This is a genomic window from Polaribacter sp., assembly GCF_049276715.1.
GTDB lineage: Bacteria > Bacteroidota > Bacteroidia > Flavobacteriales > Flavobacteriaceae > Polaribacter.
Map to the genome: position 1 here is coordinate 1 of NZ_JBASWY010000023.1, position 57,671 is coordinate 57,671.

Below are 57,671 nucleotides of genomic sequence, written 5' to 3' on the forward strand. Positions count from 1 at the left end.
TTAATGATCTGCATTTCTTTCTAAATACTTAATAATTTTTCCTGCAATGTCTTTGCCTGTAGCACTTTCTATGCCTTCTAAACCAGGAGAAGAATTTACTTCTAAAATTAACGGACCTCTTGCAGATTGCAACATGTCTACCCCAGCAATGCCTAATCCCATGGCTTTGGCTGCTTTTAATGCGGCATTTTCTTCTTCGTCTGTAAGTTCTACAATAGTTGCAGAACCTCCTCTGTGTAAATTAGATCTAAATTCTCCTTCTTTCCCTTGTCTTTTCATAGCACCCACAACAACTCCATCTACAATAAAAGCACGAAGGTCTGCACCTTTGGCTTCTTTTATAAATTCTTGCACAATAACACGAGCTTGCAAGCCATTAAATGCCTCTAAAATAGATTCAGCAGAATTTTTATTGTCTGCCAAAACTACGCCAAGACCTTGGGTGCCCTCTAAAAGTTTAATTACCAATGGCGCACCACCCACGTGACTGATTACAGTTTCTACATTTTTAGAGTAATTGCTAAAAACGGTTTTAGGAAGTCCTAAACCTGCTCTCGATAAAATTTGTAGACTTCTTAATTTGTCTCTCGATCTTACCAAGGCTTGCGATTCTGTAGTGGTAAAAATTTTCATCATTTCAAACTGACGCACTACAGCAGTGCCATAAAAGGTAACAGAAGCTCCAATTCGTGGTATTACACCATCTATATCTTTTAATTCTTCCCCTTTATAAATTACACTAGGTTTCTTTTTTTCGATCACCAAATCGCATTTGGTATGGTCGATCACCACCATTTCATGCCCTTTTTTTTTGCCTGCCTCTACTAATCGTTGTGTGGAATACAGATTTGGGTTTGCTGATAAAATTGCGAATTTCATTTATTAATTTAATTTTAATTTATTGCTAAGTTTTTAAAAAAGCTTGTTCGATACTAAAGCATTACCATACAAACCATTTGCTTTTGTCTTCTAAAGACTGTTTGTGTATTTATTTCTGTATAAAAGTGTTACAAATTAGTAACAACATCATTATTATATTTTAAAATTGAACCTGTTTTTGGATACTCTTTATTTCCAATTGGCTTATTCTATAGGCATTTAGCTTATAAAAAATCACTGCAACAAAAAAAAGTTCGAAATACATTTTATAATTTGGCAATAGTAGGTATAATAGTTTATAAAATACAACTATTTTTTTATTCAATGTATTTTTAATTATTTTAGGTCATCATTTTAGAAAATTACACTTCTTTCCTTAAAACTTCTAAAGGCGGACTTTGTAAAACGGATTTTAAATTGCTCAAGCCAATGAGAACTACCAAAAGGGTAATTGCTGGTAGAAAAACCAAAAACGGAATGGCTGAAGGAATAAAAGGTTCTTGAAACAACAAAGTGGCTAATAATTGTGCGCCTACTAAAGATAATAAGATGCCTGCTAAACTACCTAACAAACCTAAATATACATATTCCAAAGCCGTAATTTGCAGAATCTGTTTGCTTTTTGCCCCCAAAGTTCTTAACAACACACTTTCTTTAATGCGCTGGTATTTGCTATTTCTTACAGAACCAATCAACACAATAAAACCTGTAAGAATGCTAAAAAAGGCCATAAAATTAATAATCCAAGAGACTTTGTCTAAAATATCTTCTACAATGGTAAATACTTGGCGTAAATCTAAAATAGTAACATTTGGGAAGTTTTTTACCAAGTCTCTTTGCAAATCTGCAGAGCTTTCTTCATTGGGTGCAAATGTGGTAATTACATTAAATTGAGGCGCATTTTCTAAAACCCCTGCTGGAAATAGAATTAAAAAATTGACTTGCATGCTACTCCAATCTACTTTTCTGATGCTTCCAACACTTGTTTCCATGGCAACACCTTGAATGTTAAATACTACCTTGTCTCCTATTTTTAAATTGGCATCTCTGGCAATACTTTCTGAAATGGAAATAGGCACTGGTCTTATGCCTGCTTCAACTTTTCCAATCCACTCCCCTTCTAACAATTCTTCGGTTTCAGATAATTCACTTCTATAAGTTACTCGAAACTCACGATTCAACATCCATTTGCGCATTTTAATCGTGGTATCATTTCGAATTTCGTTCACCGTTTTTCCATGAATTTTCTCCATGCGCATGGTAATAATGGGGATGTTGTCTATCACTTCTAAACCTTTGCTTTTAAAATTTTCTACCAGTGCTTTTTCTTGGGTACTTTGCACATCCATTAAAATGATATTGGCATCTATCTTTTTATTTTCTATGGATGTTTTTGAGAGTAAAATATCTTTGGTAAAATACAGAGTACTAATTAAAAAAGTACCCAAACCAATAGCCAACACCAACACCATAGTTTGATTGTTTGGGCGAAATAAATTAGATAAACTTTGTCTGCTTGTAAAGCCCCAAGAAGTTGGAAAAAACTTTTTAATTAGTTTAATAAATAAACTTGCAACACCTGCCATAATTGCAAACGTGATGAAAATTCCGATGGTAAAAACGATGCCATTTGTAGCACTTTTTAAAATCCAAAAAGAGAATAAAAAGATAAACAATACAATTGTAATGCCTACCCATATTCTCGCTTTTCGCGGTTTTTGCAAGTTTTCTTCTTGTCCTCTTAATACTTCTAATGGTGATACATACCAAGTGCCTAACAAAGGCAATAATGCAAACAACACAGACATTAAAACGCCTAATACAATCCCCATAAAAATAGGTGAAAAAGATATGGAGACATCTACAGTAAAAGGTAAAAACTCTTGTAAAATATATGGAAACGCAAATTGCAAGCCAGTACCAATGGCAGCACCAATAATGCCTCCTAACAAACCAATGCCTATAATTTGAATTAAATAAATTAAAAACGATTGTTTTCTAGAAGCACCCAAACATTTTAAAACGGCCACGTTTTTTAATTTCTCTTTAATGTAAATATGCACAGAACTCGCAATACCAATACACCCTAATAATAGCGCAATAAAAGCCACTAAATTTAAAAAGCGACCCACATTGTCATAACGTCTTCCTAAATTCCTACTGGTGCTTGTATGGGTATCTAAATCTGCATTTTCATCATCTAAAATAGGATCTATTTTTGTTTCTAACAATTCCAAATCCATTTCTGGAGCTTCGAAGAAATATTGATATTCGGTTCTACTACCCAATTGTAATAATTCCGTTTTTTCTAAATATTGATAAGGAATTAAAACAGTAGGTGCTACTGAAGATGCAATTGCTGTGCTTCCAGGAATCGATTTTAATGCACCAATGATCGGAAAAGTTACTTTACCCAACTTGATAGAATCTCCTACAGCTAAATTAAATTGTAATAACAACGTAGCATCTACCAAAGCGCCACCTAAAGCTTGATAGCTTCTTCCTGCATTTTTGGGTGCTGTTGTTAAATTACCATAAAAAGGAAAATTACCTTCTAAAGCTCTTACTTTTACTAGTTTTGTGCTTCCGTTTTTTGGGAAAGCAGCCATGGAAACAAAGTTTACTTCAGAGGCATTTGGCCCTAAAGAATCGATTATTTTCTGTACTTTTTCTGAGGGTATTTTTCGACTATCGATGATAAAGTCTGCACCCATTAAAGATTTCGATTGCTTTTGGATGTTCTGCTTTAAATTATTGCTAAACAATTGAATAGAAACCACAGCAGCAATGCCTAAAATAATAGATGCCATAAAAAGTAAGAGTCTAGACAGACTTGCTTTTCCATCTCTCCAAGCCATTTTTAAAAGCCAATTAAAACCTGCTTTGTTTTGTAAGTTCCTCATGAAATTAGGGCTGTTTTTTCGTTAGAAACAACCTTCCCTCCTTTTAATCTTAAAATTTGTTGGGTTCTGTTTGCCAACTCTAAATCGTGGGTAATAATTATTAAAGTAGTACCTGCTTCTTTGTTCAATTCGAAAAGCAATTGAATTACTTTTTCGCCTGTTTCTTCGTCTAAATTTCCTGTAGGTTCATCTGCAAATAAAATGGAAGGTCTGTTCGAAAATGCTCTAGCCAAAGCCACTCTTTGTTGCTCACCACCAGACAATTGGGTTGGATAATGATGCAAACGATCTGCCAAACCCACTTTAGTTAATAACTCAATGCCGAATTTTGCAGCATTTTTATCGCCTTGCAATTCTAAAGGAACAATTACATTCTCTAGGGCTGTTAAGGTGGGTAACAATTGAAAATTCTGAAAGATAAAACCTACTTCTTTATTTCGTAATTCAGCACGTTTGTCTTCATTTAAATCTTGTAAAGATGTGCCACATAATTCAATAGTCCCTTTTGTAGGGTAATCTAAACCTGCGCACAAACCCAAAAGTGTTGTTTTTCCACTTCCAGAAGGACCCACTATAGAAAAAATACTTCCTTTTTCTACTTCAAAAGAAATGTTGCTAATTACTGTTAATTGTTTAGAACCACTGGTATAAGTTTTCTCTAAATCATTAATCTTTAATATCTTTGACATTCAATTTTATTTAATTTTTACTAAAATACGCTAATGTTGAAAAATACTCATTTAACAAAGAATATCTGCAATCAAACTCGAACAATTTTCTTAAAATTATGTTATTTTTCGCTATTGATTATTTTAATCTCTTGCAAAGGTGATGCTCCTAAAAAGGAAAATGCCACGATTGTACAAGATGCTATAGAAGTTGATTCTTCGCAGAAAACAAAAGTAAAAAGGATTGTTTTTTTTGGTGATAGTTTAACTGCAGGTTATGGTTTAGAGGATGTTGAAAATGCGTTTCCAGGATTGATACAAGATAAAATTGACAGTTTGCAATTAAATTATAGGGTTGTAAATTCTGGAATAAGTGGAGAAACCACTGCTGGAGGTAAAAATAGAATTGATTGGGTTTTAAATGAACAACCAGACATTTTTGTTTTAGAATTGGGAGCCAATGATGGTTTACGAGGCGTCAATTTATCAGCCACCAAAAGCAACTTGCAATTTATAATTAATGCTGTTCAAAAGAAATACCCAGACACAAAAATTGTTTTGGCAGGCATGCAAATTCCACCTAATATGGGTCAAGAGTATACTGCTGAATTCAAAAATATTTTTCCTGATTTGGCAGAAAAAAATGCCATTGTATTGGTTCCTTTTTTATTAGAAAATGTGGGTGGCATTGCCAATTTAAACCAGTCTGATGGGATTCATCCTACCAAAGAAGGGCATATAATATTGGCTAAAAATGTTTGGGAGGTTTTAGGGCCTATTATTCAATAACAATTAGAAGAATCTGAGTTTTCAGATAGTTTTTGATACTTTTTGTAACATCGAGTGATTTTGATGGTACATCAAAATTGTATCGAGATGTTTTAATTATAATTTGTTTTAATAAACGGTTCTCGATACAATTCCTCATTCTTCGGAATCACTCGAACTGACATTTTGGAGTGTTTTTACAATTATAATAAAACTTAACTGTTTGTCACATCGAGTAATTTTGATGGTACATCAAAATTGTATCGAGATGTCACCAAAATTGTATCGAGATGTTTTATTGAGATGTTGTAATAACCGGTTCTCGATACACTTCCGATAAAAAAATCGGAAGCACTCGAACTGACACACGCTTGTCACATCGAGTGATTTTGGTTAAACCTAACGATGTCACATCGAGTGATTTTGATGGCACATCAAAATTGTATCGAGATGTTTTAATTATAATTTGTTTTAATAAACGGTTCTCGATACAATTCCTCATTCTTCGGAATCACTCGAACTGACAAAAAAGTATTAAAAAATCTTAATTTATTCAGGAATTTGCTGACTTAAACAATGTAAGGTTCCAAAACCCCAAATTAAATCGATCGCAGAAATTCCAATAACTTCTCTATTGGGAAAACATTTTGCCAAACTATTTAAAGCAAGACTGTCATTTACATCATTAAAAGTTGGCACCAAAACATACTTATTTAAAATAAGAAAATTAGCATAACTGGCAGGTAGATTCACACCATCAAACTCAATTTTTTTAGGCATTGGTAAACTAATAATCCTTGGGCTTTTACCATCTTCTAAAACCGCATTTTCTAAAATAGTTAAATTCTCTTGAAGTGGTTTGTAATTCGGACTATTTTCATCATTTTCTACCACAGTTACAATGGTGTTTTCGTTAGTAAATCTGCATAAATCATCTATATGTCCATGGGTATCATCCCCTATAATTCCATCTTTTAACCAAATTACATTGGTAACTCCGAAATATTCTTTAAAAATAGCCTCGTAATCTGCTTTGGTATAATTTTTATTTCTTACCTGAATTTTTGGATCTAACAAACACTCTTCTGTAGTTAGCAAAGTTCCTTTGCCATTTACTTCTAAAGCACCCCCTTCTAAAACCACAGGTTTTCCTTTATACATTACTTGTGTTAAAGGAATTTTTAAAAATTTTGATACGGTTTCTGGAACTAATTTATCTTGTTGATAATTTTTATATTTCGCCCAGCCATTAAAGTTAAAATTTAGTGCTTCATTCTGTCCATTATTTTTTACAATAATAGGTCCTGAATCTCTCATCCAACTTCTGTTGGTTTTCTGTCTAATAAAGGCTATTTTAGAAAGATCTACATGTGCTAAAGAAAGCATCCCAGAAACTTTAGTCTCTAAATTTTGAGAAGCCACCACTAAAAAAACTTTTTCGTAGGTACTAATTTTTTTAATAAAATCTACAAAAGCCCATTGAATGGCTTCATATTTTCCTGGCCAATCATTGCCATTGTGAGGGAAACACAACAAAATACCTTCTTGTTTTTCCCATTCTGCTGGAAATCTTCTCATGTTAATCTATTGCTCTTTTTGTAAGTTCACCAAAGGCATCTATTCTTCGATCTCTAAAAAACGGCCAATTTTGGCGTACATTTTCTTGCAAATCTAAATCTACTTCTGCTATTAAAATTTCTTCTTTGTCATGCGAAGCTTGTGCAAGTATTTCTCCTTGAGGACCTGCTATAAAAGAGGCTCCCCAGAACTGAATTCCTGCAGTGTTTGGGATGTATTGCTCTAAGCCAATTCTGTTTGCAGCAGCTACATACACGCCATTGGCAACTGCATGTCCTTTCATTACATTCATCCAAGCACCATATTGGTTTGCACCAAATTCTTCTTTCTCTTGAGGATGCCAACCAATTGCAGTTGGGTAAAATAAAACATCTGCACCTTTTAAAGCGGTTATTCTTGCAGCTTCTGGATACCATTGATCCCAACATATTAGGGTACCAATATTTCCTTTTTTTGTTTTGTTGTTTTTAAAACCTAAATCTCCAGGTGTAAAGTAGAATTTTTCGTAAAAATGAGGATCATCTGGAATGTGCATTTTTCTGTACAAACCAGCTTCTGTGCCATCTGTATCTATAATATAAGCGCTGTTATGATAGATGCCAGACATTCTTTTTTCGAAGAAAGGCACAATAATTACCACACCTAATTCTTTTGCCAATTCACTAAACGCAATAAAAGAAGTACTATATAAGGGCTCTGCCATTGCAAAATTGGCAACATCTTCGCTCTGACAAAAATAATGACTGCTGTATAATTCTGGAAGGCTAATTACCTCTGCCCCTTTTTCTGCTGCTTTGCGAACCCAAGCCAAACACTTTTTTAGGTTGTTTTCGGCAACATCATTTAAGTTTAATTGTACAACTGCTATTTTATATTTTCTCATTTTTTGTGTTCTAATTAAACATCAAAAATACTAAAATAATCAGTAATACTTACTTAAAAGAATATAAGTTGATGCTATTTTTAATACAGACTGAAGTAATCTTTATCCATTTTTTCACCTACTAAAGATAAATCGTCTACTAATTTTTCGATACAGGTTTTTATATCTCCTTGAACGTCTTCAATGGTTTTATATTGATGTTCATACTTTAATTTTCCAATTAAAAAAGCGGCGGAATGTTTGTGAGGAATTTCATCTTTGCACAAAAAGCCAATGTAATATTGAATGCTATTTAGTGAATTCATTATAGAACGTGGACAATCAGGATTTAGAATTAAGAAATCTAAAACAGTACGTGTTGAAGGAACTTTTCTGTAATATCTGCGCATCATATCATAAGATTCTACACATTTTAACAAGGTAGTCCATTCGTAACTGTCATCAACAGATACTCCAGAGTTTACTTCTTCTACAAGTGCATCATTGTATTTAGAGTTGATAATACGAATTACTTGATTTGCTCTTTCTATGTATATACCCAACATAATAATCGCATACACTTCATCATGCAATAGCGTTCCTCTAATTTTAGTTCTTAACGAAGCCACATTTGCTGTGATCATAGTTGTAAAATCGAACAAACCATCTTTTACAAACTTACTTGCAGGATAATTTTTAACGGTTCTATTTAATGTATTTATAGATTCGTATAATTCAGTTGAGATTAAATCTCGAGCTCCGTTTGCGTTTTGTTGCGCATTTTGTATCGATGATAAAATTGAGAATTGCTTTTCTGGATTTAAACCAATATCAAACAAAACTTTCTGTTCATCCAACTCTTTCATGTCTTTTAATTCCTCTTCATCTGCAACAAATAACATCGATCTTAAAACAAATTGTCTAGATTGAGATAATTCATTAGGTGCGTCTAATGATGAGAAATAATTCACATTCATATATCTTGCTATATGCTCTGAACGTTCTATATAACGTCCCATCCAAAATAAATTATTGGCTACTCTTGCTAACATAAAATTGTTTTATTTTTTTAATACCCAAGTATCTTTAGAACCACCACCTTGAGATGAGTTTACTACTAAATTTCCTCTTTTTAATGCAACTCTTGTTAAACCACCTTTTAATACGAAATCTTTGTCTTTACCCAATAAAGTAAAGGTTCTTAAATCTACGTGTCTTGGTTCAAAAGAATTTTCATCTTCTATATAAGTGGCGTGTGTAGAAAGCGACATAATTGGCTGTGCAATATACTTTCTTGGGCTTGCTTTTATTGTTTCTTTTACTTTTTCTATTTCTTCTTTGGTTAATTTATTTCCGATAGAAATTCCATAACCACCAGATTCATCAACAGGTTTTACAACTAATTTATCTACATTTTCTAAAACGTATTTTAATTCATCTGGTCTGCTACAATGATAGGTATGAACATTATTTAAAATAGGCTCTTCACCTAAATAATATTTGATAATTTGCGGCATATACGTATAAACAGCTTTGTCATCTGCAACTCCAGTTCCTGGTGCATTTACCAAGCAAACTTTACCTTTCATATAACATTTAAACAAACCAGGAACCCCTAATAAAGAATCTTTATTAAACTCTAAAGGATCTATAAAGGCGTCATCTACCCTTCTGTAAATAACATCTACCCTTTCTAGACCTTTAATGGTTTTCATGTACACAAAGTCGTTTTCGATAAACAAATCTCTACCTTCTACCAACTCTACTCCCATTTGTTTGGCTAAAAACGAATGTTCATAATACGCTGAATTGTAAACACCTGGTGTTAACACCACGCATTTTGGCATATCTACTCCTTTCGGTTTTACAGACTCTATAATTTCTAGTAAATTTTGTCCATAATCTGATACGTTGTAAGATTGATAATGATTAAAAACACCAAACAAAGTTCTTTTTAATGCTGCTCTATTGCCCACAACGTAACTTACGCCAGAAGGACATCGAATATTGTCTTCTAAAACATAATGATTCCCATCTGAATGTTTTATTAAATCTGTACCAGAAACGTGATTGTAAATTCCTCCAGGAGGATTAAAACCTTTCATCTGCTTTAAAAAATTAACAGAAGAATCTATTAAATCTATAGGAACAATTTTATCTTTTATTATTTTTTGATCGTGATATAAATCCCACAAAAAAAGATTTAAAGCCTTACTTCTTTGCAAAGCTCCCTTTTCAATTTTTGTCCATTCTTCATAACCAATAATTCTTGGAAACAAATCAAAAGGAAAAATCTTTTCTTTTGTTTCTTTATCTCCATAAACTTGAAATGTAATTCCCTGATTAAAAAAAGCGTCTTTTGCTTTATTATTAAGGTTTACAAAATCGTTTACAGAATATTCACTAAACAAATTAAATAAAGTCTCATATACTTGTCTTACTTCATTATTATTTGTAAAAATTTCATCGTAAAATCTAGAGTCGAATTCATAAGATGAAAAAATTGGTAAATTGGTAGGTGCTTTCAAATTGAGTACTTTTTTTGGTAAATTTAATAAAATTAAATATAATTAATAGCCATTATTTAGTAATAAAATTAAATTATTTTAGATGATTCGACAAAAAAGATACTTTTTTAGCATTAAAAGTTATTTTTTATTAAAAATTCAATAATGAGCAATAACTAAATTTAAAATTGTGATATTTGTAAAGTAAATTGTATCGATTTTATTATTTTCACCTACAATTAAATTTAAGTACTAAAAAAGCACTAATGGCATTAAAAATTGTAATTTCTCACAAAACTAAATATAAATACGATCGTTCTGTAAAACTTTCTCCTCATATTTTTAGATTAAGACCAGCACCTCACAGCAGAACTCCAATAGAATCTTATTCTTTAAAAATAAAACCAGAAAACCATTTTTTTAATTGGCAACAAGATCCTTTTGGAAATTATTTAGCACGTGTGGTTTTCCCTGATAAAACAACAGAGCTTTCTATTGATGTAGAAATTATAGCCGATTTAAAAACCATCAATCCGTTTGATTTTTTTGTGGAAGAAGCTGCAGAAGAATTTCCTTTTGAATATAATGAAACCACAAAAAAAGAATTGCTACCCTATTTAGAAATCACAGAAAAAGATGATTTATTAATGGATTTTGTCAAAACTATTGACATGACTCCAAGAAAAACCATTTATTTTTTGATTGATATCAATAGAAAAATTTACGAATATTTAAACTATAACATCAGAATGGAACCTGGTGTGCAAACCTGTGAAGAAACATTGAGTCAAAAAAATGGTTCTTGTAGAGATTACGCATGGTTGTTTGTGCAAACCTTGCGTCATTTAGGTTTTGGAGCACGTTTTGTTTCGGGATATTTAGTACAATTAAAGTCTGATGAACAATCTTTGGATGGGCCTTCTGGGCCTGCAGAAGATTTTACAGATTTACATGCTTGGGCAGAAGTATATATTCCTGGTGCAGGTTGGATTGGCTTTGACTCCACTTCTGGTTTATTAGCAGGTGAAGGTCACATTCCATTAGCATGTACACCTTCTTTTGAAAGTGCTGCTCCTGTTTTTGGACTTTCTGATGTTTGTGAAACTGAATTTGAATTCGAGAATTCTGTAACACGAATTTTAGAATCGCCAAGAGTTACCAAACCTTATACAGAAGAGCAATGGAAAGCCATTGATAAACTAGGGAACAAAGTTGAAAAGGAACTTCAAAAAAACGATGTTCGTTTAACTATGGGTGGTGAACCTACTTTTGTTTCTATAGATGATATGGAATCTGCTCAATGGAATACAGCAGCAGATGGAGAACACAAAAGAAAATTGGCAGATGATTTATCGAAACGATTTTTAGAAAAGTTTTCTGAAGGTGGATTTTTACATCATGCACAAGGAAAATGGTATCCAGGAGAACCACTTCCAAGATGGTCTACAGAATTGTGTTGGCGAAAAGATGGAAGAAAAATATGGTTTAATCCAGATTTATTAGCTGCTTTGGCACCTCCAACTACCATTCCAGAAAATGCTGATATTTTATTTTTAGAAAAATTAACTAACTATTTGGGTGTTCATCCAAACCACATAAAACCTACTTACGAAGATGCTTTTTTGTTTTTGTATGAGCAAGGTAATATGCCTATTGATTACAATCCTGCTTTAGATAAGGACAGCTCTTTGGCTGAAAAGAAAATAGCAGAAATATTAGAAAACGGAACTTCTAAAGCTGTTGGTTATGTATTGCCTTTAAATAAGACCCAAGATAAATGGTTTAGTAGTGAGTGGACCTTTAGAAGAAATCATATTTATTTAACTCCAGGAAACTCCCCTATAGGTTTGCGTTTGCCTTTAAATTCTTTGCAATCAAAACCTGAGCACGAGATGTTTCCTATTTACGAACCCGATTTATTTTCTAAAAAGAAGCGTTTGCCAAGTTTTAGACAACTAGTTTCTAAAAGACATGAAGACTTTTTACAAAATGGGACACCAACAAATATGCCTAATTACTTTGTAAGAACCGCAATTTGTTCTGAGGTAAGAAATGGAAAATTACATTTGTTTTTACCTCCATTAGAAGATGTTGCTTACTATTTAGATTTGCTAGCCTCTATAGAAGCCACAGCCAAAGAATTAGAAATACCTGTTATTTTAGAAGGTTATGGAGCACCACATGATAATAGAATAGAATCTATGAAAATAACTCCAGATCCAGGAGTTATCGAGGTTAATGTACATCCTTCTCATAATTGGAAACAGTTAAAAAACACCACTTTTACCATTTATGAAGAAGCTAAAAAATCGAGATTAGGTACAGAAAAGTTCATGCTCGATGGTAAACATACAGGAACTGGAGGTGGAAACCACGTTACGTTAGGTGGTATTTCTCCAAAAGATAGCCCGCTGTTACGCAAACCAAGTTTACTAAGAAGTTTATTGACGTTTTGGCAACATCATCCTGGATTATCTTATTTATTCTCTGGCTCTTTTATTGGCCCAACAAGTCAAGCCCCAAGAGTTGATGAAGCAAGACATGATAGTTTGTATGAATTAGAAATTGCGTTTAGCCAAATTCCTAAAGATGGCGATGTTCCTTTTTGGTTAACAGACAGATTATTTCGTCATCTGTTAACAGACTTAACAGGAAACACGCACAGAGCAGAGTTTTGTATCGATAAATTATACTCGCCAGATTCATCTACAGGAAGATTAGGAATTTTAGAATTAAGAGGATTTGATATGCCACCTCACGCACAAATGAGTTTGATGCAAAATTTATTGGTAAGAACTTTAGTTTCTTGGTTTTGGAAAAAACCTTACGAACATAATTTAGTAAGATGGGGTACAGAATTACACGATAAATTTTTAATAGAACATTTTGTTAGAGAAGATATTAAAGATATTGTGAGTCAATTGAATAAGGCTGGTTATAAGTTTAAAGAAGATTGGTTTGATCCGTTTTTTGAATTCCGTTTTCCTTTATATGGTATGGTCGATATTAACAATATTCATTTAGAATTGCGCGCAGGAATTGAACCTTGGAATGTTTTAGGTGAAGAAATGACAGGTGGTGGAACTGCAAGATATGTAGATTCTTCTTTAGAAAGATTGCAAGTAAAAGTTTCGAATTTTACCAATGAAAGATATGTTCTTACTTGTAATGGCGTAAAAGTTCAATTAAGAAGTACAGGCACTCATGGAGAATATGTGGCTGGAGTTCGTTACAAAGCATGGAACCCATATTCTGCTTTACATCCAACAATTGGTGTAGATACACCTCTTACTTTTGATATTGTAGATACTTGGAATAAACGTTCTATTGGAGGCTGTACTTATTTTGTGGCACATCCAGGAGGAAGATCTTATGAAACCTATCCTGTTAATAGTTTTGAAGCAGAATCTCGAAGAATTAATCGATTTTGGGATTTTGGACATACACAAGGAGAAGTTACATCTGAAGAAAATGAAGAAGAAAATAATGAAAATGACCTAGTTTCTGCGAATGGTGAAAGTGTAAAAAGAACGATAGAAAAACAAGAAAGTTCAAAAAAATTCAGTTTTAAAGAAGTTCGAGTGAACCCAGAATATCCAAATACATTAGATTTGCGCCTTAAATAATTAGCCCTTTCATGGAAATAGCTGTTGCTACACTTTTTGATGCATATTTTAAAGATTTTGAAAACTATGATGAGGTTTTAAAATCGAACATGAAAATTAATCCTAATTGGGAAAAATTACTTCATAATTTTTCTCAACTTGGCATCAAAGAACTATCAAAAAAACAAGAAAATTTAAACTGGTTACTCTCAGAAAATGGTGTAACCTATAATGTTTATAACGATCCTAATGGTTTGCAAAGACCTTGGAACTTAAATATAATTCCGTTTGTTTTAGATAATAATGAATGGAAAACTTTAGAAAAAGGTTTGCAACAACGTGCAGAAGTTTTAAATTTTGTTTTAAAAGATATTTATGGTAAACGAGAGTTGATAAAAAACGGAATTGTTCCTCACGAAATTATCTTTGCACATCGCGGTTTTTTAAGACCTTGCCACCAAATACACTATAAAACTTCGAAACAGTTATTGATACATTCTGCAGATTTGGCAAGAGGTCCAGATGGAAGAATGTGGGTTGTAAACGATAGAACAGAAGCGCCTTCTGGAATGGGATATGCTTTAGAAAACAGATCTTCTATGAGAGATGTTGTTCCAGATTTTTTTAATCAAATAAACGTTAAACAACCTTTTGGCTTTTTTAAAGATTTTAATCAGCTATTAATAAATGCTGCTCCAAATCATAAAGAAAATCCAACCATTGTAATTTTAACTCCAGGACCACATAACGAAACTTATTTTGAGCATAGTTACCTATCTTCGTTTCTAGGTTATCCTTTGGTAAAAGGGAATGATTTAGTAGTGAGAAACAGCAAAGTTTGGATTAAAACTTTAAAAGGATTAATTCAAGTGGATGTAATTTACAGACGTGTAGATGATGTTTTTACAGATCCTTTAGAATTTAGAGGAGATTCTTACTTAGGCGTTGCTGGTTTGTTAGACGTTGTTAGACAGCAAAATGTAGCAATTATGAATCCTATTGGAAGTGGTGTTTTAGAAAACCCAGGATTAATTCCGTTTATGAATTCTATTTGCAAATACTTTTTAAAAGAAGATTTACTATTACCACAAATAGCTTCTTGGTGGTGTGGACAAGAAAAAGAACGCAAACACGTTTTAGAAAATTTAAAAAACTTTGTTGTAAAGCCAATAGATGTTACAGACAGAAAACATATTTATTTTTGTGAATTTTTAAATAAAGAGGAATTAGCTGCTTTAAAAAATGAAATTTTAGCAAAACCATATCGTTTTGTAGCTCAAGAAAAAATATCTTTTTCTACTGCACCAAATCTTACAAAAGAAAATTTCGAGCCAAGAAAAGTAATGTGTAGAACCTTTTCAGTGGCCAAAGAAAATGGATATAGTGTAATGCCTGGAGGCCTAGTTAGAGTTGCTGCAGAGAGAAAAGAATTGAGAGTATCTAACCAAAAAGGAGGTACAAGTAAAGATTTTTGGATTACAAATACAGAGGGTAAAATTTCTAAAAAACGACAAAGATATCATTGGCACCATTCTACGTCTAACAATATGGCTGGTATTGGTAATTTACCAAGTAACACAGCAGAAAATCTTTTTTGGTCTGGCAGATATTTAGCAAGAACCTTACTAACAGCACGTTATATTAGAATGGTTCTAAACCAAATGTCTAATACAGAATTAGACAAACGTGGTACTGATTTAGAAAGTTTGCATATTTTGTATCAATCTGTAACACATTTAACTTCAATTTTTCCTGGTTTTACTGGAGATCATAAAGCAGAAGCATTAAAAGATCCATTAAAAGAAATTGCCATTGTTCTTTTTGATGATACTAAAATTGGCAGTTTGGCACATTCTTTAAAATCGTTTAACAACTCTTATTATACATTAAGAAACTTATGGTCTAAAGACATGTGGCGTGTTTATGATATGCTTCAGAAAATTTGGAAAGATTTTGATAAAAAAGATCATAAAGACATTAAAAAAATTCTTAATTTATTAGATACAGTAATTACAAAATTGATTGCATTTATTGGTTTGATAGAAGAAAGTATTTTGGTAGATCAAGGTCTGTTACTTTATTTTATAGGCTTGCAAATGGAGCAATCTATTATGTGTATAGATAAATCAAGAGCCTTATTAGCAATAAGTTATGATGAAGATATTGAGTATGAAATTCTAGAATCTTTATTAAATAGCCATGAAAGTTTAAATATATACAGATATAGTTTTAAATCTTTTCTAAATATTGAAAATGTGATAAGCTTAATTTTATTAGACGATTCATATTCTAGATCTTTAAAATATCAATTAAATAGAATTCGTAGAGATATTTTTAAATTACCAAGTAAAAATGAAGATTCGACTTTAACAGCAGCACAAGAAACTATATTAAAGGCTTGTAAAATGATAGAAAGTGTGAATGCAACTCAATTGACAAAAGTTAATAAAGACGATTGCACAAGAGCCAATTTAGAAAAACTATTATCTTCTTTAAGTGATTTAATACATGGAACTTCTATGTCTTTAACAGACACCTATTTCAATCATTCAGACCAGCAAATTCAGTTAGTTAATCAAAACTATTTTTCTTAAAGTGATTTTTTCAATAATACATACAACAAGCTATAAATATGATAATTACGTTACCTATTGTCATAACATTGCCATTTTAAAACCTAAAGATTTTTTAGGGCAAAAGCTTTTAGAATATCATCTAGAAATCACTCCAAAACCTTCAACTTTAAATGATAATTTAGATTTTTATGGAAATACTTCTACTAATTTTTCTATAGACAAGCAGCACAAAGAATTAATTGTTACTGCAAGAAGCAAAGTAGAAAGAATGTATGAACTGCAAAAAAACATTTTTGATTTTAAAGTTTCTAAAGAATTAACTTTAGAAGACGCTCTTAAAAGTTTAAATTCATTAGAATCTGATGTTATTGAAGCGAAACAATTTTTGTTAGATTCTGTTTTAATAAATAATATTTCTACTAATATTAGAGCGTATGCAAATGAATCTTTTAAACCAAAGCGTTCTGTTTTTGAGGCTGCTAATGAGTTAATGAAAAGAATTTTTACCGACTTTAAATTTGATACTCAATTTAGCACAATTGCAACACCCATTGAAGAGGTTATGAAAGCAAAGAAAGGTGTTTGCCAAGATTTTGCCCAGGTTGCAATCGCTTGTGTTAGATCTGTTGGTTTGCCTGCAAAATATGTAAGTGGTTATATAGAAACGCTACCTCCTCCAGGAAAAGAAAAGTTAGTGGGTACAGATGCTTCTCATGCATGGTTTTCTGTTTTTATACCCGGTTTTGGATGGGTAGATTTTGACCCAACAAACAATCAAATACCAAAAAACCAACATATTGTAATTTCTTATGGTAGAGATTATTATGATGTTCCACCTCTTAAAGGTGTTATTTATGGTTCTGGAAAAAGTGTAATGGATGTTTCTGTAGATATTAGATCTTATTCTTCTTCTCAAAATCAAGAACAAAGTCAAAGCCAAAAAATGATTTAAATAAAAAACGTTGTCTTACTTACTGTTTTACAGCAAGTTAAACAACATTTAATTACAAGTAAAGGAATTTTTTAAGCAGCAGCGTAATGATACTTCTTATTTTCCTTAATGTAACTTTTTAAAACACCTTTGCTGTTAAGCTGATCAATAATATTATACAAAGATAATATCAAAGTTACATTCTCAACTTTCTTTAAAATCTCAAAACTTGTAAGGTGTTCTTGTTGTACTACATTTAGTACAGACTGCTCAATAGCAGTAAGCGTAAGTTGTTCCATAGGGGTATGAATTAAATTATTTGGTAAATATAAATATTTTTTTTAACATTAGCAGAAATAATAAAAAAAGAATTTATTTTCAATATTTAATAAATTATTTTCTTTTTCTAGAAGTAATAAAATAAACCCCTGTAAGCAGAACAATAGAGGCAATCATGGATTGTGTTGTTAATTTTTCGTCTAAAAAATACCATCCCATAAAAATAGCGATAACAGGATTTACATAAGCAGATGTCGAAACTCTTTCTGTAGAAACATTTTTTAAAAGGTAATTAAAAGCAGTGAAGGCTATAATACCTCCGAAAACTACTAATAGGACCATAGATATTTGTACCTCACTGGTCCAATTTAATGGAGAAATCCAAGGTTCAAAAATACTTAAACTTGCTACAGCTAATACAAAACCAGCAACCAACATTTGGTATCCTGTTGTAACCATAAAGCTTTTGGGTAAATCTGCTTTAGATACAAAAACACTACCATAACTCCAGCTTAATACACAAGTGAGCATCATAAAAATACCTAATAAAGTATCTTCAGAAGTAATCAGTTCTTTTTGACTAACTAATAAATACATCCCAAACATTCCTAAAACAACGCCTATAATCGATTTTTTCTGAAAAGGTTTTCTATCTATCAATCTTAATAACAATAATACAAATAAAGGCTGTGTAGATGCTATTAGTGCTCCAAAACCACTATCAACATATTTTAATGCCCAAACAAAAACTCCATTGCCATAAATTAGAAAGAAAAAAGAGGCAATTATTGAATTCATAAACTGCTTTTTAGATATACGCAAAGGTTGTTTTAATAGGATTGCTAAAAAAATCATTAAAACACCAGCTACCGAAAAACGTATGGAGGCTAGAAAAAAAGGAGCCAATTGTGTAACTGCTACTTTATTAAATAAATAAGTAGAGCCCCAGATTACATAAATGCAAAAAAAGGACGCAATAATAATAAATTTTGAATTTTTCAAACCATTAAATTTTAGCTTGTCAAAAATACTATTAAATAAATTCTCCTCATTTTTTATTTAAATCAAACTTTAGAAATGTTTATATTTGATATTATTGATTTCATAAATGGAAAACGAAACTTTTGATAAAGCCAGGGTAATTAGCTTTAGTGACGCAGTTTTTTCGATAGCAATGACATTACTAGTTTTAGAAGTTGTAATACCAAGCTATAAGGAATTAGAAAGTGGAAATACATTAGAAATATTATCTAACAGAATTCCGAGTTTTATTGGCTTAGTAGTCAGTTTTTTGGTAACTGCTTTGTATTGGATTGCACATATGAGAATTACAAAGTACGCATCAACGATAAACAATAGAATTTTATGGTATAACATTGGCCTATTATTTTTTATAGTACTTCTCCCCTTTTCTACAGCGTTTTATGTAAAAGGTTTTAGTTATAAAGGCCCCTTTGCTTTTTACTGTTTTAACTTATCTGCCATTGGCTTTTTTAATTATCTACTAAATAGTTATATTCCTAAAAAAGAAAAAGGCCTTACAGGAATTACGCCTCTTTTAGAAAAATATTTTAAGTTAAGAGCATTGAATGCTTTTTTAATTTGGGCTATTGCAGGCTTTTTGGCTTTTTATTTGCCAATGACTGCAAGGTTTTTGTTTTTATTATTGTTTCTATTAGAGTTTATTTTGAAAAGATATTATCATAAAAAAATTAAAAAAGAAACGTGAGTTGAAAAAAAAAATAATTATGGTTGGAGCTTCTCATGTAATAGGTTTAGAGAAAGAATTGAAAGCGAAATACCCAAATTTAAAAGTAATTCTAATGAATGAGTTTTAAAGAATTATTTATAAATAAAAAAAGGAATTTGTTAGACAAATTCCTTTTTTTTAATTGTGCAAAAATTTAGTTACGATCTAATTTTAATTTTTGGATCTATAAGAAAGGGACCATATTCTGTTCCATTTCTTTTAATAATAACATATAAATCATACTTATAATCAATATCGCCAGTAGAACTTGTTTTTATAGCCTGTACATTAAACACGTCTATATCATAATTACCATCATAATAATCTGCTGGTTTCCCTGCAGGAACAGTAATTTTTAAATTTCCATCACTACTTATTAAAGTGTTTTCATCAATAATTACCTCTTCTCCATTATTATCTTTAAAAACAACATTATCATATATAAACTCATCTGAGGCTAGTAAACCTCCTGGTCTTCCAACCGATAATATACTATTTAATTCCAATGTAGATGTGTAAGTAGCTGCTGGCTGACCATTAAAAGTAACTAAACTGGTAATATCTGAACCTGGAGCAAGCAATATTGCTGCATTAACGTCAAAAGTTATATTAGGTGCTTCTATTAAAGGAGTTTCAGAGTCGCTACTACTGCAACTAAATAAAATAGCACTGAATAAAAGTATTGATAATTTTTTCATATTCTCATAATTTTAGTTTCAAATATAAAGAATATTGTAAGATTACAAATCTATTTTTTATAAAATTGATGTTTTAAATATTGTTTTGAAGAGTTTCTTTGCCTTGATAAAAGCTTAAATGACCAAACAAGCTAATTATTTGGTCACTTTAGATTTGGTAAACTCCTAACTATAGTTCAGTTCGAGCGCAGTCGAGAATTATTTCTGTCTTTTTATCAATTCTGCTTCAATATCTTTTAAGGTAAACCCTTTTGCTTTTAATAGCATTAAATAATGAAATAACAAATCTGCAGATTCATATAAAAACAACTCATCATTGTTATCCATTGCTTCAATAACTGTTTCTACAGCCTCCTCACCTACTTTCTGAGCTATTTTATTGATGCCTTTATCAAACAAACTTGCCACATAAGATTTTTGAGTGTCTTTATTGGCAACTCTTTCAGCAATAACGTTTTCTAAAGTTGATAAAAATCCAAAATTTGAATTATTTTCTTCTTCCCAACACGTATCAGTTCCTTTATGGCACGTTGGTCCTTTTGGATTTACTTGAATTAGTAAAGTATCATTATCACAATCTAATTTTATGTCGACTAAACTTAAAACATTTCCACTTTCCTCTCCTTTCGTCCACAAACGATTTTTAGTTCTGCTAAAAAACGTCACTAATTTGGTTTCTTTAGTTTTAGCAAAAGCTTCTTCGTTCATATAACCCAACATCAACACATTTTTTGTGGTTGCATCTTGAATAATTGCTGGCACTAAACCATCGTTATTTTTATTAAAATCTATATTCATGAGTTTAATTTTAATTCCATTTTTATATACGCAGTTATAAAGTGCGTATCTTTAATTTCTATGTGCTGAAAACCAAATTTTTTATACATAATTAGCGCATTTTGCAATTTACTACTCGATTCCAAAATTATGGTTTCCACTCCTTTTTCTTTGCACGCATCAATACAAATTTGCATTAACTTTCTGCCAATTCCTAAACCTTTATAACCATCTACAACAGCAAATTTTAAAATTTCGTAAGATGTTTTGTTGATGGGATTCAAACATATTGTTCCAATTATTGTATTATTTATTTGTGCTAATAATATGGTTGCTCCATTATCGATATATACATTCGGATTATCTAACAATTCATCATCTGCTTTTTCATACAATTCAAACTTTTGCAACCAATCTAAATTGATGTTTTTAAACTGTTTTTGATGTTTGTCTTCGTATGCTATAATTTCTAAATCTTCCATGTATACTATTTTGAAATTATATTCTTATAGGAATATTTTCTTTTTTTAAAGCTTCTTTTAATTCTAAAATCGGAATTTCTCCAAAATGAAAAACACTCGCTGCCAAAGCCGCATCAGATTTTCCGATTTTAAAAGTATCTACAAAATGTTGTACAGTTCCTGCTCCACCAGAAGCAATAATTGGTATATTTAATTCCGTTGATAATTTTGCCAAAGCTTCATTTGCAAAACCAGCTTTTGTACCATCATTATTCATAGAAGTAAACAAAATTTCTCCTGCTCCACGTTTTTCTACTTCTTTTGCCCAATCAAATAAATGCAATTCTGTTGGAATGGTTCCTCCTGCCAAATGTACAAACCATTCTCCATTTATTTGTTTTGCATCAATAGCAACCACAACACATTGACTTCCAAATTTTTCAGCCAACTCGTTAATTAATTCAGGTCTTTTAATTGCAGATGAATTGATAGAAACTTTATCTGCACCACAATGTAATAAATCATCTACATCTTCAATTGAGGATATTCCTCCTCCAACAGTAAATGGAATATTTACTTGTTCTGCAACTCGTAAAACCATATCATGCATTGTTTTTCTGCCTTCTAAAGTTGCAGAAATATCTAAAAACACTAATTCATCTGCACCTAAATCTGCATATTGTTTAGCCAAAACCACAGGATCTCCAGCATCAATTAAATTCACGAAATTCACACCTTTTACAGTTCTTCCGTTTTTAATATCTAAACAAGGTATTATTCTTTTTGTTAACATTTTGTTTTGGTTTTTAGTTGTTGGTTGTTGGTTGGTTGTTGTCGGTTGTTGGTTGTTGGTTGTTGGTTAAGTTAATAACCAAAAACCATTAACTATAAACCATCAACTATGAACTTTTCTAACTGTTTTAAGCTAATTTTATTTTCATAAATCGCTTTTCCAATAATCACGCCTTCACAGCCTAATGCTGCTAGTTTTGGTAACTCATCAAACGTTGAAATTCCTCCAGAAGCAATTAAATGTATGTTTTTTACTTCGGATAAAATTTGTTGATACATATCAAAACTCGGTCCTTCTAGCATACCATCTTTAGAAATATCTGTGCAAATTACATACTGAATTCCTTTTTGCTGATAATCAGCAATAAAAGGAATTAACTCCAAACTGCTTTCTTCTTGCCAACCATTTGTGGCAATTTTTCCACCAGTAGTATCTGGATAAAAATCGGCTCCTAATATTATCTTTTCTGAACCATATTTTGCAATCCAACTTTCAAAAATCTCCTGATTTTTAACAGCAATACTTCCGCCAGTAATTTGGTTTGCGCCAGAATTAAAAGCGATCTCTAAATCTTTATCTGATTTTAAACCACCACCAAAATCAATCTTTAAATTTGTTTTTGATGCAATTTGTTCTAAAATTTTATAATTGATAATCTCGCTCGCTTTTGCACCATCTAAATCTACAACATGCAAATATTTAATGCCTGCAGCTTCAAATTCTTTAGCAACTTCTAACGGATTTTCATTGTATATTTTTTTGGTACTATAATCGCCTTTCGTTAAACGTACACATTTACCTTCAATAATATCTATGGCTGGAATTATTCTCATTGATTTTATATATTAGATATAAGAAGTTAAATATTAAAAGTAAAAAAGTAAATTATTGATAAACATCTAAACTTTTAATATTTTATATCAAACTTCTAATATTATTTTAATTTTATTATTTTTTCTTTTGATTTCTTTTTGCTGTATTTATAGAAGCCACGATAATTGCTAATAATTCGGAACCTTCTTTTTTTAATTTCAAAATTTCTTCTTTATGCTCAGGAATAACTTCTTCAAATATTTCTAACCAATAAACACTTTCATCGGCTTCCTCTTCAACAATTTTTAATTTATTGATAAAATCCGCAGTAGATTTTGCTCTTTGAGAAGCTCTATAATTAGCACCTACAGAACTTGAACTTCTTATTAATTGATTTACAAAAGCATTATATTCTCTTGATTTAGGAACTTTGAAACAAAACCTCCAACATTCTAAAGTAAAGTTTTTAGTTCTTAATATTATTTGATTTTTCACAGCTTTTTTTTTACTTTTAATATTTAATATTTAACTTTTTATATTAATAAAGTTTTGTAAAATCTTACTTCCTTCAACTCCTGATTTTTCTGGATGAAATTGAACTCCATAAAAATTATCTTTTTGCAAGGCAGATGCATATTCAATTTCATAATCTGTTTTGGCAATCATATCATTACATTTTTCAGCATAAAAACTATGCACTAAATACATAAACTCGTTTTCTTTTATTCCTGTAAATAAATCTGATTTCAAATCAGAAATAACATTCCAACCCATTTGTGGAACTTTTACATTTTTAGAAAACTTTTTTACAGCCACATTAAAAATCCCCAAGCCTTTTGTGTTTCCTTCTTCTGAAGTATTGCACATTAATTGCATTCCTAAGCAAATACCTAAAACAGGTTGTTTTAAAATTGGAATTACCTTATCTAAACCACTTTCTTGTAACATTTTCATGGCAGAACTAGCTTCACCAACTCCTGGAAAAATTACTTTATCTGCTGCTTTTATTTCATCAATATTATTTGATAAAATTGCTTCAATTCCCAGCCGTTTAAAAGCAAACTGTATGCTTTTGATGTTTCCTGCTCCGTAATCGATAATTACTAAAGACGAGGCCCCATCTAACTTCCCCAAAGGGGAAGAACGCTCACTCATACTTGTATTTTTTAGTATTTCTTTTTTCATTTTTAATTAAGTTTCTTTTACTAAAATTACAGAATATTTTCTATTCGCAACGATTCCGTAATTAGTTCCTTCCCTTTGGGAAGGTTAGGATGGGCTTCTCTACAACATCCCCTTTGTAGATGGTAAAAACATCTTATTTGCATCTCTTTTTACAGCCATTTTCATCGCTTTTGCAAAAGCTTTAAAAATTCCTTCAATTTTATGATGTTCGTTTGTTCCTTCAGCTTTAATATTCAAATTGCATTTTGCGCCATCTGTAAACGATTTAAACAAATGAAAAAACATTTCAGTGGGCATATCACCAATTTTTTCACGTTTAAATTCAGCATCCCATTCCAACCAATTTCTTCCTCCAAAATCGACAGCCACTTGCGCCAAACAATCATCCATGGGTAAGCAAAAACCATATCTTTCTATACCCAATTTGTTACCTAACGCTTTGTGAAACAGTTCTCCAAAAGCAATCATGGTATCTTCGATTGTGTGATGTTCATCAACCTCTAAATCGCCCTCAACTTTTATGGTTAAATCCATATTTCCATGTCTTCCAATTTGATCTAACATGTGATCGAAAAAATGCAAACCTGTAGAAATATCATTTTTACCTGAACCATCCAAATTGATTTTGATGTAAATTTTGGTTTCGTTCGTATTTCTTGTGATTTCTGCAACTCTGTCTTTCAACTTTAAAAACTCATAAATTTCTGACCAATCTGTGGATGTTAATGCAATACAATCAAAAATTTCTTGTTTTGAAGTTTCAATTTCATCAGCTCCTAATTCTGGATTTTCAGATAAATAAATACCTTTTGCACCCAAGTTTTTAGCCAATTCCATGTCTGTAATTCGATCACCCAAAACAAAAGAATTTTCTAAATCATATTTCTTAGAAAAATACTTGGTTAACAAACCTGTTCTTGGTTTTCTGGTTGGTGCATTTTCGTGGGGAAATGTTTTATCAATTACAATTTCTGAAAAAACAACGCCTTCTTTTTCAAAAGCACTTATTACTTTATTCTGTGCAGGCCAAAATGTATCTTCAGGAAAAGAATCAGTACCTAATCCATCTTGATTGGTAACCATTACCAATTCAAAATCTAATTCTGAGGCAATTTTAGCCATATATTGGAAAACCTTTGGATAAAATTCTAACTTTTCTAAACTATCTAATTGATAATCTATAGGTGGTTCTAAAACTAAAGTTCCATCTCTATCTATAAAAAGTACTTTTTTCATGATTTCAATTCTTTTAAGGCCTGAATTAATTTTTCGTTTTCTTTTTCTGTTCCCACTGTAAAACGCAAACAATTTTCACATAAAGGTTGTGTGGTTCTGTTTCTAATTACAATTCCTTTTGCTATCAATTGTTGATATCGATTGTTTGCATCATCCACTTTTACCAACACAAAATTTGCATCTGTTTGGTATATTTTTTCAATGAATTTAATATCTCTTAATGCATTGATTAAAAATATTCTTTGTGATATTATTTTTTGAATTTCGTTTCGAACTTCATCCTCTTTTAATAATCTTTCGATGGCTTTTTTTTGAGTTAATTCGTTTACATTATAAGGAGGTTTTATGCTATTTAAAATGCTAATTATCTCTTTCGATGCGTAACAAATACCTAAACGAATTCCTGCCAAACCATAGGCTTTTGACAAAGTTTGAGTGATGATCAAATTAGGAAACTCTTCTAATCTTTCCAACCAACTTTTTGCTTCAGAGAAATCAATGTAAGCTTCATCAATAATTACTAAACCTTTAAACTTTAACAATAATTCTTCTACTTTTTCTGTTGAAAAACTATTTCCAGAAGGATTATTAGGAGAACATAAAAACAAGATTTTAGTGTTTTTATCTACACTTTTTAAAATTTCATCAACTTTAGGCTGAAAATTTTCATTTAATAAAACTTGTTTATTTTCAATTGCATTGATGTTTGCTAAAACTGCATACATTCCATATGTTGGTGGTAATGTGATGATATTGTCTTCTTTAGGTTCGCAAAAAGCTCTAAAAATTAAATCTAAAACTTCATCACTTCCATTACCTAAAAGGATGTTTTTTGTGTTAATATTTTTAATTTTTGATACTAATTCTTTTACGGAATTCTGCTGAGGATCTGGATATCTGTTTACACCATTCTGAAAAGGATTTTCATTGGCATCCAAGAAAATCATATCGTCTGAAGTTGCGTCCTTATATTCATCTCTTGCAGAAGAATAAGGTATTATATTCTTGATGTTCTCACGAACTAAATTATTGACATTAAAATTTGTTTTCATAGTTACTTCTCAATACTATTTCTCATTCTTCGAAATCACTCGAAGTGACAATTTGTTAAGCTATTTTAAATCGTTTAATCTTAAAGTTACTGCATTTTTGTGCGCTTGTAAACCCTCTGCTGCTGCCATAATTTCTATAGATTCTCCAATATTTTGAATTCCTTCTTTCGAAATTTTTTGAAAGGTAATACTTTTCATAAAGCTATCTAAGTTTACGCCAGAATACGCCTTACTAAATCCATTTGTTGGCAAAGTATGATTGGTGCCTGAGGCATAATCTCCTGCACTTTCTGGAGTATAATTACCTATAAAAACAGAACCTGCATTTTCTATATTATCAATATAAAAATCATTGTTATTCGTACAAACTATAAAATGTTCTGGCCCATATTCGTTTATTAATTCTAATGCAATTTCATTAGTTTCTACAAAAATAGATTTTGAATTTGCAATTGCTTTTTGAGCAATTTCAACTCTTGGCAGGTCTAAAATTTGTTTGTTAATTTCAATTTCAACATCTTCAATTAGTTTTTTTGATGTAGATACTAAAATTACTTGACTGTCTGCTCCATGTTCTGCTTGACTTAATAAATCTGATGCTACAAAACTTGCGTTTGCTGAATCGTCTGCAACTATCAATAATTCACTTGGCCCTGCAGGCATATCTATAGCAACTCCATATTTAGTTGCCAATTGTTTTGCAACTGTTACAAATTGATTTCCTGGTCCAAAGACTTTATATACTTGTGGAATGTTTTTTGTTCCAAAAGTTAAACCTGCAACTGCTTGAATTCCGCCAACTTTAATAATTTTAGTTACGCCACATAAATTGGCTGCAAATAAAATTGCTGGATGAATTTTACCTTCTTTATTTGGTGGAGAACATAAAACAATTTCTTTACAACCAGCAATTTGAGCAGGAATTGCCAGCATTAAAACTGTTGAAAAAAGTGGTGCAGTTCCTCCAGGAATGTATAAACCTACTTTTTGAATTGGTCTTTTTTCTTGCCAACATTCTACTCCTTTTGCTGTTTCTATGAAAACTTTTTCAGTTTTTTGTGCTAAATGAAAAGCTGTTATATTTTTTTGAGCAACAATAATTGCTTGTTTTAACTCTTCTGAAACCAAAGAAATAGCTTCGTCAATTTCTTCTTTAGAAACTAAACTATTCTCGGTTGAAACTCCATCAAATAGTTTTGTGTATTTATTAACGGATTTGTCTCCATTTCTTTTTACATCATCAAAAATTTGATTTACAGTTTTTTCAATGTCATCGACTGTTTTTGTTGGTCTTTGTAAAATTTTCGACCAATCTTTTTTTTGTGGATTTAAAATTGTTTTCATCTTATAAAACCATGTTTTCAATTGGACACACTAAAATTCCTTGCGCTCCATTTGCTTTTAACTCATCAATTACATCCCAAAATTTATCTTTATCAATTACTGAATGTATGGAACTCCAACCTTTTTCTGCTAAAGGTAAAACTGTTGGACTTTTCATACCTGGTAATAAATTGATAATAGATTCAACTTTATCATTTGGCGCATTTAATAGTACATATTTAGAATTTCTACCTTTTAAAACAGATTGAATTCGAAACTGAATTTTTTCTAAAATTACTTTTCTATCTTCAGAAATTTGAGGAGAAACTGCTAAAACAGCTTCCGATTTAAAGAGCACTTCTATTTCTTTTAATCCGTTTTTAAAGAGTGTACTTCCACTTGAAACAATATCGCAAATACCATCTGCTAAACCAATATTAGGTGCAATTTCTACAGAACCATTAATAATATGCAATTTAGCATCTATATTATATTCGTTTAAATATTTTTGAACAGTTTCTGGGTAAGAAGTAGCAATGCGTTTACCATCTAAATCTTTTAAAGAATTGGCTTTTGATTCTTTTGGAACGGCTATAGATACTTTACATTTAGAAAATCCTAAACGTTCTACAAAATCAATATCATTTCCTTTTTCGATTAAAACATTTTCGCCAATTATTGCTGCATCTACTACTCCATCTCTTAAATACTGAGGAATATCTCCATTTCTTAAATAAAAAACTTCTACAGGAAAATTACGCGCAGATGCTTTTAATTGATCAATACCATTGTCTATAGAAATTCCTATAGCTTTTAAAATTTCCATGGAATCTTCATTTAATCTTCCAGATTTTTGAACGGCAATTCTTAAATTATTCATTTTTAAATTTTAGTTTGGCTTGAGCAAATAAGGTTAAAAAATAAAAACCTGTTTGATTTGCTCAAACAGGTTTATAAATATCTTGATTTTATTCAATACATTTTTAAATCGCTTGAGAGCAATTGTAAAAATGATGATGATGATTTTGAATAAATTTCATTTCTTTTGTAATAGATGCAAATATCTAAATATTATTTATAAAGTTCCAAATGATTTCTATAAAAATTTAAATATTTAATAAACTATGATGATTAAAAAATTTAATTATGGTCTAAAATTAATTTTACGCATACGCAAACTTGCTGGTGTAACTTCTAAATATTCATCCTCTTTAATGTATTCCATACATTCTTCTAAAGAAAAATCTGTTTTAGGTGCTATTTTCATAGCTTCGTCTGTACCAGATTTACGCATGTTAGTTAATTGCTTACCTTTAATTAAGTTTACACCCATATCAGTATCCTTGCTGTTTTCTCCAACAACTTGCCCAATATAAATTTCTTCGTTAATATCTATGAAAAAACGACCTCTGTCCTGCAATCTATCAATTGCATACGCAGTTGCTTTACCAGCTGCAGAAGAAACGATTGCTCCTTTTATATCTTCAGCAAATTCGCCTTTATAAGGGCCATACTCAGTAAATCTATGGTTAATAATAGCTGTACCAGCAGTTGCTGTTAAAATTTTATTACGCAAACCAATTAAACCTCTAGAAGGAATTACAAACTCTAAATGTTGTAAATCTCCTTTTGGTTCCATTACTAGTAAATCTCCTTTACGCAAAGAAACTAAGTTTATGGCTTTTGAAGCAACATCTTCTGGAACATCAATAGAAAGTGTTTCATAAGGTTCGCATTTTACACCATCAATATCTTTAATAATTACTTCTGGTCTACCAACTTGTAACTCATAACCTTCTCTACGCATTGTTTCTATTAATACTGATAAATGTAAAATTCCACGTCCGAAAACGTTAAATTTATCTTCAGAATCTGTAGTATCTACTCTTAATGCCAGGTTTTTTTCCATTTCTTTGAACAATCTGTCACGTAAATGACGAGATGTTACAAATTTACCTTCTTTACCAAAGAAAGGTGAATTATTGATGGTGAACAACATACTCATAGTAGGTTGATCTACTTCAATTCTTGGCAATGCTTCTGGATTTTCTAGATCTGCGATAGTATCTCCAATTTCAAAACCTTCTATACCTGTAATTGCACAAATATCTCCACTTCTAACTTTAGAAACTTTTGCTTTACCCATTCCTTCAAAAATGTGTAATTCTTTAATTCTAACTTTCTTAGTAGAACCATCTCTTTTACAAAGCATGTAATCTTTGTTTTCTTCCAAATCACCTCTGTAAACACGACCAATTGCAATTCTACCAGTAAAAGCAGAAAAATCTAATGAAGTAATTTGCATTTGAGGAGAACCTTCTCTGTATGGAGCTTCTGGTATCGATGCTATAACTGCATCTAATAAATCGATAATATTATCTTTAGGTTCTTGCCAATCTGTAGACATCCAACCATTTTTAGCAGAACCATATATAGTAGTAAAATCTAATTGTTCTTCTGTAGCTTCTAAGGCAAACATTAAATCAAAGACTTTTTCATGCACTAAATCTGGTGTACAGTTTTCTTTATCTACTTTATTTACAACTACGATTGGAGTTAATCCTAATTCTAAAGCTTTTCCCAATACAAAACGAGTTTGTGGCATTGGACCTTCGAATGCATCAACCAATAACAAAACACCATCAGCCATTTTTAACACACGCTCTACTTCTCCTCCAAAATCTGCGTGACCTGGTGTATCTATTACATTGATTTTTACACTATTATAATTTACAGATACATTTTTAGAAAGAATGGTAATTCCTCTTTCTCTTTCCAAATCGTTGTTATCCAATAACAAATCTGTACGTTCTTTTCGATCGTCTAAAATCTTTGCTTGGTCTATAATTTTATCGACCAAAGTTGTTTTACCATGATCTACGTGTGCTATAATTGCGATGTTTCTAATTGATTGCATAACTGCCTTCTTAAATTTCGTGCAAAAGTAGTTCTTTTTTATGACGAATTAAATGTATTTATAGGAATTATTTTTTAGGTTTTTAAAAGTGAAAAAAACCATTTCATTTTTCTGAAAGTCTTTTTATGGTTGCGTTAGCGATCGAAGCGACATCCTTTTTTGTTTTTCACAAAAAAGATATAGCGTAAAGCGCGACTTTTTTATGAATGCTTTCAGAATAAAGTAACGCCCAAATTAATTTTTTGTAGGATTATCTCTAAACGTAGATGGCAAAATATCTGGAATTAATTTGATTAAAACTGGCAATAACAACGTGCCTCCAGGTAATAAAAAAACCGCCAAAGCTGGTATTGTTTTGCAAATATCTAACAACTTAATTTTAATCTTTTCTTTTTCTTCTGGTAATAATTTTGTGTGCGTAGATTTACTAATTAAATACATTGCCTCCTTGTTTTGAGATAATTCTTCATACAATCTCAATTTATTTTTTTGCAATAGTATTTTTATTTCATCAACAGTTTTCATTCTAATTTTCTACGTTTTCTTTCTGTTTTTAACAGATTTAACTCTCTACTTGTTTGCCCAGCCACAGAAGTATTTTCTTCTGCTCTTCTTATTAGATATGGCATGACATCTCTTACAGGTCCGAAAGGTAAGTATTTTGCAACATTGTAACCTTGATTAGCTAAATTGTAACTAATATGGTCGCTCATACCAAATAATTGACCAAACCAAAGTCTTTTATCATTTGCATCAATATTGTGTTTTTTTGCTAAATCCATTAATAGATAAGAGCTATCTTCGTTATGAGTACCCGCAAATAATGCCATTTTTGATTGCTCCATCATATATTTAATGGCATTGTCATAATTTTCGTCAGTTGCCTTTTTGTTTTCGCAAATTGGAGAAGTATATCCTTTTTCTTCTGCTCTATCTCTTTCTTTTTCCATGTAAGCTCCTCTCACTACCTTCATTCCAATATGAAATCCTTTTATTTTTGCTTTTTCATGCAAAGCTTTTAAATAATCCATTCTGTCATGTCTATACATTTGTAACGTATTAAAAACAATGGCTTTATTTTTATTATAAGTTTCCATTAATTCTTCAATTAATTCGTCTGCAGCCTTTTGCATCCAACTTTCTTCTGCATCAATTAATAAAGGAACATCTTTTTCTACAGCAACTTTGCATACTTTATGAAAACGAGCTACTACTCTATTCCATTCTTCTTGTTCGTTGTTATTTAAAGACTTTCCTTCGGATAATTTTTGATACAAAGCAAATCTACCAAAACCTGTAGGTTTAAATACAGCGTAAGGAATCGATTTTTTCTCTTCACAAAAATTAAGGATTCTTAAAATTTTTTCTAAAGCACCATCAAAACTAGCTTCTTCATCTTTACCTTCCACAGAATAATCTAAAACACTATATACATTTCCATTATTATACATATTGTCTATAATTGGCAAACAATCGTCTTCATTTACGCCTCCACAAAAATGATCGAAAACTGTAGAACGAATTAAACCTTCTATTGGTAAATGTGCTTTTAGTGCAAAATTTGTAACTGCACTTCCAATTTTTACCATTGGTTGATTTTGAATCATTCTAAACAAAAAATAAGCTCTCTCTAGCTGAGAATCAGTTTTTAAAGCAAATGCAACCTCTGTGTTATCGAAAAGTTTCATAAAAAATATTTTTAAGACGTTACAAAGATAGCTGATAAGCATAATTAATTCAATAAATTCCTTTTAATTTGCAAATAGAATAATAAAACCCATGAAAACTATACAAGCTGTAAGTTATCCTGTACTTTTTAAAAAAAGTGGCTACAAAGAACTTTCCAAATTAATTGCAAAGAAAAACTATTCTACAATTTTTATTTTAGTTGATGAAAATACGTTTGAAGATTGTTATCCTAAATTTATTCCATTTTTAGATACTGATAAAACTATTGAAGTTATAGAAATAGAGTCTGGTGAAATTAATAAAAACCTTGAAACTTGTATTGGTGTTTGGAACGCAATTACAGAATTGGGTGGTGATAGAAAAAGTTTACTAATTACTTTAGGTGGTGGGGTTATTACAGATTTAGGTGGTTTTGTGGCTAGTTGTTTTAAACGTGGAATCGATTTTGTAAATATACCAACTACATTACTTTCTATGGTTGATGCTTCTGTTGGAGGAAAAACTGGAGTTGATTTAGGAGTTTTAAAAAATCAAATTGGCTTGTTTGCAAATCCTGAAATGGTTTTAGTAGATGATGCTTATTTAGAAACGCTCTCTGAACGAGAAATAAAATCTGGAACTGCTGAAATTATTAAATATGGTTTAACTTATGATATTAAACTTTTTAATGAAATAAAGAAGAATAAACACTTAAATATTAGTGATTTAATATTTAGATCTATTGAGATAAAAAATGAAGTTGTTTTACAAGATCCTAAAGAAAAAAACTTACGAAAAATTTTAAATTTCGGCCATACTTTAGGCCATGCAATTGAATCTTTTTACTTAGAATCTGAAGACAAAGAAAACCTAACGCATGGAGAAGCCATTGCAATTGGTATGGTTTGCGAATGTTACCTGTCTTCTAAATTATTGGGTTTTTCTTCTGAAAAAGTAAATGAAGTAAAAGAGGTTATTTTATCAATTTACAACAAAACTATTCTTTTAAAAGAGGACTTTTCTTCAATTATGGATTTACTAAAACACGATAAGAAAAATGTTAATGGACAAGTAAACTTTGTACTTTTAAACGATTTTGAAGACTTTAAAATTGATTGTAAAGTTTCTGAACAATTGATTGTGGAAAGTATGGAGTTTTATAACGAGTAATAACTAAAATAAAAAAACCTATCAAACAAAAATTGATAGGTTTTTAAAATATTATGCAATAAATATAATTATATCTTCTTAACTTTTACAGCATTCATTCCACGCATACCTCTTTCTAACTCAAAAGAAACTTTATCATTTTCTGTAATGGTATCTATTAAACCACTTACGTGTGTAAAATACTTTTCGCCATTTTCGTTGTCTATAATAAATCCAAATCCTTTAGAAGAATCAAAGAAATTCACTTTTCCTTTTCTCACAGGATCTACCTCTGGTAAATCTTCTTTCTTGGTTACAGAGATTTCGATATCTTCTAACTCGTACTCCACTTTTAAATCTGGATCTGGTGGAGTATCAGATAAATTACCATTATGATCTACATAGGCAAATTGAATTCCAGAAGTACCATTTTGCTCTTTTTCTAACTTTCGAGCGTCCATTTTCTTTTGTTTGTCTAAACGTTTTTTCAAACGTTTTTTCTCTTTTTCACTTTTACTAAAAGTTTGTTGCGATTTTGCCATTAACTATATAAATATTTTAAAATAAATGAGTCTAACTTTAATTTTAAAGAAACTAATCATTCAACCTAATTTTAAGATAGTCAAATAAATTTTAATAATCTATTTATTTGATTGATAAGTTTTTTACGATACAAAGATATTACAAATATAAAGGTTTTCAAAATTGATTTAAAAAATAAAATTTTGTGAAATCTATGTTCTAAATGCTAAAAAAAAAAAAAAAAACTATCTTGAGCGAATAGAATTTAAAATAAATTTTCAAACACATTTTATTCCATTTTACAATTAAAATAGTGTTTTACATTATTAAAGTTTTCTATGTTGGTTTTCTAAATGTTAAAATAATAATAAAAAAGTTTGTTTAATTTTCTTTAATAATAGTAATACTATTATATTTGTGCTTAAATTTTATTGAAATGAAAGATTTATTATCAGTTTTAAAAATATCTGTTCCAAGTAAAATATATATAAAAGACCCTGAAACATCTGAATTAGGTAAGAGAATTGTTGAAAATAGTATCAAAATTATTAATGATATTGGTTTTGAAAGTTTTACTTTTAAAAAACTAGGAAATAAGATTAGTTCAAATGAAAGTTCTATTTACAGATATTTTGAAAGTAAGCACAAATTACTACTATATTTATCTTCTTGGTACTGGGCTTGGTTAGAATATCAATTAGTGATTGAGACCTTTAGTATTTCCAATAAAAAAGATAAATTAGAAAAAGCTATAATGGTTGTTACAAGAACCATCGAAGAAGATAGTAATTTTTCTCATATAAACGAAACCTTATTATATAGGATAATCGTAAACGAGAGTTCAAAATCTTTTTTAACGAAAGAAGTAGACAAAGATAATAAAGAAGGGTATTTTGAAATTTATAAAAGACTAATATCTAGATTAGAAGCAATGATTTCTGATGTAAACCCAAATTATCCATTTGCTCTCAGTTTAGCAAGTGCAATATTAGAAGGTGGTTTGCATCAACATTTTTTAAACGAACATTTTCCGTCGATTACCAATTCTAAAGATGGAAAAACACCTACTAAATTTTTCATCCACCTAGTAAATCAAACTTTAATTTAATGAAAAACAAACAGTTAACTCCTTGGCAACGTTTTGTTGGTTTGCTAAGATTAGAAAAAACGGATATATTCCAAATTTTTTATTATGCAATTTTTGGAGGTATTGTAGCTTTATCTCTTCCACTTGGTATTCAAGCAATCATTAATTTAATACAAGGTGCTCAAATATCTACTTCTTGGGTAGTTTTGGTTGTTGTTGTTACCATTGGTGTTATTTTCTCTGGAGCATTACAATTGATGCAATTAAGAATTATAGAAACAATACAGCAGCGAATTTTTACAAGAGCTTCTTTTGAATTAAGCTATCGTTTTCCAAAAATAAAAATGACGGAATTACGAAACTATTATCCACCAGAGTTGGCGAATCGTTTTTTTGATACTTTAACAATTCAGAAAGGGTTATCTAAAATTTTAATTGATGTTCCCACAGCAATTTTACAAATCATTTTTGCATTGATTTTGTTATCATTTTACCATCCATTTTTTATCATTTTTGGAATTCTATTATTGCTCTTAATTTATATTGTTTTCAAATTCACTGCTCAAAAAGGTTTAGAAACAAGTTTACTAGAGTCTAAAATTAAATACAAAGTTGCACACTGGATTCAAGAAGTTGCAAGAACGGTTGTTAGTTTCAAATTGTCTGGAAATACAAATTTAGCAATGACTAAAAACGACCAATTAGTTAACAAATACTTAGAAGCTAGAGAAAATCATTTTAAAATCCTAATACTTCAATTTTCTCAAATGGTTGGTTTTAAGGTAATTGTAACAGCGAGTTTGCTTTTAATTGGTGGAGCTTTAGTTTTGAGTCAAGAAATGAATATTGGGCAATTTGTGGCTGCAGAAATTATTATTCTTTTAGTAATTGCTTCTGTAGAAAAACTAATTATTGGTTTGGAATCGTTTTACGATGTTTTAACATCAATCGAAAAAATTGGTCAAGTTGTAGACAAACAATTAGAATCTCAAATTGGTGAAACACCAACTTTTAAAGACGGATTAACTATTGAATTAGATAATGTTTCTTACAAAGTTGAAGATAGGAAAAAACCAATTATGAAAGAAGTTTCTCTTAAAATAGCGCCAAAAAGCAGAATATTGGTAATTGGTGAAAGTGGTTCTGGAAAATCGAGTTTATTACGTTTAATTTCTGGAGTTATAGAACCAACTTCTGGTAATATTTATATTAATAATTTATCATTAAGTAGTTTACACTTAAATCATTACAGATCTCAATTAGGCTTATCTTTATCAGAAGAAACACCTTTTGAAGGTACAATTAGAGAAAACTTGATATTTAGAAATGATAAAATTAAAGATGATATCATTTTTGATATTTTAGAAATCGTTGGTTTAGGTCAATTTTTAAAAGAACAACCAAATGGTTTAGACACAGTTTTATATCCAGAAGGTAAACAAATGTCTTACACCATTGCAAAAAAAATTATTTTGGCGAGAGCAATTATAAAGCAACCCAAAATTATGATTTTAGAAGATCCCTTAGATCAATTTAATTTAGATGAAACCAAAAGAATAATAAATTATTTAATAGACATTAACAGACCATGGTCTTTAATCGTAGTTAGTAGTAAAAAAAGTTGGAGAACACAATGTAACCAAATTGTTACATTAGATAAAGGAGAAATTAAATCTATAACTTAAAGCTATGTTAAACATTTCTAACAATCAATTATATAAGACAATAGATTTAAAAAAATTTAAATCTGGTGAGAAAATCTTTACAAAAGAGTACTATAAAGCTTTTAATAAATTTTTATTAGCTGCTGCAATTATTGGATTTATTGGCTTGTTTTTGCCTTGGACCCAAAATATTACTGGCAAAGGTTTGGTAACCACATTAACTCCAGAACATAGGCCTCAAACTATTCAATCTCAGATTCCTGGTAGAATTGAGCAATGGTTTGTGAGAGAAGGAGATACCGTAAAAAAAGGTGATGTAATTTTAAGAATTTCTGAGGTTAAAAGTGATTATTTTGATGATAAATTAATCGAAAGAACTAGCGAACAAATAAACGCTAAATCATCGTCTGTAAACGCTTATCAATTTAAAGTTGAAGCTTTAAACAGGCAAATGGTTGCCTTAAAAGAAGAACGGAAATTAAAATTGGAAATGGCTCAGAACAAATTATTGCAATCTAAACTTAAAGTGCAAAGTGATAGTATTGGTTTCGAAGCTGCTAAAACAAATATTAAAATTGCACAAAGGCAATATACGCGAGATGAAACTCTGGAAAAAGAAGGTTTAAAAGCGGTAAAAGATGTTGAAGAAAAAAGACTAAAACTCCAAGAAACTGAAGCTAAATTAATTGAGCAGGAAAATAAATTATTAGCTGCTAAAAACGAAGTTTTAAATGCAAAAGTAGAAATTTCGAGAATTAAAGCAGAATATGATGATAAGATTTCTAAATCAGAAAGTGAGAAATTTACAGCTGAATCTAGTGGTTTTGATGCAAAAGCACAAGTTTCTAAATTAGAGAACAGTAACAGTAATTACAGAGTAAGAAATAGTTTACTTTTCATTACAGCTCCTATAGATGGTATTATTAATAAAGCACTAAGAGGTGGAATTGGAGGTACTTTTAAAGAAGGAGAAGATTTAGTTGGTATTATGCCAATCACCTACGAATTAGCTGTAGAAACCTATGTAAGACCTATAGACTTACCATTAATTCACATAGGCGAAAATGTACGCGTTCAATTTGATGGTTGGCCTGCAATTGTTTTTTCTGGTTGGCCTAACGTTTCTTACGGAACTTATGGTGCAAAAGTAGTCGCTATAGAAAATTTTATAAGCGATAATGGAAAATATAGAATTCTATTGGCTCCAGATGAAAAAGACCATACTTGGCCAAATGCAATTAGAGTTGGTTCTGGTGCTAGAACAATTGCACTTTTAGAAGATGTACCAATTTGGTTCGAACTTTGGAGACAGCTTAATAGCTTTCCTCCTAATTATTATCAACCAGATGGAGAAGCAAAGGGTAAAGCTGAAACAAAAAAGAAATAAAAATTATGTATTTATTTGATGCATCAAATATGAAAAAATATATTTTAATCTTATTTTTATTAATGTTTGGCAAACTTTTTTCACAAGAAAAAGTGGAATCAGCTTTAACATTGTCAGAATTTTTAGGATATGTAAAAGCCTATCATCCTATTGTAAAACAAGCCAATTTAGTAATTAACGAAAGTGAAGCTAAATTGTTAAAAGCAAGAGGATCTTTCGACCCAAAAATTGAAGTAGATTTTGATAAAAAACAATTTAAAGACAAAGAATATTACAATAAATTAAATGGTGTATTTAAAATACCCACATATTATGGTTTGGAGTTTAAAGCAAACTTCGAAAATAATGATGGTCTTTTCTTAAATCCAGAAGCAAACGTTCCAACAGACGGTTTGTATGCAGCTGGTATCTCTGCATCACTTTTGCAAGGACTATTAATTAACAACAGAATGGCTTCTTTAAAACAGGCTAAGTTTTTTATAAATCAAGCTAGAGAAGATCAACAAATATTAGTAAACGAAATACTTTATAACGCATCTCTTTCCTATTTTAATTGGTTACAATATTACAATGAAAAAGAAGTTTATAGTTCTTTTTTAGAAAATGCTGAAATTCGTTTTAAAGGAACAAAAAGGGCATTTATGGAAGGTGATAAACCATCTATTGATACGCTTGAAGCAGGAATAAATTTAAATGACAGAAAACTAAATTTAGAGAAAGCACGTATAAAATTGATAAAAGCTTCTTTAGAGTTATCGAATTTTTTGTGGTTGAATGATAATACTCCTGTTGAACTTCAAGAAAATATTATTCCTGATATATCTACTATAAATAATGTAGATACAACTTTTAATATTGCCCTTTTTAATAACGAGGATTTTGATATTGAAAATCATCCAAAAATTAAATCTTTAGGATATAAAATAGAAAGTTTAAATATTGATAGGAAGTTAAAAATGAACAATTTGCTACCTCAATTAGATGCACAATATAATTTTTTAACAGAAACACCTAGACAAGGAAATTCTTTTAACGTTGATAATTTTAAAGCAGGAATTTCATTTAAACTACCATTATTTCTTAGAAAAGAAAGAGGTGATTTAAAATTAGCTAAAATTAAATTACAAGACGCAGAATTTGAAAATATGTCTACGAAAGTGAACATAAAAAACAAAGTAAATGCTGTGCAATTAGAACTAGAATCTTTTGTTGTTCAAAGCGATTATATTGCAAACATAGTTAAAGATTATGGTACCTTATTAAATGCTGAAGAGCGCAAATTCTTTCTTGGAGAAAGCTCTCTTTTCTTGGTTAATTATCGTGAATCTAAATTAATAGAAACAAAATTAAAAGCCATAGAGTTAGAGAATTCTTTCTTTAAAGCAAAAGCAAATCTATTTAAAACAGCGGTTATTTCTATTGCTGATTAATTATAACTAAAATTTATTTTTCTAAAAATTAAATTACTAATTAAGGTTACATTCCATATTACAAAGATTAAAACAATTCTAATCATTCTCCTCTAAAGTAAAGAAATCGTTTACAGGAATATTAAAAATAGCAGATAGTTTTAAAGCCAAAACAGTAGATGGCACGTATCTATTTTTTTCAATTGAGTTTATGGTTTGCCTAGAAACACCAATTTTTTTTGCTAAATCATCTTGCGTTAAATCTAAAATTGCACGTTGAACTTTTATGGTGTTTTTCATCTTATTGATTCATTTTTTTTAGTTTCCAAAAAAACATCAACTGAACAATTAACATAAAAAATAATACTTGAAAATAATCAAAAGATTCTATTTGCTCATTTTTATCAATTAAAACTCCTACTGCATAATTAACTAAAGGTTGAACTAAAGAATATATAATAGCAATTAAAAATGCAAGTCTGTAGGATTGAGATCGCAAACTATCTATAAATTCGTCTTCTAATTTTTCTTTTGATAAAGAAATTATTAATAAACCAATAAGTAAAATTCCATGTAAAATGGGCCTAATCCATTCAGAATTTTCGATATATTTTCTACCAATCATTATCACAAAAGTTCCTATTGCAATAATATACCCTACTTTTTTAAATTGATTTCCCAATTGAAATTTATTCATTTTTTCTAAATGACTTCTTTCTCTTTCGCAAATTGATTGTTTTGACATGCTATTTTATTTTACAATTAGACAAATATATTATATATAATGACAAATATACTTTACATTTTGTAATTAGCAAACTTTTTTTTATTATTTTTAAAAGAAAATCAACCTTTAAACTTTTTAAGATGTCAGAAGATCAGAAAAAACCTGGAGTACTTTTTTGGGTTATTGGAGTTATCGCATTCATTTGGAATTCTATGGGAATAGATGGTTATTTAAATCAAACTTATAAAACAGAGCGTTTTAAATCTATGTACACAGAAGAGCAATTAGAGTATATTTTTAATTCACCTTCTTGGGTTACAGGCGTTTTTGCAATAGCCGTTTTTTCATCAGTGATTGGGTGTATTTTACTATTGCTAAGAAAAAAATTGGCAACTACGTTTTTCTTAATTGGTTTGTTAGCAGTGATTGCACAAACTGGTTATAATTTATTTATGAATCCTGGAAAAGAATTGTATGGCTCTATGGAGTATTCTATGTTAATAATGATTCCTTTATTTGCCGTTTTTTTATATTGGTATTCCAAGAAATGTATTAAAAATGGAATTTTAAAATAAAAACTGTGAGTTATCGCTTTTTTTATTCAAATAATGCAGCAATAAACTCAGCTACACAAGCAGGTTTTTCTTGATTTTTAATTTCTATTTTACAAGTAAAGGTAATTTTTAATCCATTATTAGATAAATCTTCAATTTCTTTAACAGACGTATGCATTCTTAGCTCACTATTTACAGGAACAGGATTTGGAAAACGAACTTTATTCAATCCATAATTTAAGCCCATTTTCACAGATTTAATTGTAAAAGCCTCTTCTAACATTCTAGAAATCATAGCAACAGACATAAAACCATGTGCAACTGTACTTTTAAATGGAGATTCTTTTTTAGCTCTTTCTTCATCTATATGAATCCATTGTTTATCTAAAGTTGCATTTGCAAAATCGTTAATCATTTGTTGGGTAATTGTATACCAATTTCCTGTTGGTAATTCTTTACCTATCATCAATTTGAAATCTGAAAAATCTTTAAATTCTAATGGTTTCATAAATTTATTTTTTATTAAAAATATCATCATTAATTTTTGGCAACTGCAAATGAAACTTAACAGCAACCAATCTAATTATTATAATTATGGATGCAGAAATTATAAAATTAATATCTTTTGGTAGATTAAAATAAGAAAAAATTAAATAAGAAATTCCACCAGCCAAACAAGCAGAAGCATAAATTTCTTTTTCAAAAATAAGTGGCACCTTATTTGTCAAAACATCTCTTATAACTCCACCAAAAACTGCAGAGATCATTCCCATTATTAGCGCAATTATAGGTTGCAAATTATATTCCAAACCTTTTTGCAAGCCTAAAAGTGTAAAAACACTTAACCCAATAGTATCGAATAAAAACATGGTTTTACTTAAATGGGCTATTTTACTTTTGAATAAAAAGGTTACAATAACAGCAGCTAAAATTGACCATAAATAATTTAAATCTCCAATCCAATTTATAGGATGTGCATTTATTAAAACATCACGTAACATTCCTCCACCCACTGCAGTTACAAATGCGATAATTATGACTCCAAATAAATCGAATTTTTTATCAGAAGCAACCAAAGCTCCACTAATTGCAAAGGCAAAAGTTCCTAAAATATCTAGAATGTATATAAATTCCATTAAAAAAGTTTAAACTGTAACTTCTGTGAATTTGATATTTAATTCTTTTTGAATTTGATGAATTTTCTCTAATTCTGATGGTAAAATAAAAGCAAGAGAAGTGCCCGTTTTTCCAGCTCTAGCTGTTCTACCACTTCTATGCGTATAATATTCTAATTGCTCAGGTAATTGATGATGAATTACAAACTCTAACTCTTTTACATCAATTCCACGTGCAGAAACATCTGTAGAAATTAAATATTGTAAGCTTTCATTTTTAAAAGCACGCATTACTTTATCACGTTCTTTTTGTTGCATATCTCCTTCTAAAGCAGCTGCAGAAAAACCTTCTTCAGATAATTGATGTGCTAAATTTTGAGCCCCTGCTTTTGTTCTACAAAATATGATTCCTCTTTGTGCATCTCTTTTTTCTAAAAAAGTAATAATATCATTCACTTTCGTTTTTAACGTAGTTTTTACAAATTGATGACGAATATTTGCATTTACCAAAGAACTTTTGTTGATTTCAACTCTTGGTGCATTTGCATCCATATAAGTTTTTACAATGCGTTTTATTTCTTCTGGCATTGTTGCAGAAAACAACCATGTTTTTCTATCAGATTCTGTCGTGAATTTTAAAATTCTATTCAAATCCTGTTTAAAACCCATACTCAGCATTTCATCTGCTTCGTCTAAAATTACCGTTTTTACATGACTAATATCTACAGTTCCTCTTTCAATTAAATCGATTAATCTTCCAGGAGTTGCAACTATAATATGCGTAGTTCTTTTTAGGTTATTCAATTGCTTATCAATCTTTTCACCACCAAAAACAGCTTCTAAAAAAATACGATCTTCAGAGTATTTGGTAAATTTGAACAATTGCTTTTTAATTTGTTGCACTAATTCTCTTGTAGGCGATAAAATTAAGGCTTGAATATGATCTAAGTTCGTATCTATTTGATGTAAAACTGGCAAGCCAAAAGCAGCCGTTTTTCCTGTTCCTGTTTGCGCTAAACCAATAAAGTCTGTTGCAGAATTTAATAAAATAGGTATTGTTTTTTCTTGTATTTCAGAAGGTTTAGAAATTCCTAATTCTTTTAACGCTTGTATATATTCTTTACGAATTCCTAGTGCAGAAAATGTTGACATTTTAGATCTTAATTTTGTGCAAAGATACTTTTATTGAATTTAATAATTGATAAACTAAATACTTTCCAAATAAAAAAATATGACACGGATTTTACAGATTTTCACCCATTAAGAATTTATCACAATTATCCTTGTAAATTCTTGAAATCTGCACTAAAATTTTAATCAGTTTTAAGACAATAAAACACTCAAAACATCCTCTCTAATTCTAACTGGTTTAAAGGTTTCTGCATTTAACATTACCCAAATTGTTTTCGCTTTCACTAATAAAACATCATTTTTATAAAATTCCATATAACGAACAGAGGTAATACCTGTGGTCTCTCCTACCCAAGTTTTCACTTTTATTTCATCACCTAAACCTGCTTGTTTTAAATAATCGATTTCATGTCTCATTACCACCCAAATATATTGTGGTAAAGGGTTTTCTTTTGTTAAAAAACTCCAATGAGTTGTTGCAATTTTGTCCATCCATTTTACATAAACTAAATTATTTACGTGCTGTAAATTGTCTATATCTTCAGATGAAACTGTAATCGTTAATTCAAAAACATTTTTCATTTTTTATCAATTTTAGCAAACTTAAATATTTTAATATATCTATAATAATTATTGATGATACATTTACACGAAACTATTTAATTATAAGGATATTTGCAACTTCTTATGGCGAAGTTAGCAAACGAATTAGGTACCGAAAAAATTAGTAAATTATTGATTAAACAAGCAGTTCCTGCAACTATCGGAATTCTTGTAATGTCTTTAAACATGATTGTTGATACCATTTTTGTGGGTCAATGGATTGGTGTTTTAGCAATTGCAGCAATTACTGTAGTTTTACCAATTGTGTTTTTAATTTCATCTATAGGAATGGGAATTGGAATTGGTGGAAGCTCAATAATATCAAGAGCTTTGGGTGCAGATAATTACGAAAAAGCCTTTCTAACTTTTGGAAATCAAATTTGTTTAACCCTTATTTTAGCCATTACTTTTGTATTATTAGGGAACTTTTTTAGTGTCCCAATTTTAAATTTGTTTGGTGCAAAAGGAGACATTTTACCAATTGCCTCAGATTATTTTGCTGTAGTTATTTATGGAGTTCCATTTTTAGCTTTTGCAATGATGGGAAATCCTGTTATTAGAGCAGAAGGAAAACCCAAATTTGCTATGTATGCTATGATGATTCCTGCAGTTTTAAACATCATATTAGACGTTATTTTTATTAAGGTTTTCGATTGGGGAATGACAGGTGCAGGTTTAGCAACCTCCATTTCTTTTGCAAGTTGTGGCTTGTATATTTTGTATTTCTTTTTATCTAAAAGAAGTGAATTAAAAATAATTCCTGCTAATTTTAAATTAGACCTTAAAATAATAAATGAAATTGTTGCCTTAGGTGGAGTTACTATTGTAAGACAAGGAGCTATCAGTATTTTGATGATAGTTTTAAATTACTCACTTTTTACATATGGAGGAGAAATATCGATTGCAGTTTTCGGAATTATAAATAGAGTAATGATGTTTGCACTATCGCCTGTTTTGGGAGTTTCACAAGGATTTTTACCTGTTGCTGGTTTTAATATTGGAGCTAATAAGAACGATAGAGTTAAAGAAACCATTAAAAAGTCTATCTATTTTGGTTCAATTTTAGGCACTATTATTTTTATTGGAATTGTTATTTTTAAAGAACAAATTATCTGGATTTTTACCAATGATGAAACTTTGCTAAGCGAAACTCCAAATGCAATGATTATAGTGTTTTTAGTAACACCTATTGTTACAATGCAATTAATTGGCTCTGCCTATTTTCAAGCAGCTGGAAAAGCAGTTCCAGCATTAATTTTAACATTGTTAAAACAAGGGATTTTCTTAATTCCTTTAGCTTATATTTTACCTAAATACTATGGTGTTGCAGGTGTTTGGTGGTCTTTCCCAATTGCAGATACACTTTCTACAATTATTACAATTTGGGTGTTAAAACGTGAGGTGGATAAAAATTTGAAATAGCAGTTTTTAGTTTTTACTAAAAATGAAATTTATTTTACAAAACTTACTTCACTCGCCACTCTTCACACTTCATAAACTAAACTATTTTCTCCCCATTTAAATTAGTCGTTAGAATATCACTAAACAAATTAAAGAAAGGTCTTAAGGCTTTAAAGCTTTCGTCCACTTTATCTATAAAATCTGCAGATAAAACTTCTTCATCTGTAAAGCTTTTAGAAGCTATAAATCCTTTTTTACGAAGTAAATCGACATCAGGATGTTCTTTATCAAAACCTCTTGGTGCTGTTTTTAATTCACCAAAACTTTCAAAGTTTTCTCCAAAATGTTTTTTGTAATTTTTATCTTCTAAAATTGCCTTAATTTCGGATGCATCTTGTTCTATCTCTTTTCTTATTCTAAACAAATCGTCTTTTTCTGGCTCCCAAAATCCACCTGCTAAAAAAGACTCTCCTGGTCTTAATCTTAAAAAATATCCGCCTCTTAATTCTTTACCTAATCTTGAATATGAATTCGCAAAATGAGCTTTATAAGGTGTTTTATCATTAGAAAAACGAACGTCTCTGTAAATTCGCATCATTTTCGATTTTTCTATTTCATCATGTTTTTGTAAATTAATATGAATTTCTGTGAAAACATCTTTTGCATTTTTTTGAGCTTTGATATATGTCGATTTTTTCTCTGCAAACCAATCTCTATTATTGTTCTTTTGTAAATCGTGTAAAAATTGAAAAGTGCTGTCCTTTATTTGCATTTATGTAAGTTTTAAAGGTTCAATTTACAAAAATGATTTGTAACTTAGATTTCGAAATGTATCAAAATACAAAAGAAATTCAAAAAAGATATGAAGGTTTTTTACAAACACCCAGTTTGTGGAAAAGCGATGCTGTTTATCAATTAAATCAGTTTAAAATCGAACCGAAATCTAAGAAAATTGATTTACAAATTGATGAAAAATTACGATTAGGTAAATATATAGAATGCTTTGTTTTTCATCAATTAAGACAAGAAAAAACGATTGAAGTAATTTCTGAAAATATTCAAATTCAGCAAGATAAAAGAACCTTAGGAGAATTGGATTGCATTATTTTAAAAGATGATAAACCTATTCATTTAGAAATTATTTATAAGTTTTATTTGTATGATTGTACAGTTGGAGAATCTGAAATTGAGCATTTTATAGGACCGAACAAAAAAGATTCTTTAATAGAAAAATTGAATAAACTAAAAGAGAAACAATTGCCTCTTCTCTACTCTGATGAATGTTTAGAGTATTTGGAATCCATCAAAATAAATGTTGATAAAATTAAGCAACAAGTTTATTTTAAAGCGCAATTATTTATGCCATTTTCTAATCGAAATATTAAATTTTCTGTTTTAAATGAAAATTGTGTTTGTGGGTTTTACATTAACAAAAATGAATTGGCTCAATTTTCTGATTGTAAATTTTACATTCCAAATAAAAAGGATTGGTTGACTGTTCCAAATCAAAATGTGAATTGGATCAATTTTAATCAATTTCAAGAAAGTTCAAATGAATATCTAGGAAGACAATTTTCTCCACTTTGTTGGTTAAAAAAACCAAATGGAGAGATAAAAAAAATCTTTTTGGTTTGGTGGTAAAACAAAAAAAAAGGAACTCAATAGAGTTCCTTTTTACTATTATTTTACTAATTTTTAATTCTCTTTTTTCTCATCATCTTTAGAAGCTTTGTTCCAGATTTTAATTTTATCTGTAATTTTAACTCCTTCTAAAACCTCTACATTTACACCATCTGAAGTACCCAATTTAAGCGTTCTTTTTTCGAAAGTTCCATCTTCTTTTTGCACTTCAACATAAGGTTCTTCCGTTTTTTTATCAAACTTTAATAAAGCTTCTTTTATAGACAAAACACTATCTCTTTTTTCTAAAACGATATCTGCATTTGCACTGTATCCAGCTCTTATAAAATAATCATCACTTAAAGAAACATCTGCTTTAATTTTAAATTGAACAGCTCCACCCTCTTCAGTACCTTTTGGCGCTATAAAGTTTAGTTTTGCAGGGAATTTTTTGCCTTCAATTGCACCAATTGAAACTTCTATATCAGAACCATTCTTTAATTTCCCAACTTCAGATTCATCAACCTTACCTTCAAAAATCATTTTACTCATATCTGCAATAGATGCAATTGTTGTACCTGCATTAAAATTATTAGATTGTATTACTTGATCACCTTCTTTAACAGGAATTTCTAAAATGGTACCAGACATTTGCGCAATAATATTTGTATTCGCAGAACCACCAGAACCTGCAGAACCTCTTTTAATGATCATGTAATCGTTTTGAGCATTCTTTAAATCTTGCTTTGCTTGATTAAAACTTAGTTCTACATTTTCGAATTCTTGTCTAGAAATTACACCTTTATCAAATAAATTTTTACTTCTATTATAGGTAATTTCTGAATTATCTAAATTTAATTTAATATTATCTACTCTACCTTTTGCGCTTATTAAAGATTGCTCATTTGGTACAACTCTTACAGTTGCTATTAAATCACCTTTATTAACTTTAGAACCCTCTAAAAGCATTATTTTATCTATAATGCCTGTTATTTGCGGTTTAATTTCGATTTCTTCCAAAGGTGTAACTTTACCAGTGGCAACTGTTTTTTTAACAATTGTAGTTTTAAAAGGTGTTTCTGTTTCGTATTCTACAATACTTTTTTGATTCTTTTTTCCGAACCAAATTAATGCAGCTACGAATAATACTGCTATAACTATTAAAATAATTTTTGATCTTTTACTCATGATTTAGTTAATTGATTTTATTCTTCTCTTAATGCTTCTATTGGTTTAACTATTGTAGCCATATGTGCAGGAATTAAACCTATTAAAGTTCCTAACACAACTAAAGTAATAAATGCGAAAATAATTATTGGAATATTTACTGTTGGATTTACTAACGCTGCATCTTCTCCTTGACCAAAGGCAGAATCTATAATAAATAAAACAAATCCTCCAAAAATAATACCTAACATACCAGCAACTGTTGTAAGAAACACAGATTCTAAAATTATTTGCTGTCGAATACTTTTTGGTGTAGCACCTAGCGCTCTTCTTATCCCTATTTCTTTTGTACGTTCTTTTACAGTGATTAACAAAATATTACCAATTGCAAAAACACCAGCTATTAAAGTAGCGATACCAACAAACCAAGTTAGAAATTGCATACCCGTTAAAAAACCCATAAACTTGGCTATTTGTGTGCCTAAATTAAAAGAACCAAAAGCTCTTTTATCATCTGGATGTACTTTGTGTAAGTTTTTTAAAGTTAGTATTACATCGCTTTCCATTTGTAAAATATCAACTCCTTCAGAAGCTGTTATTACCATCCAATCTACATTATTACCAGTATTATATACTCTTTTAAAAGTTGAAAAAGGAATGTATGCTGTATCTCCATCTAAATCAATTGCGTTAGATGGCCCATAAACTCCTATAACTTTGTAATTTATGCTATTTATTTTGATATATTCTCCAATTGGCATTACACCTTTATCAAACAGCTGCTTGTACATGTCTTCTGATATAACTGTAACTTTTGCAGAGGATAAAATATCGTTTTCATTAATAAATCTACCGTAAATTAAATTTTTCTTTTGAATTTGATCCAGCACAGGATAATCTCCACTAACTTGAAAATTTCCTGATTTAAAATTATGAACGATTAAATTATTTGTTTGATTTCTAGGTGCTAAAAGTTTTATTTCGTCTGCATATTCTGTTTTTAAAGCTTCAATATCATTCATTTTTAATCGAAACGTTCTACCTTTTTGAAAGCCTTTAAAAGGTGTATCTGTAGATTGTGTCCAAACAAAAACGCTATTCGTTGCAAAATCTCCAAATATTTTTTTGAAACCATTTTCCATTCCTCTTGCAGCTCCTAAAAGAACTACTAATAAAAATATCCCCCAAAGAACGCCAATAATAGTAATGGATGTTCTTACTTTATTCTTACGAATGCTTCCGTAAATTTCTTGCCAAGTATCTGAATCGAATAAAAACTTCATAATTAATCTGCTCTTAATGCTACAATTGGTTTAATATTCGCTGCTTTTTTAGCTGGCAAATAACCTGCTATTAATCCTGAAAGTATTAAAACTACAGTAGCTCCAACTACAATTCCAGTGCTTACACTTGGGTCTTTTATAAAATAATCTTCTTCTAAACTATCGCCTATTGCACTGAGTATATAGGTACCTAATGTTAAACCAATATAACCTGCTATTGTTGTTATTAAAACAGATTCTTGCACAACCATTGCAACAATAGAAGATGGTTTTGCGCCCAATGCTTTTCTAATTCCAAATTCTTTAGTTCTTTCTTTTATTACAAAAATCATAATATTTGATATTCCTATAATTCCTGCAACTAAAGTGCCTGAACCAACTAAAATTACAATTGCATATAAAATACCAACAAATTGACCAACACCTTTATTTGCTTCTGCCATATTTCGAACAGAAAGTGCACTTTGATCATCTGGATGTATATTCATTCTCTTTCTTAAATCACGTTCCATTTGATTTCCAAAAGCAATTGCAGCATCTAAACTCAAATCTGGATTGTAACCCAGACTAATTTGACTTATGTAATCGTTATTACCATAAATCATTTGAGCTGTAGTTAAAGGGATGTAAGCTATTCTTTCTTCATTATCTCCACCTTCATCAGAGAAGATTCCAATAATAAAATAAGAGCTTCCATTTACATTTAATCTTTTTCCTAAAGCTGGTTTTTCTCCAAATAAATCTTCTTTAATTAATCTACCAATTACAATTACTTTCCCTTTTTCTTTTAAATCTCTTTCATTTAAATAACGACCTTCATCTATAATTGTTTTTTCTAAAAATTGATGATCTGGGTTTACAGCTCTTACATTGTAATTATTTGCTTCATTTTTGTATTTAAGTGTAAAGTTTTTATAAATTCTTGCAGATTGATATTGAATTTTACTTTCATATTCTTCTTTCACAAAATTATAATCGTCGTTTCTTAATTGAATGGTTCTCCCTGTTTGCAATCCTTTAAATGGTTTGGTCGTTTTCCAAACTCGCACAGCCATAGAGTTTTGAGCATCATCTGCAAAAGCACTTGTAAAAAAATTGCTTAGACCGCTTACTACCCCAAATAAAAGGGTAAATAATAAAATAGCAAAAGCTACTGTAAAACCAGACATTACAGAACGTAATCTGTTTTTGTTTATACTTTGAAATATTTCTCGCCAACGATCTATATCAAACATAATTATACTGCTTTAGCTGCTTTTGTTAATTCATCACTAATTATTATACCATCTTTTAAACGTACAATTCTTTTTGTTTGCTCTGCAACTTCCTCTTCGTGAGTAATTACAAAAACGGTCATTCCTTCATTATTAATGTCTTTCAATAAGTCCATCACAGAATCTGTGGTAGTAGAATCTAAAGCTCCTGTTGGTTCATCTGCTAAAACAACTTTGGGCTTTGTAACCAAAGCTCTTGCAATGGCAACACGTTGTTTTTGTCCTCCAGAAAGTTCGTTTGGTAAATGATTTGCCCAAGCTTTTAAACCTACTTTATCTAAATAATCCATGGCAACTTCCAAACGCTCTTTTCTATTCATACCTTTATAATAAAGAGGCAAAGCAACATTTTCTAAAGCAGTTTTGTAAGAAATTAAGTTGAATGATTGAAAAACAAAACCTAAGAACTTATTTCTTAATAGTGCTGCTTTCTTTTCATTCATGTCTTTTATTAACTGCCCATTTAAATAGTAATTTCCTTCATCATGTACATCTAATAGACCAACAATATTTAGTAATGTAGATTTTCCAGAACCAGAAGAACCCATAATAGATACGAATTCACCTTCTTTTATGTGTAAATCTATGCCTTTTAATACGTGTATAGAATCTTTTCCAATAGGATAAGATTTGTGTAGTTTTTCTATTTTAATCATTTGTTGGTTAATTTTTTACGAAAGTATTGAATGCTTCTTCGAGCCTTTATTAATATTATGTTAAAAGCCGATTTATAAAACTAAATACAAACATAAGACGCTTCAAATATTAAAATGTTACAAAGTTTTATTGAAAAAAGATAAGTTATATTTGTACTTACTTCTTAAATAATATTTGAATGCTAAATATTCCAAAGGATAAAAAGTTAATTCTGTTTGATGGTGTTTGTAATCTTTGTAACAATTCTGTTTTACAAGTTATTAAATTCGATAAAAAAGACACTTTTTTATTTGCAGCTTTGCAATCTGAAACTGGCAAAAAAATTATCGATCATCTTAAAATAGACATTTCAAAAATTGATTCTATTATATTATATGAACCAGGAGTTTCTTATGATATAAAGTCTACTGCAGCTTTAAAAGTAATGAACAATTTTGGTGGGGTTTGGTTTTTATCTCAAATAGGATTTTTATTTCCTGAAAGTTTTAGAAATCTTGTTTATGATTATATAGCCAAGAATAGATATAAATGGTTTGGAAAAAAAGAGAGTTGTATGCTACCAACTAAAGAATTAAAAGCAAAATTTTTAGATTAAAATGATAATTCCTAAAAATATAAATTGCATAATTTTTGATATGGATGGTGTTATTATCGATTCTGAAGAAATTCATAAAAAAGCCTATTATGAAACATTTGTTTCTATTGGTGTAGATGTTTCTGATGAATTATATAAAACACTTACAGGTTCTTCAACCATTAATGCTTTTCAGAATTTAGTGGCACATTTTAATTTAGATTTAAATCCTGAAGAATTAGTTTTAGCAAAAAGAAAAAGATACGTTAACTTTTTTGAAAACGACCCAAATTTGCATTTAGTTAAAGGTATAGAAGACTTCATAAAACATTCCTTTGAAAAAGGTTTGACTTTGGTTTTAGCGTCTTCATCTGCGATGGTGAATATCGATCGAGTTTTTAATAGATTCAATTTAAACCCCTATTTTTCTGGTAAAATTAGTGGTGCAGATTTAAAGGAATCTAAACCACATCCAGAAATTTTTGAAAAAGCGGCAATTATTGGTAAAACATTAAAAGAAAATTGCATTATTATTGAAGATTCTGACAATGGCATTGAAGCTGCCAACAAAGCAGGAATCTTTGTTTTTGGATATAAAAACCCAATGGCTGCAGATCAAACTCTCAAAAATGCTGATTATATTATTAATAATTTTGATGAACTCATTCAATTTATAAATTAATTAAAACAAAAAACCGAGCAATTTGCTCGGTTTTTAAATTTTATAATATCGGTAATGGTGCCAAAAATAGTTGTATAATTAAAAAACATAAACTTAAATAACGCTGATTATAAATCATTAAAACAACATCATTATCATTTAAAGTTGTGCTTCATTAACCCATCACTAACCAATTATAAAAACGGTTTAAAAACTGTACTTAAAAGTTTATAATTAAATGATTACTTAATTTATTTTTTATTTAATAGAATTACTACCAATTAAGCTGTTAATTCTTTTATCATTATCCCTTTTTTAATTACCTATTATTTTATAAAACTTTTAAAAGTTTTAGTTTTCGTTGTTTGTCAATTTCGAGTAATTTATTAAAAATTAAACTTATTTGAAAATAGAAGTTAAAAATGTAAAAAATAAAATTGAAATAAACTTAAAAGACAACTACAATAGATATAAATGGTTGTACCTTCAATTTTTTTAACCATAAAAGCTGTAGTATATGACAGTTAGTGTTATAAAAATATAACTACAATAAAAATATATTATGAAAAATTCAATTTTAGTATTACTTTTTGTATCCTTATTTCTTGCTTGCTCAACAGATGAAGACGAAAACCCGTGTGAAAATTTACCAACAAATGCTACCGAAATTACAACTGCTTATTTTAGTGCTGGTTTAGTATTTGGTTCAAATCCAACAAGTGCAAATTGTGTTAGCTTTAAAGCTGCATCTGAAGCATATATTACCTATGGTAATAGTATTAAAGACTGTTTAGATGCTGATGACAAAGCTGAATTAGAAATAGAAATTAGTGAATTAAGAGCAGATTTAGACGAATTAGATTGTAATTAAAATAACAAACAAATTTCTCAATTAATTAAAACTATTAAATAACGCAAAATATACTTTGGTTTTAGTCTTATTTAAAAAAACAAATATTGACTAAAACATTTAATTTTTTAACAATTATAAAGAAACAAAAAAACCGAGCAACTTGCTCGGTTTTTAACTTTATAACTTCTATAAGAACTACACCAATGCTGCTGCGATTTTTTTATAAGTTCCATTTTCTAATAATTCTCTTATTGCAGAAAATGCAGTAATGGTTTCATCAATATCTTCATGGGTGTGCGTTGCTGTTGGTATTAATCTTAAAATGATTAATCCTTTAGGTATTACAGGATACACCACAATGGAACAGAAAATTCCATGGTTTTCACGTAAATCGTTCACCATTGCCATAGCTTCTGGAATATCTCCTTTTAAAAATACAGGAGTAATACACGTTTGTGTAGTTCCTAAATCGAAACCAGCTGCTCTTAAACCAGATTGTAAAGCGTTTGTGTTTTCCCACAATTTTTCTTTTAATTCTGGCATAGTTCGCAACATATCTAAACGTTTTAATGCTCCTTTAACCATTGCCATTGGCAAAGATTTTGCAAAGGTTTGCGAACGCATGTTATATTGTAAATACTGCATTACATCTTTGTTTCCAGCTAAAAAAGCTCCAAATCCTGCCATCGATTTTGCAAACGTTGCAAAATACACATCTATTTCATCTTGCACACCTTGCTCAAAACCAGTTCCTCTTCCTCCTTCTCCAAGTGTTCCAAAACCATGAGCATCATCCACTAAAATTCTAAAATTGTATTCCTTTTTAAAAGCAATAATTTCTTTTAATTTTCCTTGTTCTCCACGCATTCCAAATACACCTTCAGAAATAACCAAAATACCTCCACCTGTTTTTTCGGCCATTCTTTGAGCACGTTTTATGTTTTTTTCAAAACTTTCCATGTCATTGTGTCTGTAAACAAAACGTTTACCAGAATGCAAACGAACACCATCTATAATACAAGCATGTGTATCTATATCGTAGACAATAATATCGTTTTTAGTAACCAAAGCATCTATAGCAGACATAATTCCCTGATAACCAAAATTTAATAAATATGCTTTTTCTTTATGCACAAATTCAGCACATTCACGTTCTAATTGTTCATGCAAAGGTGTATGACCAGACATCATTCTTGCACCCATTGGATAAGCCATTCCATGCTCATTTGCTGCTTCTCCATCTACTTTTAAAACATCTGGATGATTTGCCAAGCCTAAATAATCGTTAATACTCCAAGTAACAACTTTTTTACCATTAAAAGACATTCTGTTGGAAATTGGGCCTTCTAATTTAGGGAATACATAATAGCCTTCTGCAACATCTGCCCATTTGCCTAAAGGTCCTTTATCTGCAACGATTCTTTCGAATAAATCTTTCGTCATTGTTGTTTCATTTTTAAGTACTGCAAATTAACCGCTTTTTTTGGAGTTTATCAAATTGTAGCTTAAATCTGTTATAGATATTAAGTTAATTCTTGAAATTAAATAAATATTAAAGAAATCCTTGTTTTTTCATCCAAGAATCGTTGTAGATTTTGTTCATATACCTTGATCCATGGTCTGGAAAAATAAGGACAACAAAACTATTTTTATCAAAATAACCTAATTCTGAATATTGTTTAGTAGCCTGAATTACAGCACCTGAAGTATATCCTGCAAAGATACCTTCAGTTTTTACAATTTCTCTTGATGCAAAAGCAGCATCTTTATCTGTTACTTTTTGATAGACATCTATAATATCAAAATCGGTTGCAGTTGGAATTAAGTTTTTCCCTAAACCTTCAATTTTGTATGGTGAAACTTCGTTCATGTCTAACTTTCCTGTTTCGTGATATTTTTTTAAAACAGAACCCACAGCATCAACTCCTAAAATTTTGATATTTGGGTTTTGCTCTTTTAAATATTTACCTGTACCAGAAATTGTTCCTCCTGTTCCACTTGCAACTACTAAATGAGTAATTTTTCCTTCTGTCTGTTTCCAAATTTCAGGACCAGTAGTTCTATAATGTGCATCAATATTTAGTTCGTTAAAATATTGATTTATATAAACAGATTTTTTAGTTTCTCTGTGAATTCTTTTAGCAACTTCGTAATAAGATCTTGGGTCTGCTGCTGGAACATTTGCAGGGCAAATATATACTTCTGCTCCCATAGATTTTAACATGTCTATTTTATCTTGAGAAGATTTGTCACTCACTGCTAAAATGCATTTATAACCTTTAACAATACTAATCATTGCCAAGCTGAAACCCGTATTTCCAGAAGTAGTTTCTACTATTGTAGAGCCTTTTTTTATGATTCCTTTTCTCTCTGCATCTTCGATAATATGCATTGCAATTCTATCTTTTGAAGAGTGTCCAGGATTAAAAGCTTCTAATTTTGCAAAGTACGAACCCTTAAAATCTTTGGTAATACTATGAAGTTTAACTAATGGTGTTTCTCCAACTAATTTTAATATATTTTCAGTAATTCCTTGATTTCTTGTCATTCTTACTTTTCACGAAAAACCTTATCAGTTTATTAAACTTGTTAGGTTAGTACTTCAATCTACTGCAAAAATACACAACCTTATTGAATTATAAAATTGATTTATAATTTAATAGCTTCTACTCCTAATTTGTTTTCTAAAGCTAAAAAGAAAGTATAATCTTGAGCAGTTTCTTTTAAAGCTTCAAAACGTCCAGAAGCTCCTCCATGACCAGCTTCCATATTTGTGTGTAGCATTAATATATTAGAATCTGTTTTTAACTCTCTTAATTTTGCAACCCATTTTGCTGGTTCCCAATATTGCACTTGGCTATCGTGAAAACCGGTTGTAACTAACATATTTGGATATGCTTTAGATGCTACTTGATCGTAAGGAGAATAAGACTTAATGTAATCGTAATATTCTTTGGTATTAGGATTTCCCCATTCATCATATTCACCAGTTGTTAGTGGAATACTGTCATCTAACATTGTAGAAATTACATCAACAAAAGGAACTGCAGCAATAATTCCATTGTACAATTCTGGATTCATATTTACAATTGCTCCCATTAACAAGCCTCCTGCAGAACCACCCATTGCATATAAATGTTTTGATGATGTATAATTGTTATCAATTAAATATTTAGAACAATCTATAAAATCTGTAAACGTATTCTTTTTGTTTAACATTTTACCTTCTTCATACCATTCTCGTCCTAAATATTGGCTTCCTCTAATATGAGCCAAAGCATACACAAAGCCTCTATCTAACAAACTTAAACGAGTTGAAGAAAAACTATCTGGAATTGTAACTCCATAAGAACCATAAGCATATTGCAACAATGGCGTATTTTTATTCAATTTTGTATCTTTATGATATACCAAAGAAATAGCCACTTTTTTTCCATCTCTTGCAGTTACCCAAATACGTTCGCTTCTGTAGTTTTCTTTTTTAAATTTTCCGCCTAAAACTTCTTGCTCTTTTTTAACATCTTTGGTTTTATCTTTCATGTTAAAATCGATTACAGAACTTGGAGTAGTAAAAGAATTATAAGAATATCTTATAATATCTGTATCGAATTCTGAATCTCCGTAAACATTGGCAGAATACGTTTCTTCACCAAAAGGTAAATAATAATCTTCGGTTTTATCCCAACGTTTTATGCGAATTTTATTCAAACCATTGGTGCGTTCTTCTAAAACCAAATAATCCTTATAAATAGAAAAATCTTCTAACAAAGTTTCTTTTCTATGAGGAATTACGTCTACCCAATTTTCTTTGGTCGTTTTAAAAACAGGTGTTTTCATCAATTTAAAATTGGTAGCACCATCTTTATTTGTTAATAAGTAAAAATGATCTTTGTAATGAGAAACAGAATATTCTAATTCATTTTCTCTTGATTGAATCATTGTAAATTCTCCTGTAGGATTGTTTGCATCTAAAAATTGAGCTTCAGAAGAAAGTGTACTGTAAGAACCAATTATAATATATTTATCTGATTTTGATTTTGTTACATAAGTTCCAAAAGTTTCATCTTTTTCGTGATATACCATAACATCTTCAGAAGTTGGTGTCCCTAAAACATGTCTATAAATTTTTTCGCTTCTTAACGTTGTTGGGTCTTTTTTAGTGTAAAAAATGGTTTTATTATCATTTGCCCAAACAGAACCACCTGTTGTATTATCAATAATATCTTTATAAATTTCGCCAGTTTCTAAATTTTTAATTCGTAAAAAATACTGTCTTCTGCTTACTGTATCTGTTGCAAAAAGGGCTAATTTGTTATCCATGGAAACATTTAAACCTCCTAGTTGATAATAATCATAACCTTTAGACATTTCGTTTACATTAAAAAGTATTTCTTCCTCAGCTTCTAAATTGCCTTTTTTTCTACTGTAGATTGGATATTGTTTTCCAGTTTCGAAACGAGAAATATAAAAATATCCATTGTCTTTGTAAGGCACAGAAGAATCATCTTCTTTAATTCTGCCTTTCATTTCTTCAAACAATTCTTCTTGAAACTTCTTGGTATACTCCGTAACTTTATCGTAATAAGCGTTTTCAGCTTCTAAAT

At 30.0% G+C, this 57,671-nt stretch carries 54 protein-coding genes (1 of these 54 running past the window's edge); 16 read left to right on the forward strand and 38 right to left on the reverse strand.

The genetic code is table 11. The annotated features are described in order from the left end of the window. The 3 genes from rimK to WAO74_RS06130 all read right to left on the reverse strand — a co-directional run bounded on the left by rimK (position 1) and on the right by WAO74_RS06130 (position 4,471). Entirely contained in the window at positions 1–879 is an 879-nt protein-coding gene (gene rimK / locus WAO74_RS06120) for a 30S ribosomal protein S6--L-glutamate ligase (RefSeq protein ID WP_422160425.1), read from the reverse strand. A 362-nt stretch (positions 880–1,241) separates the two neighbouring features. Further along, a complete protein-coding gene (locus WAO74_RS06125) occupies positions 1,242–3,737 on the reverse strand; it encodes an ABC transporter permease (RefSeq protein WP_422160537.1) in 2,496 nt (831 codons plus the stop codon). Positions 3,738–3,778: 41 nt separating this feature from the next. Beyond that, on the reverse strand, positions 3,779–4,471 hold the full coding sequence (locus tag WAO74_RS06130) for an ABC transporter ATP-binding protein (protein WP_422160427.1): 693 nt from the start codon (positions 4,469–4,471) through the stop codon (positions 3,779–3,781). 114 nt (positions 4,472–4,585) lie between these two features. Between WAO74_RS06130 and WAO74_RS06135 the strand changes: the two genes are divergently transcribed. Continuing rightward, positions 4,586–5,239 carry an arylesterase gene (locus WAO74_RS06135; protein WP_422160429.1) on the forward strand — a complete coding sequence of 218 codons (654 nt, stop codon included), beginning with the start codon at positions 4,586–4,588 and terminating at the stop codon, positions 5,237–5,239. A 528-nt stretch (positions 5,240–5,767) separates the two neighbouring features. Here the strand turns inward: WAO74_RS06135 and WAO74_RS06140 are convergent. From WAO74_RS06140 to WAO74_RS06155, 4 genes are all read right to left on the reverse strand, one after another. Beyond that, complete coding sequence (locus WAO74_RS06140; RefSeq protein WP_422160430.1) at positions 5,768–6,796, reverse strand: agmatine deiminase family protein; 1,029 nt, start codon at positions 6,794–6,796, stop codon at positions 5,768–5,770. Position 6,797: 1 nt separating this feature from the next. Next, positions 6,798–7,679 carry a carbon-nitrogen hydrolase gene (locus tag WAO74_RS06145; protein WP_422160432.1) on the reverse strand — a complete coding sequence of 294 codons (882 nt, stop codon included), beginning with the start codon at positions 7,677–7,679 and terminating at the stop codon, positions 6,798–6,800. A gap of 80 nt (positions 7,680–7,759) precedes the next feature. Next, positions 7,760–8,710, reverse strand: a complete 951-nt coding sequence (locus WAO74_RS06150) for an alpha-E domain-containing protein (protein ID WP_422160434.1) — start codon at positions 8,708–8,710, stop codon at positions 7,760–7,762. Between the two features lie 9 nt (positions 8,711–8,719). Then, on the reverse strand, positions 8,720–10,186 hold the full coding sequence (locus WAO74_RS06155; RefSeq protein ID WP_422160435.1) for a circularly permuted type 2 ATP-grasp protein: 1,467 nt from the start codon (positions 10,184–10,186) through the stop codon (positions 8,720–8,722). 245 nt (positions 10,187–10,431) lie between these two features. Between WAO74_RS06155 and WAO74_RS06160 the strand changes: the two genes are divergently transcribed. Genes WAO74_RS06160 through WAO74_RS06170 form a run of 3 tightly spaced genes read left to right on the forward strand, consistent with a single transcriptional unit; the run spans position 10,432 to position 17,298 of the window. Next, complete coding sequence (locus tag WAO74_RS06160) at positions 10,432–13,791, forward strand: DUF2126 domain-containing protein (RefSeq protein ID WP_422160437.1); 3,360 nt, start codon at positions 10,432–10,434, stop codon at positions 13,789–13,791. A gap of 11 nt (positions 13,792–13,802) precedes the next feature. Beyond that, entirely contained in the window at positions 13,803–16,364 is a 2,562-nt protein-coding gene (locus tag WAO74_RS06165; RefSeq protein ID WP_422160439.1) for a circularly permuted type 2 ATP-grasp protein, read from the forward strand. A gap of 1 nt (position 16,365) precedes the next feature. Next, positions 16,366–17,298, forward strand: a complete 933-nt coding sequence (locus tag WAO74_RS06170) for a transglutaminase family protein (RefSeq protein ID WP_422160441.1) — start codon at positions 16,366–16,368, stop codon at positions 17,296–17,298. 71 nt (positions 17,299–17,369) lie between these two features. Here WAO74_RS06170 and WAO74_RS06175 read toward each other — a convergent pair whose 3' ends face one another. Next, positions 17,370–17,576: a hypothetical protein gene (locus tag WAO74_RS06175; RefSeq protein ID WP_422160443.1), complete on the reverse strand. Its 207-nt coding sequence runs from the start codon at positions 17,574–17,576 to the stop codon at positions 17,370–17,372. A gap of 94 nt (positions 17,577–17,670) precedes the next feature. After that, positions 17,671–18,558 (reverse strand): EamA family transporter, encoded by an 888-nt coding sequence (locus WAO74_RS06180; protein ID WP_422160444.1) that lies wholly within the window; start codon positions 18,556–18,558, stop codon positions 17,671–17,673. A gap of 106 nt (positions 18,559–18,664) precedes the next feature. On the opposite strand from WAO74_RS06180, the gene WAO74_RS06185 reads away from it, so the two are divergent. Beyond that, positions 18,665–19,285: a TMEM175 family protein gene (locus tag WAO74_RS06185; RefSeq protein ID WP_422160446.1), complete on the forward strand. Its 621-nt coding sequence runs from the start codon at positions 18,665–18,667 to the stop codon at positions 19,283–19,285. Between the two features lie 179 nt (positions 19,286–19,464). Here WAO74_RS06185 and WAO74_RS06190 read toward each other — a convergent pair whose 3' ends face one another. The 14 genes from WAO74_RS06190 to WAO74_RS06255 form a co-directional block, all read right to left on the reverse strand. Then, positions 19,465–20,004 carry a hypothetical protein gene (locus WAO74_RS06190; protein ID WP_422160447.1) on the reverse strand — a complete coding sequence of 180 codons (540 nt, stop codon included), beginning with the start codon at positions 20,002–20,004 and terminating at the stop codon, positions 19,465–19,467. Between the two features lie 198 nt (positions 20,005–20,202). Beyond that, on the reverse strand, positions 20,203–20,802 hold the full coding sequence (gene hisIE / locus WAO74_RS06195; RefSeq protein WP_422160448.1) for a bifunctional phosphoribosyl-AMP cyclohydrolase/phosphoribosyl-ATP diphosphatase HisIE: 600 nt from the start codon (positions 20,800–20,802) through the stop codon (positions 20,203–20,205). Next, the gene (locus tag WAO74_RS06200; RefSeq protein ID WP_422160450.1) at positions 20,799–21,263 is read right to left on the reverse strand and encodes a GNAT family N-acetyltransferase; all 465 of its coding nucleotides are present in this window, start codon (positions 21,261–21,263) and stop codon (positions 20,799–20,801) included. Before WAO74_RS06200 ends, hisIE begins: the two co-directional genes overlap by 4 nt. Before the next feature lie 16 nt (positions 21,264–21,279). Then, positions 21,280–22,035, reverse strand: a complete 756-nt coding sequence (gene hisF, locus WAO74_RS06205; protein ID WP_422160451.1) for an imidazole glycerol phosphate synthase subunit HisF — start codon at positions 22,033–22,035, stop codon at positions 21,280–21,282. Positions 22,036–22,127: 92 nt separating this feature from the next. Further along, positions 22,128–22,868, reverse strand: coding sequence for a 1-(5-phosphoribosyl)-5-[(5-phosphoribosylamino)methylideneamino]imidazole-4-carboxamide isomerase (gene hisA, locus WAO74_RS06210; protein ID WP_422160453.1), 741 nt, complete (start codon positions 22,866–22,868; stop codon positions 22,128–22,130). A gap of 115 nt (positions 22,869–22,983) precedes the next feature. Then, positions 22,984–23,343, reverse strand: a complete 360-nt coding sequence (locus WAO74_RS06215; protein WP_422160455.1) for a four helix bundle protein — start codon at positions 23,341–23,343, stop codon at positions 22,984–22,986. 30 nt (positions 23,344–23,373) lie between these two features. Next, positions 23,374–24,003, reverse strand: coding sequence for an imidazole glycerol phosphate synthase subunit HisH (hisH, locus tag WAO74_RS06220; protein WP_422160539.1), 630 nt, complete (start codon positions 24,001–24,003; stop codon positions 23,374–23,376). A gap of 129 nt (positions 24,004–24,132) precedes the next feature. Then, complete coding sequence (gene hisB / locus WAO74_RS06225; RefSeq protein WP_422160457.1) at positions 24,133–25,269, reverse strand: bifunctional histidinol-phosphatase/imidazoleglycerol-phosphate dehydratase HisB; 1,137 nt, start codon at positions 25,267–25,269, stop codon at positions 24,133–24,135. Beyond that, complete coding sequence (gene hisC / locus WAO74_RS06230) at positions 25,266–26,321, reverse strand: histidinol-phosphate transaminase (protein WP_422160458.1); 1,056 nt, start codon at positions 26,319–26,321, stop codon at positions 25,266–25,268. The genes hisB and hisC overlap by 4 nt, the downstream gene beginning before the upstream one ends. Positions 26,322–26,381: 60 nt before the next feature. After that, the gene (hisD, locus tag WAO74_RS06235) at positions 26,382–27,665 is read right to left on the reverse strand and encodes a histidinol dehydrogenase (protein ID WP_422160460.1); all 1,284 of its coding nucleotides are present in this window, start codon (positions 27,663–27,665) and stop codon (positions 26,382–26,384) included. A 1-nt stretch (position 27,666) separates the two neighbouring features. After that, positions 27,667–28,524, reverse strand: coding sequence for an ATP phosphoribosyltransferase (hisG, locus tag WAO74_RS06240; protein WP_422160462.1), 858 nt, complete (start codon positions 28,522–28,524; stop codon positions 27,667–27,669). A gap of 264 nt (positions 28,525–28,788) precedes the next feature. Further along, positions 28,789–30,561: a translational GTPase TypA gene (gene typA / locus WAO74_RS06245; RefSeq protein ID WP_422160464.1), complete on the reverse strand. Its 1,773-nt coding sequence runs from the start codon at positions 30,559–30,561 to the stop codon at positions 28,789–28,791. Between the two features lie 234 nt (positions 30,562–30,795). After that, the gene (locus tag WAO74_RS06250; RefSeq protein ID WP_422160466.1) at positions 30,796–31,086 is read right to left on the reverse strand and encodes an LETM1 domain-containing protein; all 291 of its coding nucleotides are present in this window, start codon (positions 31,084–31,086) and stop codon (positions 30,796–30,798) included. Then, positions 31,083–32,249, reverse strand: coding sequence for a proline dehydrogenase family protein (locus WAO74_RS06255; protein WP_422160468.1), 1,167 nt, complete (start codon positions 32,247–32,249; stop codon positions 31,083–31,085). Before WAO74_RS06255 ends, WAO74_RS06250 begins: the two co-directional genes overlap by 4 nt. A gap of 91 nt (positions 32,250–32,340) precedes the next feature. Between WAO74_RS06255 and aroB the strand changes: the two genes are divergently transcribed. Continuing rightward, positions 32,341–33,399, forward strand: coding sequence for a 3-dehydroquinate synthase (gene aroB / locus WAO74_RS06260; RefSeq protein WP_422160470.1), 1,059 nt, complete (start codon positions 32,341–32,343; stop codon positions 33,397–33,399). Between the two features lie 68 nt (positions 33,400–33,467). On the opposite strand, the gene WAO74_RS06265 is transcribed toward aroB, so the two are convergent. Further along, positions 33,468–33,920 (reverse strand): cold-shock protein, encoded by a 453-nt coding sequence (locus tag WAO74_RS06265; RefSeq protein ID WP_422160472.1) that lies wholly within the window; start codon positions 33,918–33,920, stop codon positions 33,468–33,470. Positions 33,921–34,336: 416 nt separating this feature from the next. Between WAO74_RS06265 and WAO74_RS06270 the strand changes: the two genes are divergently transcribed. The 4 genes from WAO74_RS06270 to WAO74_RS06285 are packed head-to-tail and all read left to right on the forward strand — an operon-like array spanning position 34,337 to position 39,468. Next, entirely contained in the window at positions 34,337–35,008 is a 672-nt protein-coding gene (locus tag WAO74_RS06270) for a TetR/AcrR family transcriptional regulator (protein WP_422160474.1), read from the forward strand. Further along, complete coding sequence (locus WAO74_RS06275) at positions 35,008–36,672, forward strand: peptidase domain-containing ABC transporter (protein WP_422160476.1); 1,665 nt, start codon at positions 35,008–35,010, stop codon at positions 36,670–36,672. The genes WAO74_RS06270 and WAO74_RS06275 overlap by 1 nt, the downstream gene beginning before the upstream one ends. Positions 36,673–36,676: 4 nt before the next feature. Beyond that, positions 36,677–38,038, forward strand: coding sequence for an HlyD family secretion protein (locus WAO74_RS06280; RefSeq protein ID WP_422160478.1), 1,362 nt, complete (start codon positions 36,677–36,679; stop codon positions 38,036–38,038). 29 nt (positions 38,039–38,067) lie between these two features. Next, a complete protein-coding gene (locus WAO74_RS06285) occupies positions 38,068–39,468 on the forward strand; it encodes a TolC family protein (RefSeq protein WP_422160480.1) in 1,401 nt (466 codons plus the stop codon). 78 nt (positions 39,469–39,546) lie between these two features. Here WAO74_RS06285 and WAO74_RS06290 read toward each other — a convergent pair whose 3' ends face one another. Further along, positions 39,547–39,747 (reverse strand): helix-turn-helix transcriptional regulator, encoded by a 201-nt coding sequence (locus WAO74_RS06290; RefSeq protein ID WP_422160482.1) that lies wholly within the window; start codon positions 39,745–39,747, stop codon positions 39,547–39,549. A gap of 1 nt (position 39,748) precedes the next feature. Then, positions 39,749–40,192 (reverse strand): hypothetical protein, encoded by a 444-nt coding sequence (locus WAO74_RS06295; RefSeq protein WP_422160484.1) that lies wholly within the window; start codon positions 40,190–40,192, stop codon positions 39,749–39,751. A 122-nt stretch (positions 40,193–40,314) separates the two neighbouring features. On the opposite strand from WAO74_RS06295, the gene WAO74_RS06300 reads away from it, so the two are divergent. Then, positions 40,315–40,749, forward strand: coding sequence for a hypothetical protein (locus tag WAO74_RS06300; RefSeq protein WP_422160485.1), 435 nt, complete (start codon positions 40,315–40,317; stop codon positions 40,747–40,749). Between the two features lie 22 nt (positions 40,750–40,771). Here WAO74_RS06300 and WAO74_RS06305 read toward each other — a convergent pair whose 3' ends face one another. The 4 genes from WAO74_RS06305 to WAO74_RS06320 all read right to left on the reverse strand — a co-directional run bounded on the left by WAO74_RS06305 (position 40,772) and on the right by WAO74_RS06320 (position 43,556). Further along, positions 40,772–41,236: a MaoC family dehydratase gene (locus WAO74_RS06305; protein ID WP_422160487.1), complete on the reverse strand. Its 465-nt coding sequence runs from the start codon at positions 41,234–41,236 to the stop codon at positions 40,772–40,774. 4 nt (positions 41,237–41,240) lie between these two features. Next, a complete protein-coding gene (locus WAO74_RS06310; RefSeq protein ID WP_422160489.1) occupies positions 41,241–41,864 on the reverse strand; it encodes a trimeric intracellular cation channel family protein in 624 nt (207 codons plus the stop codon). 9 nt (positions 41,865–41,873) lie between these two features. Then, positions 41,874–42,995, reverse strand: a complete 1,122-nt coding sequence (locus WAO74_RS06315; RefSeq protein ID WP_422160491.1) for a DEAD/DEAH box helicase — start codon at positions 42,993–42,995, stop codon at positions 41,874–41,876. 171 nt (positions 42,996–43,166) lie between these two features. Beyond that, complete coding sequence (locus tag WAO74_RS06320) at positions 43,167–43,556, reverse strand: acyl-CoA thioesterase (RefSeq protein ID WP_422160493.1); 390 nt, start codon at positions 43,554–43,556, stop codon at positions 43,167–43,169. 105 nt (positions 43,557–43,661) lie between these two features. On the opposite strand from WAO74_RS06320, the gene WAO74_RS06325 reads away from it, so the two are divergent. Continuing rightward, on the forward strand, positions 43,662–44,999 hold the full coding sequence (locus tag WAO74_RS06325) for an MATE family efflux transporter (RefSeq protein WP_422160495.1): 1,338 nt from the start codon (positions 43,662–43,664) through the stop codon (positions 44,997–44,999). A 76-nt stretch (positions 45,000–45,075) separates the two neighbouring features. On the opposite strand, the gene WAO74_RS06330 is transcribed toward WAO74_RS06325, so the two are convergent. Beyond that, entirely contained in the window at positions 45,076–45,750 is a 675-nt protein-coding gene (locus tag WAO74_RS06330) for a DUF2461 domain-containing protein (protein WP_422160497.1), read from the reverse strand. Between the two features lie 32 nt (positions 45,751–45,782). Between WAO74_RS06330 and WAO74_RS06335 the strand changes: the two genes are divergently transcribed. After that, a complete protein-coding gene (locus WAO74_RS06335) occupies positions 45,783–46,619 on the forward strand; it encodes a DUF1853 family protein (protein WP_422160498.1) in 837 nt (278 codons plus the stop codon). Positions 46,620–46,673: 54 nt separating this feature from the next. On the opposite strand, the gene WAO74_RS06340 is transcribed toward WAO74_RS06335, so the two are convergent. From WAO74_RS06340 to WAO74_RS06355, 4 genes are read right to left on the reverse strand one after another with little or no spacing between them, the layout of a single operon-like run. Continuing rightward, positions 46,674–47,786, reverse strand: a complete 1,113-nt coding sequence (locus WAO74_RS06340) for an efflux RND transporter periplasmic adaptor subunit (RefSeq protein WP_422160499.1) — start codon at positions 47,784–47,786, stop codon at positions 46,674–46,676. A gap of 17 nt (positions 47,787–47,803) precedes the next feature. Beyond that, complete coding sequence (locus WAO74_RS06345) at positions 47,804–49,048, reverse strand: ABC transporter permease (protein WP_422160501.1); 1,245 nt, start codon at positions 49,046–49,048, stop codon at positions 47,804–47,806. A 2-nt stretch (positions 49,049–49,050) separates the two neighbouring features. Then, complete coding sequence (locus WAO74_RS06350) at positions 49,051–50,283, reverse strand: ABC transporter permease (protein ID WP_422160503.1); 1,233 nt, start codon at positions 50,281–50,283, stop codon at positions 49,051–49,053. A gap of 2 nt (positions 50,284–50,285) precedes the next feature. Continuing rightward, entirely contained in the window at positions 50,286–50,978 is a 693-nt protein-coding gene (locus WAO74_RS06355; RefSeq protein WP_422160505.1) for an ABC transporter ATP-binding protein, read from the reverse strand. Positions 50,979–51,157: 179 nt separating this feature from the next. Between WAO74_RS06355 and WAO74_RS06360 the strand changes: the two genes are divergently transcribed. From WAO74_RS06360 to WAO74_RS06370, 3 genes are all read left to right on the forward strand, one after another. Next, on the forward strand, positions 51,158–51,574 hold the full coding sequence (locus WAO74_RS06360; RefSeq protein WP_422160507.1) for a thiol-disulfide oxidoreductase DCC family protein: 417 nt from the start codon (positions 51,158–51,160) through the stop codon (positions 51,572–51,574). Between the two features lies 1 nt (position 51,575). Continuing rightward, positions 51,576–52,235 (forward strand): HAD family hydrolase, encoded by a 660-nt coding sequence (locus WAO74_RS06365; RefSeq protein ID WP_422160509.1) that lies wholly within the window; start codon positions 51,576–51,578, stop codon positions 52,233–52,235. A 541-nt stretch (positions 52,236–52,776) separates the two neighbouring features. Then, positions 52,777–53,085 (forward strand): hypothetical protein, encoded by a 309-nt coding sequence (locus WAO74_RS06370; RefSeq protein WP_422160510.1) that lies wholly within the window; start codon positions 52,777–52,779, stop codon positions 53,083–53,085. A gap of 177 nt (positions 53,086–53,262) precedes the next feature. On the opposite strand, the gene WAO74_RS06375 is transcribed toward WAO74_RS06370, so the two are convergent. From WAO74_RS06375 to WAO74_RS06385, 3 genes are all read right to left on the reverse strand, one after another. Then, complete coding sequence (locus WAO74_RS06375; protein WP_422160512.1) at positions 53,263–54,510, reverse strand: aminotransferase class I/II-fold pyridoxal phosphate-dependent enzyme; 1,248 nt, start codon at positions 54,508–54,510, stop codon at positions 53,263–53,265. 109 nt (positions 54,511–54,619) lie between these two features. Continuing rightward, positions 54,620–55,615, reverse strand: coding sequence for a PLP-dependent cysteine synthase family protein (locus WAO74_RS06380; protein WP_422160513.1), 996 nt, complete (start codon positions 55,613–55,615; stop codon positions 54,620–54,622). Between the two features lie 101 nt (positions 55,616–55,716). Beyond that, a protein-coding gene (locus WAO74_RS06385; protein WP_422160515.1) for a S9 family peptidase crosses the window boundary here: on the reverse strand, positions 55,717–57,671 show its 3' portion. Its footprint extends 235 nt past the window's final position; 1,955 of the gene's 2,190 nt are visible here — the last part of the coding sequence; its start codon lies beyond the right edge, outside the window — the gene reads right to left on this strand; it ends in the stop codon at positions 55,717–55,719.

What these genes read in the sequence shown, in the direction of transcription:
- rimK (WP_422160425.1), bottom strand. Translation starts at nt 879, where the DNA reads ATGAAATTCGCAATTTTATCAGCAAACCCAAATCTGTATTCCACACAA.
- WAO74_RS06125 (WP_422160537.1), bottom strand. Translation starts at nt 3,737, where the DNA reads ATGGCTTGGAGAGATGGAAAAGCAAGTCTGTCTAGACTCTTACTTTTT.
- WAO74_RS06130 (WP_422160427.1), bottom strand. Translation starts at nt 4,471, where the DNA reads ATGTCAAAGATATTAAAGATTAATGATTTAGAGAAAACTTATACCAGT.
- WAO74_RS06140 (WP_422160430.1), bottom strand. Translation starts at nt 6,796, where the DNA reads ATGAGAAGATTTCCAGCAGAATGGGAAAAACAAGAAGGTATTTTGTTG.
- WAO74_RS06145 (WP_422160432.1), bottom strand. Translation starts at nt 7,679, where the DNA reads ATGAGAAAATATAAAATAGCAGTTGTACAATTAAACTTAAATGATGTT.
- WAO74_RS06150 (WP_422160434.1), bottom strand. Translation starts at nt 8,710, where the DNA reads ATGTTAGCAAGAGTAGCCAATAATTTATTTTGGATGGGACGTTATATA.
- WAO74_RS06160 (WP_422160437.1), top strand. Translation starts at nt 10,432, where the DNA reads ATGGCATTAAAAATTGTAATTTCTCACAAAACTAAATATAAATACGAT.
- WAO74_RS06165 (WP_422160439.1), top strand. Translation starts at nt 13,803, where the DNA reads ATGGAAATAGCTGTTGCTACACTTTTTGATGCATATTTTAAAGATTTT.
- WAO74_RS06175 (WP_422160443.1), bottom strand. Translation starts at nt 17,576, where the DNA reads ATGGAACAACTTACGCTTACTGCTATTGAGCAGTCTGTACTAAATGTA.
- WAO74_RS06185 (WP_422160446.1), top strand. Translation starts at nt 18,665, where the DNA reads ATGGAAAACGAAACTTTTGATAAAGCCAGGGTAATTAGCTTTAGTGAC.
- WAO74_RS06190 (WP_422160447.1), bottom strand. Translation starts at nt 20,004, where the DNA reads ATGAAAAAATTATCAATACTTTTATTCAGTGCTATTTTATTTAGTTGC.
- hisIE (WP_422160448.1), bottom strand. Translation starts at nt 20,802, where the DNA reads ATGAATATAGATTTTAATAAAAATAACGATGGTTTAGTGCCAGCAATT.
- WAO74_RS06200 (WP_422160450.1), bottom strand. Translation starts at nt 21,263, where the DNA reads ATGGAAGATTTAGAAATTATAGCATACGAAGACAAACATCAAAAACAG.
- hisF (WP_422160451.1), bottom strand. Translation starts at nt 22,035, where the DNA reads ATGTTAACAAAAAGAATAATACCTTGTTTAGATATTAAAAACGGAAGA.
- hisA (WP_422160453.1), bottom strand. Translation starts at nt 22,868, where the DNA reads ATGAGAATAATTCCAGCCATAGATATTATTGAAGGTAAATGTGTACGT.
- hisH (WP_422160539.1), bottom strand. Translation starts at nt 24,003, where the DNA reads ATGAGTGAGCGTTCTTCCCCTTTGGGGAAGTTAGATGGGGCCTCGTCT.
- hisB (WP_422160457.1), bottom strand. Translation starts at nt 25,269, where the DNA reads ATGAAAAAAGTACTTTTTATAGATAGAGATGGAACTTTAGTTTTAGAA.
- hisC (WP_422160458.1), bottom strand. Translation starts at nt 26,321, where the DNA reads ATGAAAACAAATTTTAATGTCAATAATTTAGTTCGTGAGAACATCAAG.
- hisD (WP_422160460.1), bottom strand. Translation starts at nt 27,665, where the DNA reads ATGAAAACAATTTTAAATCCACAAAAAAAAGATTGGTCGAAAATTTTA.
- hisG (WP_422160462.1), bottom strand. Translation starts at nt 28,524, where the DNA reads ATGAATAATTTAAGAATTGCCGTTCAAAAATCTGGAAGATTAAATGAA.
- typA (WP_422160464.1), bottom strand. Translation starts at nt 30,561, where the DNA reads ATGCAATCAATTAGAAACATCGCAATTATAGCACACGTAGATCATGGT.
- WAO74_RS06250 (WP_422160466.1), bottom strand. Translation starts at nt 31,086, where the DNA reads ATGAAAACTGTTGATGAAATAAAAATACTATTGCAAAAAAATAAATTG.
- WAO74_RS06255 (WP_422160468.1), bottom strand. Translation starts at nt 32,249, where the DNA reads ATGAAACTTTTCGATAACACAGAGGTTGCATTTGCTTTAAAAACTGAT.
- aroB (WP_422160470.1), top strand. Translation starts at nt 32,341, where the DNA reads ATGAAAACTATACAAGCTGTAAGTTATCCTGTACTTTTTAAAAAAAGT.
- WAO74_RS06265 (WP_422160472.1), bottom strand. Translation starts at nt 33,920, where the DNA reads ATGGCAAAATCGCAACAAACTTTTAGTAAAAGTGAAAAAGAGAAAAAA.
- WAO74_RS06270 (WP_422160474.1), top strand. Translation starts at nt 34,337, where the DNA reads ATGAAAGATTTATTATCAGTTTTAAAAATATCTGTTCCAAGTAAAATA.
- WAO74_RS06275 (WP_422160476.1), top strand. Translation starts at nt 35,008, where the DNA reads ATGAAAAACAAACAGTTAACTCCTTGGCAACGTTTTGTTGGTTTGCTA.
- WAO74_RS06280 (WP_422160478.1), top strand. Translation starts at nt 36,677, where the DNA reads ATGTTAAACATTTCTAACAATCAATTATATAAGACAATAGATTTAAAA.
- WAO74_RS06285 (WP_422160480.1), top strand. Translation starts at nt 38,068, where the DNA reads ATGAAAAAATATATTTTAATCTTATTTTTATTAATGTTTGGCAAACTT.
- WAO74_RS06290 (WP_422160482.1), bottom strand. Translation starts at nt 39,747, where the DNA reads ATGAAAAACACCATAAAAGTTCAACGTGCAATTTTAGATTTAACGCAA.
- WAO74_RS06295 (WP_422160484.1), bottom strand. Translation starts at nt 40,192, where the DNA reads ATGTCAAAACAATCAATTTGCGAAAGAGAAAGAAGTCATTTAGAAAAA.
- WAO74_RS06300 (WP_422160485.1), top strand. Translation starts at nt 40,315, where the DNA reads ATGTCAGAAGATCAGAAAAAACCTGGAGTACTTTTTTGGGTTATTGGA.
- WAO74_RS06305 (WP_422160487.1), bottom strand. Translation starts at nt 41,236, where the DNA reads ATGAAACCATTAGAATTTAAAGATTTTTCAGATTTCAAATTGATGATA.
- WAO74_RS06310 (WP_422160489.1), bottom strand. Translation starts at nt 41,864, where the DNA reads ATGGAATTTATATACATTCTAGATATTTTAGGAACTTTTGCCTTTGCA.
- WAO74_RS06315 (WP_422160491.1), bottom strand. Translation starts at nt 42,995, where the DNA reads ATGTCAACATTTTCTGCACTAGGAATTCGTAAAGAATATATACAAGCG.
- WAO74_RS06320 (WP_422160493.1), bottom strand. Translation starts at nt 43,556, where the DNA reads ATGAAAAATGTTTTTGAATTAACGATTACAGTTTCATCTGAAGATATA.
- WAO74_RS06325 (WP_422160495.1), top strand. Translation starts at nt 43,662, where the DNA reads ATGGCGAAGTTAGCAAACGAATTAGGTACCGAAAAAATTAGTAAATTA.
- WAO74_RS06330 (WP_422160497.1), bottom strand. Translation starts at nt 45,750, where the DNA reads ATGCAAATAAAGGACAGCACTTTTCAATTTTTACACGATTTACAAAAG.
- WAO74_RS06335 (WP_422160498.1), top strand. Translation starts at nt 45,783, where the DNA reads ATGATTTGTAACTTAGATTTCGAAATGTATCAAAATACAAAAGAAATT.
- WAO74_RS06340 (WP_422160499.1), bottom strand. Translation starts at nt 47,786, where the DNA reads ATGAGTAAAAGATCAAAAATTATTTTAATAGTTATAGCAGTATTATTC.
- WAO74_RS06345 (WP_422160501.1), bottom strand. Translation starts at nt 49,048, where the DNA reads ATGAAGTTTTTATTCGATTCAGATACTTGGCAAGAAATTTACGGAAGC.
- WAO74_RS06350 (WP_422160503.1), bottom strand. Translation starts at nt 50,283, where the DNA reads ATGTTTGATATAGATCGTTGGCGAGAAATATTTCAAAGTATAAACAAA.
- WAO74_RS06355 (WP_422160505.1), bottom strand. Translation starts at nt 50,978, where the DNA reads ATGATTAAAATAGAAAAACTACACAAATCTTATCCTATTGGAAAAGAT.
- WAO74_RS06360 (WP_422160507.1), top strand. Translation starts at nt 51,158, where the DNA reads ATGCTAAATATTCCAAAGGATAAAAAGTTAATTCTGTTTGATGGTGTT.
- WAO74_RS06365 (WP_422160509.1), top strand. Translation starts at nt 51,576, where the DNA reads ATGATAATTCCTAAAAATATAAATTGCATAATTTTTGATATGGATGGT.
- WAO74_RS06370 (WP_422160510.1), top strand. Translation starts at nt 52,777, where the DNA reads ATGAAAAATTCAATTTTAGTATTACTTTTTGTATCCTTATTTCTTGCT.
- WAO74_RS06375 (WP_422160512.1), bottom strand. Translation starts at nt 54,510, where the DNA reads ATGACGAAAGATTTATTCGAAAGAATCGTTGCAGATAAAGGACCTTTA.
- WAO74_RS06380 (WP_422160513.1), bottom strand. Translation starts at nt 55,615, where the DNA reads ATGACAAGAAATCAAGGAATTACTGAAAATATATTAAAATTAGTTGGA.